Genomic DNA, 57,671 nt, shown 5'->3' on the forward strand with positions numbered 1-57,671 from the left:
AAAGCATCTAAGCGTGAAGCCCCCCTCAAGATGAGATTTCCCTGCTTGAAGACCCCATGTAGACGACGTGGTTGATAGGTTCGGGGTGGAAGCGCGGCAACGCGTGGAGCTGACGAATACTAATCGGTCGAGGACTTATCCAACATTTTCGGATGAACATCTCAAGTTTCGCATCCAGTTTTCAAGGGGCAACATTCCTTGAAGCATCGCGTATGGGCCCATAGCTCAGCTGGGAGAGCGCCTGCCTTGCAAGCAGGAGGTCAGCGGTTCGATCCCGCTTGGGTCCACCAATATTCCCTGATAGCTCAGTTGGTAGAGCACTCGACTGTTAATCGAGTTGTCACAGGTTCGAGTCCTGTTCGGGGAGCCATTATGGCGGCGTAGCTCAGCTGGCTAGAGCGTACGGTTCATACCCGTAAGGTCGGGGGTTCGATCCCCTCTGCCGCTACTTACATATCGGCCCGTTGGTCAAGGGGTTAAGACACCTCCCTTTCACGGAGGTAACAGGGGTTCGAATCCCCTACGGGTCACCAATTCGTCGCGGGGTGGAGCAGTCCGGTAGCTCGTCGGGCTCATAACCCGAAGGTCGTAGGTTCAAATCCTGCCCCCGCAACCAAATTTAATCGCGGAGCCGTGGTGTAGAGGCCTAACATGCCTGCCTGTCACGCAGGAGACCGCGGGTTCGAATCCCGTCGGCTCCGCCATCGTTTGTGCCCTTAGCTCAGCCGGATAGAGCGTTTGACTACGAATCAAAAGGTCGGGAGTTCGAATCTCTCAGGGCACGCCATTTTCGTATCATGAATTAGGAAATGCATAAACTGTTCGCCATTTATCGGTGGGAACGGTTTTTTTGTATTCTCCAGCCCTTTTCCCATAGTCCGGGCTTCTGCCGATTGTTGCGGCGGTCCCGCATCCGTTACCATTGCATTGTATTGTCAGGATGGAGGGATTGCGGACGTTCCGTTCGGCTCGTTGGAAGGAAGGGTGAAGAGACATGGAATTCGAAAGGCAGGAGCGAGAGCGGGAAGTGCGCGAACTGCTCGACCGCGGATACGACCTATTCAAGAATGGCGACTACGAACAGGCGCGGGCGGTGTACGCGAAGGCTGTGGAGCTGGCGCCCCGGAGCGCGGAAGCGCACGCATGGTTGGCCGCGGCATACGGTCGTCTGATCGACGAGGCGTGGAACTTGAAGGATAAGATCAAGCTGCTGCCGTTGTTGGAGGAGGAGATCGCGACCGCTCTCGACATCGACCCGGCGCTGCCGCTCGCAAGGCGCATGTACGGGGCTAAGTTGCTCAATACGCCGGATATGCTCGGCGGAGATCCGGCTGCGGCTGCGGTCGAATTCCGGTATTGTATCGAGAAGGGCATGGACGATGCGGATATCTGGGTGTTCCTGGCGGAATGTTACTTGAAATCGGACGAACCGGAGCAAGCGATAACCGCACTGCGGGAGGCGCTCGCGCGCGAGCCGCAACACGAGCAGGCGCTCCGTTGGTTGGAAGAAACGAGGAAAACGCAAGAATAAAAAAGAAAGCCCTAAGCCGTCATAAGGCTTAGGGCTTTCTTGCGTGCGGGAAATGGTCAGTCGTAAAAACCCGATGTAATGTCCGCGGAGTCGACGGTCTGCAGGCGTCGCAATCCTCCGTCCATAAGCTCTTGTCCTGCGGCAAAGACACCGGCCTTCAGCGCTTCGGAGAACTTCCCGAGCGTGACGGCGGAAGTTTGGTTCTCGGCGTTCCCGCCTATCGCTCTCAGTTCGCTGCTGGTCCGTTCGACGCCGGCTCTGACGGCGGCTGCGACGATCGGCTTCATCTCTCGTTGGACTTGCTTCAAGGCTCTCTTCATGAAGGAGCTTTTCTTCGCCATGCATATCACCTCCTTTCCTAAGGACTTCGGACGGGAGGCCTAACGGCGGCGGCGCTTCTTCCTCTTCTTCCGACGTTGTTCTTCCCTCCGACGGGCCTCCTCCTCTTTCTTTCGTTGGTTTTCCGCCCAAGTTTGGAGCGCTCTAGCGGTCGCTTGCGCGGCGATGCCGAGCAAAATCGAAGAGGCGCCGCTCTCCTGGGGGACGACTTCCACCTCCGGCTTGCCGGCGAGGGATTGAAGCCGTTCCGTAACGAGCCGTCGAAGTTCCGGATCAATGGACATGCCATCCAATTTTCTCAAGGTTGCTATCGCATCCCGGTTTCGTCCGATTCGGCTGTAGGCATCGCCAAGATCATAGACGAGCTGCGAGTATTCCTTGTCCGTGAAAGAGACTTCATTCCGTTCTTTACGATCGACGAGGTAGGCGAAGTCTTCGATCGCCGTCGCCGTTCGGCGGAAGTGCTTCTCCGGCAGTTTATTGCACGCCTTCCCGCGGAGCACGCGAATCATGTCGTCCTTCGGGCTGGCGCGTACCGCGGCGTCGAGCAGCTTCAAGCCGGCTTTCGACCACCGCAGCTTCTCCAGCGGCTTCGTCTTGTCCCGGGCCATCAGAATCATTATGCTGCCATGGTAGGCGTCCGCGAGCGGATCGCCGGGATGCTTCGCGCGCAGCCGCTCCAATAAGCGATGCGCTTCGAGCACGGCGGCCTCGTCGCCGGCCAGGCCGTCCTGGTACAACGGGAGGATCGACTCGAGCGTAACGCCGGCGTCGGTAACGTGAGCTTGCGTAGGATCGGTCAATGGATTCCTTCCTTTCTAGACTAATGAGATGGAGCCCGCTTACCGGCGTTCCGGTAGGCGGTGGCCAAATGTTGCCTTAGCTCCTCGGCTTGTTTGGGCGTTAATTTATCGCCTTTCTTCTCAAGCAAATATGTGAAGTCTTCGATCGCCGTCGCGGAGCAGCGGAAGAACGACTCGGGCAGCCGCAGGCAAACATGCGCGCGCAGCAGCCGAATCTCCTTGCGGGTCGGATCCATCGATACGGCTCGATGCAGCGCATCCAGACCTTCCTGCGCCTTCTCGGCCTTCTCGAGCGGGTGCGCGGCGTCGCGCCCCAACAACGCCATCGAGCTGCCGTAATACGCTTCGATCAACGCATTGTCCGGTTCGAGCTCCCGGAGCTTACGCAGGATCTCGTTCGCGTTCTTCACCGCTTTCTTGTCTCCGTCCACGCCTCGGCTATGAAGCCTCTTGGCTTCCTCCAATTGCTTCTTTACGGTGTTGTCTTTCGTCATATTCGATCAACCTCCCGGAGATGGTTCCGCATCGACGACGAGAATCTGGTACACCTGTTGCGCCGGTAGCGGTACGAAACGGGAGATTCTGTACTCGGGATGATAGACGTAAATCCCGCCGTCCAAGCTGCAATTCGAAAACTCGTGCGGGATGCGCAGCACATGCCTCATCCGGCTCTGCCCGATAAAGATCGTGCGATCCGCGAAGGCGAGACCGCGCGTAAAGCCCGGCAGCCGAATCGAAGTTCCGTGATTTCCGTCTCCTTCGACGACGGCGCGGAACGTCATCGAATCGCAATACGCCAGCCGTCCGTCCCGCACCGTAACCGTGTGAGGCATATAAAGCCCCCCTGTCACGACGTGTTCCGCCGGTTCGACGACGAGGCTTCCGTCGGGCCGGAAGTCGGTCAGGTCGACGGCGACGATCGCGCCGTGTTTGCCGGTCGGGTCTAAATACCATCGATCATAGGGAGAAAACATAGAGACGTATAAGGTGTGCCCATGCAGCCAAATATCGTTCAGATGGAGGACGTCTTTGTCGGACGCATGGAACCGGATTTCTCCCGTTCGCCGGAACGTCTCGACTTCGTAGCAGCCGACCGTATTCGTCGCCGTCTCCACGATCAACGCATGCGAATCGCTCCAACCGGATACTCCGTGAAAATCGAGCTTTCGGTGCTTCGTCTTGGAGACGAGCCGGAATCGACGGTCCAAGGCGAGGATGTGATTGTCGTCGGTCGCCACGATCAATCGTTCCCCGGCCCAGGCCATCCCCGAGCAAGTGCCCGCGTACAGCTTCTTCATCTCGTTCTTTTCGAAATCCAAATAAAACAACCCGCCTTCGTCGGCTCCGCCGGCCGGGCAGCTGACGAGCAGCCGGGATTCGACATGTCGAAAATCGGGATCCTCCTTCAAGCCGTGCAATAACACGGAATCTCCTCCTTCCTCGCGTTTCTGTCTTTTCATAGTTGTTACCATATGTACTCCAAGCGCTCGGCGGTTGGATGATCTACTCACTTTTCCAAAATTGTACCTTTGTCCGAGTCAAGCCGGATAATCTATGCATCTCTTAAAGAGTAATTAGGGAAAGGAGGGAGAGACGTATGACGAAAGAAAAACGAAGCAAGGAAGAGAAAAAAGCCGCAAAAGCGGATAAGAAACTGAATAAAGGGAACGCTCGCGACACGCGGGAACTAGAGGGCGGAAAAGAACAACCGAGAGAGGAGCATACGGAACAGTAATCTCGCTCTCCGGTCCCTCTAGAGAGAAAGCATAGGAAACGATAGGCAATCTACCTACGATTGAGAGAATCAATCGTTTTTTTATGACCTGCGGCGCGGAGAGCCCAAGGAGGGGTATATGTGTCGAAACGCCATCTTACATGGCATCCGTCCCACATCGGAAGAGAAGAACGCCGACGACTGAACGATCACGGGAGCTGCGTCCTATGGTTCACCGGTCTGTCCGGATCGGGGAAGTCCACGTTGGCCTACGAGGTGGAAAAGGAGCTCTACCGCCTGCGCTGCCGCGCTTACGTGTTGGACGGCGATAACATCCGCCACGGGTTGAACAAAAACCTGGGCTTCAGTCCCGAAGACCGGACGGAAAACATTCGCAGAATCGCGGAAGTCGCCAAGCTGTTCGTGGATGCGGGCATCGTGACGGTGACGGCGTTCATCTCGCCCTATCGGGCGGACCGCGAGACGGCGCGCGCGATGTTCCGCGAAGGGGACTTCATTGAAGTGTACGTGAAGTGTTCGCTCGACGAATGCGAGAGGCGCGATCCGAAGGGGCTGTATCGGAAGGCGAAAGCAGGGGAAATCGCGGATTTCACCGGCGTCTCGGCGCCGTACGAAGCGCCCGACAAGCCGGAGATCGTCGTGTCGTCGGATCGGCAATCGATCGAACAATCGGTCGCGTGCATTATGAATTATTTGCGAAACGGAGGATTCGTATGAAGCTTCAATCTCATAAGATGACGGTTTCCGTCGATGAGCATACCTCCCATTTGGAAGCGTTCAAAGCATTCTTTAAGCGATTGGACGACGAGGGCGTCACGATCGAGAAGCTTCCTCGGGAAAGCATCGACGACTATCACCTGCAAGCGATCAACGCCACGCTGGCGCATGTTTGGGATAACAACGCGTTTTACCGCCAAAGCCTCGTCGAGGCAGGCTTCGCGGAACCGAAGATCGACAGTCTGGAGCAGCTCGCTTCCGTGCCGATGCTGCGGAAGGACGTCATTCGCGGGGATAAAATGAAGATCTTATGCGTCGAGCCGAAGGAGATCGGCCAGGTGCACTTGACGAGCGGCACCTCGGGGAAGCCGATCTACACGTCTTACACGCTTGCGGATCAGTATGTGTACGATCTGCTGCCCAAGTATTTAGAGCTGTTTAAGGAGTCCGACGAAGACGTCGCGGCGATCGCGCTGCCGTACGAGTTCGCGCTTCCGGGTCTCGGATGGCAGCGGCTGTTCCAATTCGCGTTCGGAACGGCGGTGTTGTCGCTCGGGAAAGGGGGGTATATGGCTCCCGTCGACAAGTCGTTGGAATTAATGAAGGAATATCAGGCTACGGTGCTCGCGACGACGCCGTCCTATGCGGCGCTGCTGGCGGAAGAGAGCGAGCGGTATGGCATCAAGCTGGGCGAGGATATTCGGCTGAAGAAAATTTGGCTGACCGGCGAAGGCTGTTCGGCTACGTTCCGCGAGCGGCTGGAGCAGTGGTGGGGCTGCGAGGTGTCGTTCTTCTACGGCTCGACCGAATGCGGAGTCGTCGGTATCGAATGCAGCGAGCATCGGGGTTACCATGTGGCGGAGGGACATGTCAAGGTCGAGATCGTCGATCCGTCCACGGGCAAGAAGCAACCGTACGGCAAGACCGGCGAGATCGTCGTGACGACGCTGCTGCGCGAGGGCATGCCGATGGTGCGTTATCGCAGCGGAGATATCGGTTATTTACAGAAATCCCAATGCGCGTGCGGGATCACCATGGACGTACTTCACTTGCGCGGCCGAATGGAAAGCATGCTGCGCCTCGGCGGCATGGACTACTCTCCGTTCCTCATCGAACACTTCCTGATGGAGTTGCCGGACGTCGGCATGTGGTATCACCTCAAGATGAATCAAGGCGAGCTGACGATCGAAGCGGAGCCGTTCCGAACGACGCTCAGCGACGAACAACTTGCCGACAACATTCGCGAGCATATGGCGGAGAGGATCGGCGTGAATTGCAACGTCGTCGTCAGACGCGATATTCCCCGGACGTTCGGGAAGGCGACGCGCATTTTCCAAAGCTAAGGGTTTCCGATCGATGGGAGAGGAGGTGCACCGATGAACGACAACCATAGAGAACGAGAGCGAAAATTTCAAAGCTTGCTGCAACGCCTACCGAAATCCCCGCTCTATAGGGAGAAGCTGTCCGGGATCCGGCTGCAGGGCATCGGATTGAACCGCATCGGGACGCTGCCGTTCACGACGAAAGAGGAGCTGCGGGCCGCCGGCGTCTTCGGTCATCTGGCGGTCGACCCGAAGGACGTGGCACAGTACCACGAATCGACCGGAACGACGGGGGAGCCTTCCGCCTCCTGGTTCACTCGAGAAGATCTGGAGGTCGGCGGAAGACAGTTGACGGAGTGCGGCGTGAACTTGACCGCCGACGATCTGGTGTTAATTCGATTCCCGTACGCGATGGCGCTGCCGGCGTTCCTGATGCAGGCGGCGGCTTGGCAGACGGGAGCGGGCGTCGTGCCCGCGAGCGGCCGGACGGTCGTGACGCCGTACCCAAGGGTACTGGCGCTCATGAAGCGGCTTCGCGTGACGGTGTTGGCGGGGCTCCCGCGCGAGATGGAGCTGTTGGCCGAGACGGCCCGGCTCGTCGGGATGGATCCGATCCACGATTTTCCCGCGCTGCGGGCGATCTGCGTCGCCGGGGAGTTGACGGGCGATAAGCGGAAGCAGCATCTAGAGAAGCTGTGGGGCGTCCCCGCGTTCAATCTTTACGGTTCTACGGAAACGGGGAATATCGCCGCCATGTGCGAATTCGGAACGATGCATGTCGTGGAGAGGGATTTCTACGTGGAGACGCTGCGAGAAGACGGCGCCGCCCCCGTCGAGTCGGGGGCGAGAGGGTTCGCGGCGGTGACGACGTTGTCCCACCAAGCTTCTCCGCTGCTGCGCTATTTCAATGAAGACATCGTCTCGATCGAGCCGGCCGCTTGCCCTTGCGGACGAACCGGGAGCAAGCTGGTGCATTACGGCAGGGGCAAGGATCGCCTCCGCTTCGGCGACCTCGCGCTAGACGCATTAGACGTCCAGGAGGCCGTCTATTCGTTGTCTCCGGTACCGGATGCATGGCAGGCGGTGGAGCGGGAGGAGGGACTTCACTTCCTGCTCGACTCGCACCGGTCCGACGAGTGGGCGTTGGATGAGGTTTCGTCCCGGTTGTCGGCGCGGCTGCAGGTGCCCGTCACCGTCGAAGCCGCAGCATTGCTGGACCGCGGCGAGCTGACGAACAACGCTCCGTCTACGAAGCCGGTATATATTCGGAAGCTCGATCGCGGCGCCGCGACGACGCGGCCGCCGGTCGAGCCGCTCCAGGAGCTGCTGCGGCTCGGCCGCCGCGCGTTGGCCGACGGACAATACGACCGCTCGCGCGAATGGCTGAAGAAGGCCGTGGCCGTCGCTCCTCGGAGCGCCGAAGCGCACGCGTGGTTGGCGGCAGCGTATGGCCGTATGATCGAAACGGCCGACATGCTGGAAAAGATGAAGCTGCTGCCCTTGCTCGAGGAGGAGATCGCCGCGGCGTTCGAGCTCGATCCGTCGCTGCCGATCGCTAGGCGAGTGAACGGGGCTAGACTGCTATATACGCCGGAATCGTTGGGCGGCGACCCGGCGGCGGCCGCGGACGAGTTTCGGTATTGCATCGACCGCAAGATGGACGAAGCGGACGTCTGGGCGTCGCTCGGGGAATGTTACGTCAAGCTGGGAAAGACGGAGCAAGCGGTCGCCGCGCTTAGGGAAGCGTTGTCCCGCGATAAGTCGCATGAACGAGCGAACGAACTGTTGTCCGAACTGGAAAGAGAAGGGAGTGCTCGTCATGAGCGATAAATGGCAAAAGGCGAAGCCGCAGCTCCTCGCAAGCCGCATCCGGCACAGCGAGGACACGGTCATTCGCGTCAAGGACGTTGAAGTCGGGGGCTCTTCGCATGTGCTGGTCGCCGGACCTTGTTCGATTGAATCGCGGGAGCAGCTATACGCGGTTGCGGACGCCTTGAAGAAGTCGGGCGCGACGATTCTGCGGGGGGGAGCGTTCAAGCCGAGGACGTCTCCGTACGATTTCCAAGGGCTGGGCCACGAAGGCCTTCGCATCATGAAGGACGTGGCGGACGAAGTCGGGCTCGTCACGATCAGCGAGATCATGAGTCCGACGTTGATCGAAGCGGCTGCCGACTACGTCGATATTTTCCAAATCGGGGCTCGCAACATGCAAAACTTCGACCTGCTGAAGGCCGTCGGCGAGACGAAGGTGCCCGTGCTGTTGAAGCGGGGGCCCTCCGCGACGCTCGAGGAGCTGATTTTGGCGGCGGAATATATTCTCAAAGGCGGCAACGACCGCGTCATGTTGATCGAGCGCGGGATCCGGACATTCGAGACGTGGACTCGCAATACGCTCGATATTTCGGCCGTTCCGATCTTGAAGCAGGAGACGCACCTTCCGGTTCTCGTGGACGTCAGCCATTCCACCGGCAGGAAGGATATCCTGTTATCTTGCGCGAAGGCCGCGCTCGCCGCCGGCGCGCACGGCATCATGGTCGAGGTGCATCCGAATCCGCCGGCGGCGCTGTCCGACGCGAAGCAGCAGATCGATATCGAGGAATTTCATGCGTTCTGGAAGGGACTCCTCGACTCGGGGTTGTATCATGGCGCGTAACGATAGGTCGTGACGGGGAGGAGGCATTACCGTGGAGGACGTTTCCAAGGCAGTCGCTTACGTCGCGGCGAAGGCTCCGGCGCGACTCGCGGTCGTCGACGAAGAGAAGACGCTGACGTACGGCGACTTGCACGAACGCGCCGAGCGTTGGGCCGCGGCGTTCCGGAAAGGCGGAGCGGCTCCGGGGCGGGAAATCCTCGTTTTTCTTCCGAATCGCGTCGATTTCGTCGAAGTGCTGCTCGCCTCGATCCGGGCGAAGGTCGTGCCGCTCGTCGTCAACACCGAGTTCTCGAAGCGGGAGTTCTCCGCGCTGGCCGCCGCGTCGGACGCGAAGGCGCTCGTGACGTCCCGCGAAATCGCGGGACTCGCGTCGCCCGAGCTCGAGAGACGGATGCGCGTATGGTTTATCGAAGACGACCCGCCGGTTATCGCGTCGGTTCCGCAAGCCGCGCCGACGCGGCGCGGCGAGTCTGCCGGCGAGATCGTCTTCTTCACGTCGGGCACGACCGGCAAGCCGAAAGGGGCGGTCGTGCCGATGCCGGCGTTCGATACGGGGGCGCCGCTTCCCGACCTGAACCGAACGCCGACGGCGCATCTGTTGTGCAGGCCGCTATTCTTCCGCGCCCATCTGACGGCGGCTTGCCATCTGCTGCAGGAAGGCAACACCATCGTGTTGTCCCGGCGCGTCGATCCGGACGTCTGGAGTCGCTTGATCGAGCGGCATCGCGCAAGCCTCGTCAGCCTCGGTCCGAGCGATCTCCATCTGTGGCTGAATCGACTGGAGTCGGGCGGCGCGGCGTTCCCGGCTTGCGTGACCCGATTGCTGTCCACGGGAGCGCCGCTGACCGAATCGATGAGGCGGCGGCTCGGGGAACGGCTGCCGCGCGTGCGGGTAACGGATTTGTACGGGACGAGCGAATTAGGAGCGATCGCGATGATCGATCGCGAGGAATGGGAAGGGAAGGCCGGGTCTTGCGGACGTCCGCTCTTCTTTACGACGGTGAACATTCGGGATGAACGCGGCGCGGAGGCGCCGGTCGGGACGACGGGCGAGATATGGGTCAAGTCGCGGTACCGGATGAAGGGATATTACAAGGATCCGGGCGCGACGGCGCAAGCGTTCGAAGGCGACTTCGTCCGAACCGGGGACGCGGGCCGATTCGACGAGGACGGGTATTTGCACGTGACGGGAAGAATCGACGGCGCGATCAATTGCGGCGGTTACCGCGTGTTTCCGGAAGAGGTGGAGGACGTGCTTCGCGAACGTCCGGACGTGGAGGAGGCCGTCGTCGTCGGCGTGACCCATCCGGCGCGAACGCAGCAGCCGATCGCCTTCGTCCGCCTCCGCGAGCCGACGGGGGAGGCGGACGAAGCGGCGGCGGAGCGGTTAATGGCTCATTGCAAAAGCCGCCTTGCTTCTTACAAGGTGCCCGCCGCCATTCATCCGATCCGCGACATTCCGTTGAACGCCGCAGGGAAGGCGGATCGTCGGAGCTTGGCCGGGCGAGCCGCGGATCGACAACATTATTCATTCGGCTAATGGAGGAGAGGGTATGACGGATTTCGCTTCGGTCGACTCGGACTCTCGATCCGAGAAGACGGCGCTGGAGCTCTTGCACGAGCTGTTGTTCGGGTTGCTTCTGGTGACGGACGGACGGACGACCGAGCTGCTGGAGACGTTGTTGAACGAGAAGCTCGTCGTTACCGTCCTTCGCCAGGAGCGTTGGGATAAAGAAACGTATATTCGCGAATCCGTCCTAACGGGGGAGAAGAGCGGATTTATTGTGTCGCACAATGTCGCGCTCGTCTCGTCGAAGCATCTGCCGGCTCCGCTGTTCGAGAAGATCGCGGATCGGCAGGAGGGGATCGGCAAGACGATCGGCTCGAACGCCTTGCGGTCGTTCCGCAAGGTCGTCGAAGCCGGACGGATCGATGCGGCGGACGCCGTCGATCTGTTCCGCCGTCCGCTTCGGCTGCAGCTGCCCGAGCTGCGAAGCCAGGTGCCGTATAAGAAGTATTTGATTTATTTCGATCGGGAGCCCGGCATTCAGATGCTGGAATATTATCATCCGGACCTCGTCCGACATCGGTTGCGGCGAGAGACGGGGCGATAACGCGAAGAAGGCTGCCCTCGGGTCCGAGAGGACCTTGAGGTCAGCCTTGTTTCGCTGGCGTTATTTTCGGGATTTCGATTGTTCCTGCGACCGCTCGAACGCCTCCAGCCCCGCGGAGATCAGCTGTTCTCCGGCATGCTGCGCGCCCAGCTTGACGGCGTCCAGCAGCTTGCCCGCGAGCTTCTCCGGCGGCTGATCTTTCTCCTGCGCCGCTTCCAGCATCCGTCGGCCGGCGACTTCCGCGCCGTTCTTCACGGCTGAAGCATAGCTGCCTGCGAAGCGCCGAAACTCCCGCTTCATACGGCCGGCCAGCTTCGCGAAGGCGTCCCGTTCCTTCGACATGCCTACCGCCTCCTCTTCCCTTCGACAAAGTTACCCGCTCGCCTCGTCCTTCCCCTGATCTCGCGCTTCGAGCAGCGGCGGTTCGTCTCCGTCGTCCGTCGCTTCGAGCAAGGGGGAGGATTCAATCGTAATAGCGTCCAGCTTCCCGTCCATGAACAGCTTCAGCAGCGCGACGATGACGCCGACGACGAGCACGAACGCGACGACGCCGCATAAGGTTAGTCCAAGAATGAAGATCGCTTTATCGGCGAATCCCATTTTCCTCATATTCACCCTGGTAATCACTCCCTCTCGACAACGTGGGGTCTGCATGCAGTATATGTACGAAATCCCAGGATTCCTTGGGTACTCGTACCGTGCCGGGAAAATCCGCTGCAGCCCTTGGCGGGGCTGACCGAGGCTAGCCGACTACGTTTTGTTGGCGGAATCGATCTGTCGGAACAGTTCGGATCAGTCGGACAATTCCGTCCCAGTATAATTCATTCTTGCCTCATAACCAGCGAATGCGCCTGCCCACTATACTTAAAGTGCAACTTCAGACGCAGCTTCTCGAACGCCTATCTTCCTAGTAAAGGAGGTGGACTTGCTCGTACTTCTCGGAAATGCGGCAATGGCTTCTTAATTTACTATGAAGGCGGTGTGATTTGATGAAAGCAAGGAAAACGCTTACAGCGTTGTCCGTCGCCGCGCTGACGGCAAGCCTCGGCTATTTCGGGCCGTTCCCGTCTACGGCGTCGGCGGCTTCGGTCGAAGTCAACGTAGCGAGAGGCGTCGCCGACGTTACCACGAACGGAATCGCGACCCAGAACGGGAAACGGCTTTCGATCTTGACGGACGGCGTCCGCACGACGTCGGAGTACGCGTTGATCTCGACGAGCTCGGGCGCCAAGTACGTCCAGGTAAACCTCGGGGAACCGCATTCGATTACGAAAGTGAACCTTCTGAACGATTACAACCCTGACAGCCCTCGCATCGGCAAGGATATCGTCGTCCAATTGTCGAACGATCCGACGTTCGCGACCGGCGTGACGACGGTGTATAACAACGATACGGACAACAGCGCCGGTCTCGGCGCCGGCTCCGACCCGGAATACACCGAGCCTTCGTCCGGAGCGGGACTGACCGTAACGCTCGGCGCGCCGATAACGGCGCAGTATGTCCGTTATTGGGCGAACGGCCATACGCGGACGCAGACGAGCGCGTACAACGCCGTGAATACGCCGGTGGAAGTCGAAGTGTACGCGCGGCTGCCCGGCTTGAACAACGCTCTCCCGGCCATCTCCACGCTCTCCGCAAGCGACATCTCCAACAATTCCGTGAAGCTGTCTTGGGTCAGCCCGGGGCCGAGCGGTATAACGGGCTACGACATCCGTTACGCCGACGCGCCGATCACGGAAGGAAACTGGAACAACGGCTCCGTCGTGAAGCGGGTCGTCGGCGAGCCGTCGGTCGCGGCAGCGAATGCGACGCAGCAGATGACGCTGCAAGGGCTTCCGATCAACAAGAAGCTCTACTTCGCGATCAAGACCGTGAACGGGCTCGTCGACGCATCGGCGCTGTCCAACCCGGTCGAGGCGACGCTGCTCGCGTCGGTGAACGCCGCGTTGAACAAGCCGGTGACGTCGAACGGCATCGCCAGCGCCGGCGCCTTGTCCAATGTGACGAACGGCAACGTCTCGCGCGACGATTATGCCTTGATCTCGACGAGCGCCGGACCGAAATACGTACAAGTCGACTTGACCGACAGCTATGACATCGTCGGCGTGAATGTCCGGAGCGACTGGGGCAGCGACGCCGCCTCGTATCGCTACGGGCATGATTACGTCGTCCAGCTGGCGGCCGACGCCGCGTTCGCGACCGGCGTGACGACGATCTTCAACAACGACGCGGACAATACGCTCGGCCTCGGCGCCGGCACCGATCCGCTGTATGTCGAACCGGTCGACGGCGGGGGCTGGAACATTCCGCTGACGACGCCCGTAACGGCGCGGTACGTGCGGTTCTGGGGCAACGGACATACGCGGATGAACGGGACGACGCACGCGGTCAATACGCCGGTCGAAATCCAGGCGTTCGCGAAGTCGAAGGACGTTACGGTGCCGTCGACGGTGACGAACCTGACCGCGCCGAGCGTCGGCTGGAAGAGCGTGCAGCTGCAGTGGACGGCGCCGGGCAACGACGGCGCGACGGGCACGGCGCTGGAATACGACTTCCGCTACTCTACGTCGCAGATCACGTCCGCTAACTTCGACGCGGCGACGCCGATGGCCGGAGCGCCTGCGCCCGCGGCGGCGGGGACGACGCAGACGTTCGGCTTCGGGGACCTGCAGCCGAACACGACATATTACTTCGCGATGAAGGCGAAGGACGAGGCGAACGTCTCCGCGATGTCGAACGTCGTCACCGTCACGACGCCGGCGACGGACAGCGTGGCGCCGGCGACAATTACGAACCTTACGGCCTCCCGCGCGAACGACAAGAGCATCCAGTTGTCGTGGACGGCGCCCGGCGACGACCTGAACGCCGGTACGGCCGCCTCGTACGAGGTGCGGTATTCCACGTCTATGATTACGGCCGCGAATTGGAACAGCGCGACGGAAGCGGTGGAAGAGCTGCTGCAGCTTCCGGCCGGAACGACGATGGAATACGACGCGCTCGAGCTGAACCCGAACACGACGTATTACTTCGCCGTGAAGACGAAGGACGCTGCCGGGAACGCGTCGGCGATTTCCAACGTCGCGAGCGCGACGACGACCTCGCCTTCGCCCGATGCGGTCACGGTCGGCACGCTCGCCGCGCTGCAGAACGCGATCAACGCGGCGCCGCAATCCGGGCGCGTCATCACGTTGGCCGCGGGCGTGTACAATGTGTCGACCCAGATTTCCATCAACGGGAAGGATAACATCACGATCCAAGGCGCGACGTCCGACCCGGAGGATACGGTGTTGAAAGGGCCGGGGATGACTAGCTCGCTCGGGCAAATTTTCGACGTTAACGACTCGCACTACTTAACCATTAAGAACTTGCGGATGCAGGATACGAAATATCACGGCGTGAAAATCAACTTCGGCTCCAATTATTTCACGGCGGACAACATCGTGGCCTGGGATCACGGCGAGGGCGGCTTCAAGGTGACGGCCCAGCCGTGGATGGACGGCGAGGCGTATTCGGACTACGGCGTCATCAAAAATTCCCGTCTCGGCTATACGACGGCCGGCAACAACAACGCCGTCGAAGCGATCGACATTATCGCCGGGATGAACTGGAAGATTCAAAACAACGACTTCGAAAATACGTACAAGAGCGTCGGCAACGGCGTCGCGTACGCCGTCTTCGCGAAGGGCGGCGCCCGCGGGACGCTGATCGAAAACAACGAATTCCGCAACAACTTCACGGCGATTTCGTTCGGAGGCGGCGGCACGGGTTCGTTGTACTTCCGCCACGGCGACGGCGCCTACGAGCATTATGACGGCATCATCCGGAACAACGTCATCATCAAGACGACGGATGCGGCCATCTACATGAACAAAGCGACGAATTTCAAAGTGTACAACAATACGATATTCAACGTCGGCTCGGGCGTCGGCGCGATCGAGTCCCGATACGTCCAGAGCAACGGGTTGGTGTATAACAACCTGATGAACGGCATCATCAAGAACAGGGACGGCGGCACGCATACGTCGGCCACCAACCTGACGAACGCGACGATCGACTTCATGGTCGATGCGGCGAACCGGAACTACCGTCTGAACCCGCTGAAAGCGACGGCGGCGATCAACGCGGGGACGTCGCTGCCGACCGAGGTGCCTACGGACTTCTACGGCGACGCCAGACCGTACGGCTCCGGATACGACATCGGCGCGGTAGAGTTCAGACCGGACGAGACGATTCCGCCGGCGGCGATTACGCTGAGCGCGACGGACGTTACGATGCGCAAGGCGACGCTGACGTGGACCGCCCCGGGCGACGACGGCAATACGGGAACGGCGTTCTCGTACGACTTGCGGTATAGCACGTCTCCGATTACGGCGGCGAACTGGGCTTCGGCGATCCCACTCAAGAACGAGCCGGTTCCCGCGGTCGCAGGCACGAACCAGACGTACACGTATTACGGTATTCCGGCCGGCGGCACGTATCATTTCGCCATCAAGGCGATCGACGATATGAGCCAAGAATCCGCGCTGTCGAACTCGCTCGCCGTGACGACGACGAGCGGCAGTACGACGGAATTCAACGCGACCGACGATACGTACATCTACGGTTCCGGGGTCTACGGCAACGCCGCGCAGCTGCTCGTGAAGCATCACACGGGCGTTAATGAAAATCTGTATGCGTATTTGAAGTTCAATCTCGCGAACTTCTCGCCGACCTCCACGTGGAACGCGAAGCTGTACATCAACATCCGCAGCGCGCAGCGGCCGACGATTCCGGTGACGGTGTTCGGGGTGCTGGACGATAATTGGTCCGAAGCGACGGCGAAGAGCACGGTACAGCCGGACATCTCCGACGAGGTCAATCTCGGCACGTTCCTTACGAACGAGACCGGCGTCATCGAAGTGGACGTGACGGATTTCGTCAACAGCCAGCTGGCCGGCGACAAGGTCGTCACGCTCCGATTGGCCGATATTTCGGATCATCGATGGTCCGTGACGTTCGAAAGCTCGGAGAGCAGCGTTAATCAGCCGTTCCTGCTCGTTCAAGACGGCGCAGACACGATGGCTCCGGCCGCGATCTCCGACCTTGCCGCGTCGAATCCGACGAACAAGTCGATCGATCTAGCGTGGATGGCGCCCGGCGACGACGGCATGGTTCGCAACGCGACGAGCTACGACATTCGGTACAGCACGTCGCCGATTACGAACGCGAACTGGAACAGCGCGACGCAAGTGTCCGGCGAGCCGATTCCGCTGGCGCCGGGAACGCTGCAAGGCTTTACGTTGTACGGCTTAGCCGTGAACACGACGTATCATTTCGCGATGAAGACGATCGACGATGCGGGCAACGTCTCGCCGCTGTCGAACGTCGCTACGAGCGCGACAGCCGCGGGCGTGAACGTCGCCCTCAATAAGTCGGTGACGGCCAGCACGACCGACTTGTTCGGCGGCGCGCTTAGCGTCATTACGGACGGGATTTCGACGAACAGCTCTGCCTATGCCGGCATTCGGACGACGAGCGGCCCGCAGTATTACCAAGTCGACTTGGGCGCCGCGTATTCGCTGAATCAGCTTCGGCTCGTTAACGACTGGGGCGCATCCGGCATTGCTCGCACGAACAAGGATGTGATCGTGCAGCTTTCGAACAGCGCGACGTTCGCCTCCGGCGTGACGACAGTCTACAATAATGACGCCAACAATTCCGTCGGGCTCGGCACAGGGACGAATCCGGAGTATCAGGAGTCGGCCGAGGGCCTGACGATCGCGCTCGGCACCCCGGTGAACGCGCGGTACGCGAGAGTATGGGGCAGCGGACATGTACGCACGGATAACACGACGCATAACGTATTGACGCCGATCGAATTCGAAGCGTACGCGGATCCGGGCGACAACACGCCGCCGGCGGCCGTGACGAATCTGACGAACGCCTCCATGACGTTCGACAGTATCGAACTTTCCTGGACGGCGCCGGGCGATAACGGCACGAGCGGGCAAGCGAAGCAATATTTGCTGAGGTACGCGCCGTTCGCGATCACGGAATCGACTTGGAATTCCGCGACGCCTGTCGCCGGTCTCCCGCTGCCGAAGCCGGCGGGCGGTCCAGAGCTGGTGACGGTCGGCGGGTTGACGACGAACGCGACGTATCATTTCGCCTTGAAGACGGTCGATACGGCGAACAACGTCTCCGCGTTGTCGAACGTCGTCACGGCGACGATCAACAACACGGACACGGTGGCGCCGGGGACGATCGCCGATCTTGCGGCGACGCGCACGGGACCGAAGAGCGTCCGCCTCGGTTGGACGGCGCCGGGCGACGACGGCGCGACCGGCCAAGCGAAGTCGTACGAGGTGCGTTACTCGACGTCGCCGATCACGGCGGCGAACTGGAGCTCCGCGACGGAAGCGATCGACGAGCTGCGGCAGCTTCCCGGCGGGACCGCGATGAAGTATCAAGCGAACGAATTGCAGCCGAACACGACGTATTATTTCGCGGTGCGCACGACGGACGACGTGAACAACGTCTCGGACGTCTCGAACGTCGCGGTCGCGACCACCGCGTATCCGGTGCCGGACAGCGTGACGGTTACGTCGCTCGCCGATCTGCAAGCCGCGATCGACTCGGCGCCGGCTTCGGGCCGCGTCATCACGTTGGCGGCAGGGACGTACACGCAGACGACGTCGATCAATATCAACGGGAAAGACCATATCACGATCCGAGGCGCAACCTCGAACGTCGCGGACACCGTCATCGTCGGTCCGGGCATTACGAGTACCCTCGATATCAGCATTCGGGTGAACGATTCGAGCTACGTCGCGATTCGCGATCTGTCGATTCGAGATTTCAATTACCATGCGGTGCAAGTCAATTCGGGCTCGTATTACTTCCACGCCGATAACTTGTTCGCATGGGATTTGGGCGAAGGCGCGTTCAAGGTGACCGGGGCCGTATCGACGACCGGAGCGATGTACGCCGATTACGGCCTCATCGAAAACTCCGTCCTCGGCTATACGACCGGCGGCAAACGAAGCGTCGTCGAGGCGGTCGACATTATCGCCGCCAGAGGTTGGGTCGTCCGCGGCAATACGGTGCACAACGCGTTCCATCCGAGCTCCGGCTCGGTCGCATACGCGATGTTCGCAAAGGGCGGCTCGATCGACACCGTCTTCGAGAACAACCTCATCAAAGGCAGCGACATCGCGATTTCGTTCGGAGGCGGACTCACGGGGTCCCAGTTTTTCCGCAACGGCGTTCTCGGCGTCGAGCATTACGGCGGCATGATCCGCAACAACGTCATCCATAACACCGAAGACGCGGGCATCTATTTGGCGAAAGCGGAAAACTTCAAGGTACTCAACAATACGCTGATCAACATCGCACCGGGCGTAAGCGTCGGAGGCATCGAATCGCGTTGGGCGGGCAGCAACGGAGAGATTCGGAATAATGTCGCCGACAAAGCGCTGAAGAAGCGGGACAGCGGCAACTATACCGAGTCGAACAACGTCGTCACGGCGACTTCGGCTTGGTACGTCAATCCGTCCGCGGGCAACTATGCGCTCAATCCGAGCACGGCGGCAACCGCCATCAACACCGGCATGTCCTTGCCGACGCTCGTGCCGACCGATATGCTCGGCGTCGCGCGTCCGATCGGCGCCGGCTACGACCTCGGGGCGCTGGAGTCCGGCACGCCTCCGGCCGACACGACCGCGCCGCAAGCGCCGACGGGCCTGACTTCGGCCGGCCATACGGCGACGACCGTCTCCTTGTATTGGACGGCGGCGACGGATAACGTCGGCGTCGTCGGCTACGACATTTATGCAGGAACGACGAAGCTGAACGCGCGTCCGGTGACGGGCACGAGCTACGTCGCCTACGGCTTGACGCCTTCCACGGCGTATTCGTTTACCGTGAAGGCGAAAGACCGGGCCGGCAACGAATCCGCGGCGAGCAACGCGGTAGCCGCGACGACGAACGCGGTGCCGGATCTGATCCCGCCGAGCGCGCCGACGTTGTCGAGTACGGGCGTCACGGATTCGACCGTATCGCTCGCATGGACGGCGTCGTCGGACAACGTCGCCGTCGCCGGGTACGACGTGTACAACGGCACGACGAAAGCGAACGGCAGTCTGATCACGGACACCGTATTCACGGTCGCGGGGCTGGCGGCGGCGACGCCGTACACGTTCATCGTGAAAGCGGTCGACGCGGCGGCGAACGAATCGGCCGCGAGCAACGCCGTCACGGTGACGACCGCGACATACCTCCCGGCGGACTCGACGCCGCCGAGCGTCCCGGCGAACCTCGTGGTCTCGGCGCGCACGGATACGACGATTACGCTCGGCTGGACCGCTTCGACGGATAACGCCGCCGTCGCGGGCTACGACGTTTACGTCGGAGGGGCGAAAGTCAACGGAACGCTTGTGGCGGGGACCTCGTACGTTGCGGCCGGATTGATCGCCAATACGCAGTATGCGATCTACGTCAAAGCGGTCGACACGTCGAACAACGAATCCGCGGCGAGCGCGACGATCAACGCAAGAACGCTCGAGACGCCGCCCGCGGGAGCGTTGGCAAGGACCGGCTGGACGGCTTCCGGTTCGATCGGGTCGAATGCGCTGGACGGGAACGCGAGCACGCGGTGGTACGCTACGAGCCACTCGCCGTCCTCTTCCTTCCAAGTGGATATGAAGGCGGAATATAACATTGCAGGGCTCTACTTCCATAAAGGAACGTACCCGGACAACTTCAGCGTCGATTACACGATCGAGACGTCTACAGACGGCACGACGTGGTCGACGGCCGGTACGGCGGACGGCACGGGGGCGGGAAGCGTGACGGCAAGCTTCTCGAGCGTAACCGCCAGATACGTGCGGATCGTACCGACCGGTTCGCAATCCGGTTGGTGGAGCATCGCGGAATTTTACGTGATCGGACAATAAGAGGAAGATCAAGCGCTTCGGCTGTCGCCGAGGCGCTTGTTTTTTCGGTTCCGGGCTGCCGCGCCTCATGTCGTCCGCCGTTCGGGCAAGTGTGATGCGGCTCACACTGAGCCCACTCGCAGGTCTCTATAATGAGGATGACGCGAACCATATAGGAGGGATATACCGTGGACGACTATGCGAAAGTAGTTCGAGCGCAGGAGCTTCCGCCGCAAATCAAGCATAAGATCATCTTCGAAGCGTTCGACGCGCTCGGCGGCGGGGAAGCGATGCTGCTCGTCAACGACCACGATCCGGTGCCGCTCTTCTATCAATTCCAGGCGACGCGCGGCGATACGTTCACGTGGGAGTACGTCGAGCAAGGTCCGGAGCTGTTCCGGGTGAAAATCGGGAAGGTCGGATAGAGAGGAGGAGACGCCTTATGCGCACCGAAGAGCCGCGCATCGTCCAATTGGACGTTCGGCCGCATCTGCGGAAGAAGCTGGAACCGTTCCAAATCATTATGAACGCCGTGAACGGCCTCGAGAAGGAAGCGTTGCTCGTGCTGCACGCGACGTTCAAGCCGACGCCGCTGTTAGGGCTACTAAAGATGAAGGGCTACGCGAACCGGGTGGAGTCGGCGGCGCCCGACCATTGGATGGTCGCGTTCCTTCATAAGAGCCAAGGCAGGGCTAGGCTGGAGGCATTGGATTTCCGAACGTTCGCCGGGCTGGAGGAGCCGGATTCGATCGAAGAGACGGCGGAGGAGACGGCCGAAGGCGCCGGGGAGCGCGCGGTACCGGTTGATTCTTCGGAACCTGCCGGACGCGTGACGGAGCTGGATAACCGCGGCCTGCAGCCGCCGCAGCCGATGGTTCGCACCTTGAAGGCGCTGGAGGGCTGCGAGCCGGGCGATCGCGTCGTCATTCACAACGACCGCGTGCCGATGTTCTTGATCGAAGAGCTGCAGGGCTTGGGATACTCGTATGATGTCGCGGAACAAGGCGACGGTTCGGCCAAGGTTACGATTACGAAGTCGTAGAACGGATAAGGAAGGAGGCGGCGTTCCGATGTTTCGGCTTCCCCTGCTGTTTATCGCGACGGGCATCGTCGGGTTCGTCTTGTACCATGCGTTGTCGTTACTTACGTTAGGAACGTGGATGTTCGAACCGATCCGTAATCCGGACGGATGGTTTCGGGTGCATCTGTTAGTGCTCGACTGGGCGACGATGATCGCGATGGGGGCCGTCTATCAGCTGATGGACGTCGTCTTGCAGCGCCGCATCTATAGTATGAAGCTCGGCTATCTTCATTATGCGGTTTTTACGGCAGGCACGATCGCGCTGCTGTACGGCTTCGTCGCTTCCGACGTGCCGTTCCTCGCCGGCGGCGCCTTGCTCGCCCTGACGGGCGTCGTCCTGTTCGCCTGGAACGTCGGCGCGACCATGCTGCAAGCGCGCGTGTGGAACCCGGTCACCGCGAGCACCGCATGCGCCTTGATCTATTTGGTCGTCACCGCGGTTATGGGCACCGTCATGGGGCTGAACTTCGCGTTCCCGGTCTGGATCGAAGGGCATGACCGGCTGCTGGCGTCGCATATTTGGATCGGCATGCTCGGTTGGTTCGGGCTGCTCATCACCGGCTTCAGCTATAAGATGCTGCCGATGTTTTACCTCTCGCACGGATTTTCCGCTCGACTGCAATACCCGGTCATCGCGCTGCTGAACGCCGGCGTTCTGACGGGCGCCGTCTCGTTCCTCTTCGGCGGCGGAGGGGCCGCGCAGGCGGCATCGGTCGCCGTCGTCGCGGCCGCCTTCGTCGTCTACGCGGCTCACATCGCGGAAGTGCGCAAGCACAAGCATAAGAGCTCGCCGGGCCGCGGCATCTGGTGGACGGTGCAGAGCGCGCATGCGCTCGCCTTCTTCGGCGCGGCGCTGCTCGCGACCTGGCTGCTGTTCCCCGGCGCGTTCGAAGGACGTCAGACGACGATGGTCATCGGGATGTTTTATATGTGGGGATGGGTGTCCATGACGGTCCTAGGCTACTTGTCCAAAATCGTTCCGTTCCTATGGTGGACGCATAAATACGGCCCGAGAGCGGGACAGCCGAACGTGCCGACGATGGCGATGATGATTCCGGACGCGGCGGTCGGGTACGGATTGGCATGCGTCGCCGCCGGGCTGTGCATCGCGCTGGCGGGCATTTATTTCGAATCGAAGGTATGGGTAGGGGCAGGCGGTACGGCGTTATCGGTAGGTTCCATCTTGTATATGAGCGTCATCGTTCGCGTATTTTCCAGGTAACGAAAGGAAGGGGAAGCCCTATGACCCGCTTAACGGAAGATCAGGTCCGGGAGACGCTGAAGCAGGTGTTCGATCCCGAACTCGGCGTGAACATCGTCGACTTGGGTCTGGTGTACGACATTACGGTCGAAGAGGAACGCGTGAACGTTACGATGACGTTGACGACGCCCGGCTGTCCGCTCCACGATACGATCGTCGGCGGCGTACGGCGCTCGCTGCAGGATCGAATGAATCTCGAGTTTCTCCATGTCGAAGTCGTATGGGAACCCCAATGGACGCCGGAGAGGATGTCCGAGGCGGCTCGCGAGCAATTGGATTTTTTTCGATGAACAAGGTAACCTAGAGGGAAACGATTCGGCGGTGGTAGGTTTGGGGAGTCATTCGGCGCGTCTTCTGAAAGCCGTGCCGATGTTTCGGGATTTGTCGGAGGACGAGTTGCTGGGCATCGGTTTGGTTTCGATCGAGCGGAAGTACGAGAAGAAACAGATCATTTTCCATGAAGGCGGCGAAAAGGAAGCGGTCTTCTTCATCCAAGAAGGCCTAGTCAAGACGTTCAAGACCGACGAGAACGGTCACGAGCAAATCATGTCGTTCCTCAAGAGCGGCGACATGTTTCCGCATACGGGGCTGTTCGATGCGGAGCCGTACCCGGCGACCGCGGAGGCGATCGTGGAGACGGTCTTGCTGGCGATCCCGGTGAAGTCGTTCGAGCAGCAGCTGCTTCGGACGCCGGCGATCGCGATGAAGATCATGCGGGTCATGAGCGAGAAAATTCGCGAGCTGCAAGGCAAGCTGCAGGAGCTGACCGGCCACGACGTGCAGGACCGAGGCCAGTCGTTCCTGCTGAAGCTCGCGGAGCATTACGGCACGATGAAGGGAGGCGAAGTGCATATCGCGATTCCGATGACGCATCAGGACGTCGCGAACGTGATCGGCACGACGCGCGAGACGGTTAACCGGCTGCTGAACCAGCTCCGGAAGGAAGGCATCCTCGATACCGATCGCCAAGGCTTCGTCATTCACGATTTGGAAGGTCTGCGAAGATGGAAGAACAAGTGAAAATCGTATAGAACAGGACGTCGAGACGCATCCTACGATACGACATGGATGGAAATGACAAAATTAACGTGGGAATGCACGATGGCGGAAACAGCGACTTTATATGACAAACTCGGCGGGAAGGAAGCGATCGGTTCGGTCGTGGACGTTTTCTATAAGAAGGTGCTCGCGGACGACCGGATCAATCAGTACTTCAAGCATACGGACATGGAGGCGCAGCGCCGCCATCAGACAGCGTTCATCGCTTACGCGTTAGGAGGACCGAAATATACCGGCCGATCGATGGAGAAAGCGCACGAGGGAATGAACTTGCAAGAAGTCCATTGGGACGCCGTCGTCGAGCTGTTGGTCGAATCGCTTCAGGAAAAAGGGGTGTCGAACGAGGACATTCAAGTAATCGCGGAAAATCTGCTCCCCCTGAAGCCTCATATTTTGGGGAAATGAATATCGAATATAACAAGGACGCTATTCGGAGAGAATAGCGTCCTTCTGTTGCGCGCCGCCCGGGCCGCGATTCGATCGCTGCAGGGAGGTCCATGCGCCGGCCGCGCGTTCGACGGCGAATAACGTAACGAGAAGCGCCGTCAACGTCGCGAAGACGACGAGCGGAATCGTCCAAGGCGTCGCGGGCGGTTCGAAGAACGGAATGAGCGCGATGGCCAGGATCGGCGGCGCGTTCAAGCGGAACCGTTGAATCATAATGATGCATAGAACGAAGGTCGCGAGCAGCGATAACGTCTCCGGCAGCCAGAAAAAGAACGCGGTCCCGGTAATCGAAGCGAACACGGCGCCGGCCATGATCGACGCGGACTCCTTCAAGTTCATCGTCCGGCTGACGAGCAAGTAGCTGAACGCGCCGAGCGTCGGGTAAAAGAGCGGCTCGAGCATCGGGACGTGACTGGACAGCCAGTAGATCAGAACCAAATATATCGTAATGACGGCGAGCTTGACATTCATGAAGGAAGACACGACCTCTTCGTTGGGAATATGACGATGCTTACATCCGATGGAAGAAACCACCCAATGCATCATACTATCCGCGCGGACAATCGTCAACAGAAATTCCGACCGGGATAGTCGGGGTTCCTCCGCGAGTTGCGCCGGAGCGGGCGAACGATTCTTATTCGGAACCGTTCCGGTAAGTGTGTCGCGCATCACAAAGCGTGGTTCGGAAAGCCCTTATAGTGAGTGATAGGAGGTGTGCTTCCGATGAGGAACGCCAAATTCGCCGTTCTATCCGCTTGGGCCGCCCTGACGCTAGCGCTGACCGGTTGCGTGCCGATCTTCCATTACGATAACGAGCTCCGCGCCGTCGAAGGGCCGACGGCCGCGCCGGAGGAAGCCGCGTTGAATCAACCGCCCGTAGAGCCGATCGTTCGGAGAGAGGGCGAGGAGGTATTCATCGAAATGACGGCGCAAGTGACCGATTTGGAAATATCGCTGGGCGTAACGTACAACGCCTGGACGTTCAACGGATCGGCGCCCGGTCCGACGCTGCGGGTCAAGCAGGGAGATACGATTCATTTCACGTTGAAGAATATGGACCCTTATATGGCGCATTCCATGGATTTCCACGCGGTGCACGCCGCGCCGAGCCGGAAGTTCGCCAACGTCCAGCCGAACGAGTCCGGCACCTTCACGTACGAGGCTAATATGCCGGGCGTGTTCATGTACCATTGCGGAACGGCGCCCGTCCTCTTGCACATCGCGAACGGCATGCACGGCGTCATCATCGTCGAACCGAACGACGGCTACCCGACGGACGGGGAGATCGACCGGGAATACGTCGTCACGCAGAACGAATGGTATGCCGAGCACGACGCTCAGGCGTTCCTGGACGCCCCTCCCGAATACGTCGTATTCAACGGCGACGACTATACGTTACTGGAGCGTCCGCTGCTCGCCAAAGTCGGAGACACCGTGCGACTGTACGTCGCGAATATGGGACCGAACCATGTGTCGTCGTTCCATGTCGTGGGGACGATCTTCGATAACGTCTATATCGACGGCAACCCGAGGAATCGGCTGTACGGCTTGCAAACCGTCCTGCTGCCCGCCAGCGGAGGAGCGGTCGTCGAGTTCAGAGTGCTCGAAGAAGGCGATTATCCGATCGTGACGCATCAATTCAACCATGCCTCCAAGGGCGCGGTCGGGTTGCTTCGCGTCACGAAAGACGGCTTGGATACCGAGGCGGAGCCGGGGATGACGCACTGACCGCCTCGCCGCCGACGATGTTGAAATCCGGTCCGGACTGCACTAGACTGAAAGAAAACGATATCGGCGCGCAGGTACGGCGGAAGCGGGGGCAACGGGGAAGCATGGATATTTTCGATATCGCGCGGTTGGCGGGCGTCTCCCGCAAGACGGTGCAGCGTGTGCTGAACGATGCGCCGAACGTGAGCGAGAAGACGGCCGCGAAGATTCGCTCGATCATGGAAGCGCATAATTACGAACCGAACGCGGCGGCGCGGGGGCTCGCCTCGAAGAGGTCGAATACGATCGGGTTGTTCATCGTGCAGGACCGGCGGAGCTACACGTTGTACTCCGACGACTTGTACTTCGGAGCCGTCATCGGCGCCATGATCAGCCGCTCGGCGGAGCGAGGGTACAAGACGCTCGTCTCCATCGAAGAAGCATCCGACGTGGAGCCGATCCTCAGCCTGTACAAGCAGAAAAGCATCGACGCCGGGCTGCTCGTCAGCTGGTCCGAGATGCAGCGGACGGTCGAACGGATCGCGGAGGCGGGATTTCGCATCGGCGTGTTCGACCAGAACAATGTGCGGAGTCCCGTCGACGGGGTGCCGATCCCGCGGCTGGACGATTACGGGAGCGCCTTCGCGGCGGCCGAATATTTGCTGGGGCTCGGGCATACGGACATCGGCATCGTTACTGGAGATATGGCGATCCCTTGCTCCGCCGAACGGCTGAGAGGCTTCGTCGACGCGGTGCGAGGCCGCGGCTTGAGCGTGCGCGACGACCGCATCCATAACGGCCGCTTCATCGAAGCGAGCGGCCGAGAAGCGATCGAACGGTGGACGTCCGGCGGCGGGCTGCCGAGCGCCGTCTTCTGCTCGAACGACCTGATGGCGTACGGCGCGCTGAAGGCGTGCGCGGACCGAGGCGTGTCGGTGCCCGGCGCGTTGTCCGTCGTCGGCTTCGACGACCTGCTGCTCGGACAGTATACCCATCCGCCGCTGACGACGATGCGAGTCCCGCGAGTGGAGATGGCGGTTCAGCTGACGGATGCCGTCATCGACGTCTTGGAGGGGCGGGAATCGAGAGGCGAACGGCAAGGATTTCAAGCGGAGCTCATCGAGAGGGAGTCTTGCCGGCCGGTTTCCTGATATTGCAAAAATAACGATTGACGGGAAAGCGGTTGCAAGATACAATTTCGTTGTAAATGTCCCACGTGGGACAATCAGCCGTTCGAAGGAGGCGACGATGAAGGGGCAGCGGCGGAACGCCGCGAAGACGGATCATTTTTAATGAGGCGAGGTGTTCAATCCATGAAGCGACGATTCCTGATGCAAGGGCTGGCTTGCACGCTGGCGGCCGGATTGGCGTTGTCGACGCCGCTTCCCGCAAGTACGATGGCGGAGAAAGGGAAGCAGCCCGAGAAGCCGCTCTGGACGCAGGTTTGGGGCGATGAATTCGAAGACGGCGCGATCGACCGGTCGAAGTGGACGTTCGACTTGACCAACGGCGAATCCGTCGGCAATCCGGGCTGGGGCAACAACGAGCTGCAATATTATACGGACCGGGCGGACAACGTAAAGGAAGAGAACGGCAAACTCGTGATTACCGCTCGCAAGGAGGCATACGAGGGCTACTCGTACACGTCGGCTCGGATCAAGACGAAGGGCTTATTCTCGAAGGCGTACGGCAAGTTCGAAATTCGCGCGAGCGCGCCGACGGGCAAGGGGCTCTGGCCTGCGATCTGGATGCTGCCGGAGGATTACCGGTACGGCGGGTGGGCCGCCTCCGGCGAAATCGACATCATGGAAGGCTGGGGCAGCCGGCCGCGAACGGTCGCCGGCACGATCCACTACGGCTCGCAATGGCCGAACAATACGTACACGGGCAAGGAATACGAGCTGCCGAACGGGTCGACGATCGAAGACTTTCATACGTACGCGATCGAATGGGAGCCCGGCGAAATTCGCTGGTACGTCGACGGCGTCTTATTCAATACACAGAACGATTGGTACAGCGTCACGGCCGGTCAGCCGGCGAACAACGCCTACCCGGCGCCGTTCGACGAGAAGTTCCATCTGCTGATCAATCTGGCCGTCGGCGGCAACTTCGACGGCGATCCGACGGCGGAGACGCCGTTCCCCAGCTCGTTCGTCATCGACTACGTAAGGGTGTACGAATTGACCGGCCGTCCGTACCGCGAGCCCGTGCCGCCTTCGATTCCGAAGGAGCCGTATTTGCCGGGCGCGAAGCTGCCGCTCGCGGACGGTAACTTGGTGTACAACAACGACTTCACGATGAATGCGGAAGGCGATCCCGGCATGGGCGCGTCGGGTACGGCGCATTGGGCGCTGTACGAGGATCCGGGCGCATCGGCCGACGTGACGATCGAACCGATCGACGGGAGCAACTTCGCGAAGATCGCGATCCAGAGCGCAGGCGTCAACTCGTATTCGATCCAGCCGCAATCGATCGTGTCGCTCGCGAAGGGCCGCTTCTACAAGCTGACGTTCGACGCGAAGACGGATACGACGCGGAACATGAACGTCCGCGTGACGGGCGGGGCGTCCCGCGGATACGCCGGGTACTCCCAAGGGCTGACGGCCGCGTTGGACGGCGAGCTGCGAACGTACGAATTGACGTTCCAGATGAAGCAGGAATCCGACAACGCGGCGCGCATCGAATTCAATCTAGGCACGAACGACCGTCCCGTCTGGATCGGCCGCGCGCGGCTCGTCGAGATCGAGGGGGTTGCGTTCGATCACGATTCGCCGAAGGCGCCGCTGGGCGACGGCAACCATATATATAACGGCACTTTCGACCTCGGCGAGCCGAATCGCATGAGCTTCTGGCATGTGCCGACCGACGGGAAGGCGGAGGCGACGGCATCGGTCGATCCCGAGGCGCGAGAGCTGGTCGTGGACGTCTCGAAGGGCGGGCAAGCGGATCGCGACGTTCGAGTTTTGCAACGCGGGCTCTCGCTGTTGGACGGACATGATTACGCCTTGACGTTCGATGCCGAAGCGTCCAACGCGCGGGAGCTCGTCGTCGCCCTCGTCGACGCCGACGGAGCGTCGATTGCATCGACCCCGGTTTCGTTGAAGTCGCCTAAGCGGGAGCGGGAAATCGCGGTCGCATTCGACGACGTCGCGGTGTCCGGAGAACCCGGCGCCCAACAGCTCGTCTTCTTCCTCGGAGGCAAGAGCGGTACGGTTCGGCTGGATAACGTGAAGCTGATCCGCACCAGCGTATATTTCCCGCCGGACACGGCGTTCTATCCGCTTCGGAACGGCGACTTCGGGGCCGGTCTGCAGTTCTGGGGAGCCGCCGTCGACAGCGGAGGCTCGGCGTCCGCGGACGCGGCGAGCGGGGAGGCGAACGTAACCGTCGCCTCGCAAGGCGTCAACCCGTGGAGCGCGATGTTCATCCAAGGCGGACTTCCGCTTACGGGCGGCCTCGATTACGAGGTAACCTTCGACGCGAGGGCGACGGTCGCCCGGAAGGTCGAGGTCATCGCGGAGAACGCGTCTTACCGTCGATACTTCGATCGAACGATCGACGTCGGGACGGATCCGAAGACGTTCCGCTTCGAATTCCGCATGCCTCAGGACGATACCGTCGATTTGAAGTTCCTGCTCGGCCTCATCGCGGGCACGTCGGTCGTCCCGACGCCGCATGACGTCATTCTGGACAACGTGACGTTCGAGGTGAAAGACGCGCCCGTCGCTCGGCCGCCGACGTTGATCCCGGATTCGACGAACAATCGCGTCGGGCAGCCGATCGAGCTGACGTTCGTCGACGATGCGGCTTGGCGCGGCGCGATTCGAACGGTCGCCGTGAACGGCTCGCCGGCGGACTTCGCCGTCGCGAACGGAACGCTGGTACTCGCGGCGTCTGCCTTCGCAGGGGCAGGCAACTTTACGGTTTCCGTGGTGGCCGAGGGTTACGCGGAGGCGACGGCGAAGCAGGCGGTTCTGGCCGCGGACGGAAATCTCGTCGCGAACGGGAGCTTCGACGACGGAACGGCGGGCTGGAGCACTTGGTCCGGCGAGGGCGGGGCGGCTGCGCTCCGCGCGGAGGCCGGCGCAGGGAAGATCGACGTCCACAGCGCCGGCTGGCAGAGCTGGGCGAACCAGTTGTACCAGGAAGGCATTCCGATGGCGGCGGGCAAGACGTACGAATTGAAATTCACGGCTTCTTCCACCGTCGATCGGCCGATCGTCGTCGAATTCACCAATACGAGCGGCGGGCAAGCTTCGTTCCCGTTAACCGCGGAGCCGACCGTCTTCGTCAAGACGTTCGTCGTGTCGAGCGCGAGCCCGCTGAAGCTGAATTTCCTTCTCGGGAGCGTCTCGTCGGACGGCGCCGCGACGCCCGGAGAGGCGCATACGATTACGCTGGACCATATACAGGTGCGGGAAATCGAGCAGTGACGTACGTTGGGCGCCGGTCGACCGGCGCCCGCTTCGCTCGTTCGTTCAGGCGCACCCGCGGTGTCCGCATTGCGGACAAGCGAGGCAGACGACCGCCGACGCTTCCGCGGGCACGGAAATCGGATATTGACAGCATTCGCAAAGTACAAGCTTAAATTCGGGTTTCTTCGGTTGTTCCTTCGGTTCCATGGCTGCATCCCTCTTTATGCGAATATGTGTTCTTATAATAGAACACTCGTTCCTAGAAATCAAGTGGGTCAGGGATCTCTCGCAGACGCATAAAAACGACGCGGAACGCGAATGATATCGAATGCGCGTCAATCAACCAACGGGAGGTTTCTGCGATGAGCAAAGCAGCTTTGTGGTCTTGGGTTGCGGCGGGTTCTGTCGCTGGGGGCGCGATCGCGTACGCGGCGTCCACTCGGAAAAATCCTTTGAAATCGATTGTGCGCATGTGGTAAGACAAGCGAAGGAAACCTCTCCGAACGAGAGGTTTCTTTCGCGTTTCCGGAAAGCGCCATGGAACAATTTGCGAAAATATATTTACCTCGGGAACGATATTTGATAATATTATCGCAATATTCAAATGCGATGACGAGACGAGTAAATAACGAATTCTTTCGCAGAGAGCTCCGGGCGCTGAGAAGGAGTAAAGAATTCTTTATTGAAGAAAACCTCAGAGCAGCGTGCAGGAACCTATGAATCGGGGATGGCGCGCCAGGAGCTCCTGTTACAGAGCTAGAGTATAAGCATTCCGTCGGAATGCCGTACTTGAAGAGGCCGATCTGGCGACATGTCGGCGAATTTGGGGTGGTACCACGAGAATTCGAATCTCGTCCCTAAGACGTACGTCTACCGTCTTGGGGGTGGGATTTTTTTATTTTGTCGTACAGGCAACCGCATGACGTACCGAACATACGGTACACCAAAACGAGCGCAGAAACTTCTACATCGAAAGGATATGAATCTCTCATGACGCAAAAACTGAAAGCGGGCATCGTCGGCGGCACGGGCATGGTCGGCCAACGGTTCGTCGAACTGCTCGACCAGCATCCGTGGTTTCAAGTTACGGCCATCGCGGCCAGCGCCGGCTCGGCCGGCAAGACGTACGAAGAAGCGGTGAAGGGCAGATGGAAGCTGAACGGCGCCATCCCGGAAGACGTGAAGGGGATCGTCGTTCAGGATGCGTCCAAGGTGGAAGAGGTCGCTGCCGGAGTCGATTTCGTCTTCTGCGCGGTCGACATGCCGAAGAAGGACATTCAGGCGCTGGAGGAAGCGTACGCGAAAACCGGTACGCCGGTCATCTCCAACAACTCGGCGCATCGCTGGACGCCGGACGTCCCGATGGTCATCCCGGAAATCAACCCGGGTCATATCGACGTCATCGCGGCGCAGCGCAAGCGCCTCGGCACGTCGACCGGTTTTATCGCGGTGAAGCCCAACTGCTCGATCCAGAGCTATGTGCCGGCGCTGCACGCGCTAATGGATTTCAAACCTACGAAGGTCGTCGCATCCACGTACCAAGCGATTTCCGGAGCGGGCAAAAATTTCACCGATTGGCCGGAGATGATCGATAACGTCATTCCGTATATCGGCGGCGAGGAAGAGAAGAGCGAGCAGGAGCCGCTGCGCATCTGGGGCGGGATCGAGAACGGGGAAATCGTCAAAGCGAGCGCGCCGCTCATCACGACGCAGTGCATTCGCGTTCCGGTCACGGACGGTCATCTCGCGACCGTATTCGTCTCGTTCGAGAAGAAGCCTTCGAAAGAAGAAATTCTCGCCCGCTGGTCGCAATTCCAAGGCCGTCCGCAGGAGCTCGGTCTGCCAAGCGCGCCGAAGCGGTTCATTACGTACTTCGAAGAAGAGAACAGACCGCAGACGAAGCTGGACCGCGACATCGAGCGCGGCATGGGCGTCTCGGCGGGACGCCTTCGCGAAGATACGATCTACGACTATAAATTCGTCGGATTGTCCCACAACACGCTGCGCGGCGCGGCGGGCGGCGCCGTGCTGATCGCCGAGCTGCTGAAGGCGGAAGGGTACATCCAAGCGAAATAAACAACAGCAAGCACTCGGGTGTTTCCCGGGGGCTTGCTGTTTTTTTACGACTAAGCGTTCAGATCGTACAAGCCCGGGCTGTGTTCGTTCGGCGCTTCCGGCAGAATCGGCACGGGATGGCCTTGCGGCGGCGGAACGACCGCCAGATCGCCGCCGTTCCGGCTCGGCGACGGGCCGGCGTAAATTTCGCCGATCCGCGTCGGGTCCAAGCGGAAGTTAAATTGCGCGTTATGGAAGCCCATCTCCACGTACTTGCGGCATTCCGGATACTTATTGATATCGTAATTCGGCACCGGGAACAACTTGCCCCAATTGACGCCGAGCGTCTCGAGCGCCTTGGCGAACGCGTTCTGATGCGCGTTGTCCCGTACGATCAAGAACGCCAACGTCTCCCGGAACGTCTTATTGGCGCTCATCTCATAGATGCGGGACTTCTGCAGCACGCCCGTGGATTCAAGCACCAGGTTGTCGAGCAGGTCAGTGATCAAATTGCCGTGGTTATATACGTAGGTGCCTTGCCAAGGGAGTCCGGCGGCGTCTACCGGCAGGGAGCTCTGCGCGCCGACGATGAAGTGATGCGGGTTAGCGGTCTTGACGGCGTCGTTCAGCGGAGCGCCGTCCACGCCGGCGTTGCCCGGAACTTGCTCCCCGGTCCCGGTAAGCAGCTGATTAATCGTGTGCTGCACCAGCTCGACGTGGCTCAGTTCCTCCAAGAACACTCCGCGGATCAAGTCGCGATATTGCGTCGCGTTGCCGCGGAAGTTGTTGCTCTGGAAGAAGAACTGCATCATCGTTCGCATCTCGCCGAACCGGCCGCCTAAGATCTCCTGAATGACCTTCGCCGCTTCCGGATCCGGCTTATCCGGAACGATCATGTTGATTAAGTCTTCTTTGTAAAAATACATCCGCTGTCCCCCTATTTTTTCTTCAGACGTAGTTTGCTTTCTGGGGTAGGAACCTATTCCGCCAGGGAAGGGATCGTTCCGACGCAAAGCGCGGCGGCGCGAGCCGCTGAATGGCCTGGAGCAAGATAGGGGAATGATGATCGGGCGTCTTTTTTCCATTTGAACCGCAACTTCCCAACCCTTGGAAACGTATGCTTTAACGGGTTCACCGAGTCGGTTATTCAAGGGGGGAGCGAGTCATAACTTCTTTCATGAAATCTGTCAGCGTCGCCATCGCGGCCGAAGCGCTGATTACGGCGATCGTCGCCATCGGCATTTACTACGGCGTCGGAGTGTTTCCGTATACGACTCCGTGGGCGTCGGGAACGACCCCGCCGGAGCCGGCGCAGCTCCACTTCACGCTGCCGATCGGCATGCCGTCGTTGCAGGAATTGAAGATGCCGCTCAGCTTCATTCGCGCGGAGGGGCTAGGCTTCGGCATTGCCGGCTTCTTGCTGTCCGCGGCGGCGATCCTCGCGCAGAGCTTCGCTCGCGGCGCCTACTTGGGCGGATTGCGAAGCCATGCCGTGAACGGGGAGAAAGCCGATATGCTGCGCGCCGGACGGCATTTCTTCTTTCGGATGACAGGCTGGACGATCTTTCAGCACGCCGCGGGGTTGATTCTCTTCTTTAGCGCGGTCGTCTTCTTCCCCTTCGCCTTGATCGGCATGATCGTCCTGTTCGCGTTCTCGCTGACGCCGTATGTAATCGTGCTGCGGGACGTCGGCTTGGCCGAAGGGTTGGCAAGCGCGCCGGGGGTGTTTCGACGGGCGTTCGGGAGGCTGCTGCCCTTAGCGATCGTCGCGGCTATCGTTACGGCGCTCTGCGGCGGCGCGCGGTTGGCCCCTGTGCCATACAACTATTTGCTTTGCATGGTCATTTACGTGCCTGCAGCCACGTACTTGATCTATGAGCTGATGCTGCGGCTGCATGCTTTCCTCAGAGAAAACAATACCCCGCTGCCTAAGCCGCAGTTCCGGGAGCGTGCGCGCCGGTTCGGCGGATGGGCCTGGGCCGCCCTGCTTCTCGTCGCGCCGCTGACGGGAGCCGCGGCGGCAACCGGTCACCTGTTCGCGCCGTTGTCGCTGGCGAACGGTTCGGAGAAGGAATGGAACGGCGTCTCCTTCTGGAACGATTTCACGGCGGCGTACGCTCGTTCGGAGCAGCGCTACACCACGTACGGCTGGAAGCATACCGGCGAGATGCGCCTGCGGATCTCGATGCCCGAGCTCGCGAACGGAGCGGGACCCGAGCTGCTGCGCGGCACGGCCGAAGTGACCTGGGGCCTCATGGAGGAGAAGACGACGCGGTCGGGGAATTCCTCGCATATCTTCTTAGAGGAGACGCAACGAACGGATCGGCTGTTTTACAGCTTGAAGAAGGCGACGACGTCTACGGGGGCTTCGTATTTTTCCAGTCGCGAAGGAACGGCGCATCTCCTGACGTCGGGCGGGAATCTAAGAGAGCCTCACGAGCTGGAGATGATGGTAAGCGGCGACGGGAAGCGCGTCTTCCTGTTGCTTCATCCGACTCGATTCCCGGTTGACCCCGTCTGGCGGGTTTCGAAGGACGGCCGGTATTTGATCCCGCTGACGAGCCCGATGAACGCCGGCGACTTCCGCTATTTTTGGTTCTCGTCGGAACCGAAGGCGGAGGAGGCGTTCGCGATGCTCGCGGAGAAAAACAAGGAGACGCTGCTCGGAGCGCCGGCGCCTTATCAGCTGCTTCCTTACGCGCTGCAGGAGGCGGACGGGGATATGGTCGCGACGCTCATCGCCATGACGCCCGAAGCGGCCCGCGAGTCGGTGCCGGCTTGGGACGCGGAGCAGTGGACTTCCTACCTTCGTACGAAGTACGAGGGGGTCGAGTACGCGGAATTGTTTCCGTATGTTTCGAAAGCGGGCGAATACGACGGCCACGTCTGGGAGGAGAGGACGCCGAAGTCGGAAGGCGCTATTCGTACTCGGATCACGGTTCCGTATCCGAACGGAAGCGTAACGGTAGAATTCGAAGAGAAGGAGGGCCAGCTCTTGGAGCTGCAACTTTTCCTCGACGGGATCGTACAATTGGAAGAATCCAACAAGAAGGGATAAGGATATGGGATGTGGACGCGCGGCGAATTGAAAGACAGAGCGAAGCAGGTGCTTCGCACGTCGTATTGGAAGGCATTTCTCGTTAGCTTCGTAATCGCGGTCATCGGAGGCGGCATTCCGAGCTGCTCCTTCAACTCCGGCTTAGGCGGCGGCGGGGAGGGAGACGGCGGCGGAGCGTCGTGGAACGGAGGGCTCGGGGAAGGCATGGACGGCATCGTCGCCGCCGTACTCGTCGCGGTGATCGTCGTTGCCGTCGTCATTGCGTTGGTCGGCCTCGCCTTTACGATTTTTCTTCGTTTTCCGTTGGAAGTAGGATCGAAGCAATATTTCAAACAAGCGGCGTTAGGCGACGTGAACATGAATTATCTGGGATACGCGTTCGGGAGAGGCAAGTATGCGCCGATCGTGAAAGGTATGCTCTGGATGAGCTTCCTCAACCTCCTATGGTTCTTGCTGCTCATCGTCCCGGGCATCGTGAAGTCGTATGCGTACAGCATGGTACCGTACCTGCTGGCGGATAACCCGGGGATCGGAACGAAACGCGCGGTCGAGCTCAGCGATCGGATGACGCAGGGTCATAAATGGCGGATGTTCGTGCTGGATCTGTCCTTCATCGGATGGTATTTGCTCGGCGCGCTCGCTTGTTTGATCGGCACGCTGTTCGTCCTGCCGTACGTCAACGCGACGAAGGCGGAGCTTTATTTGACGCTGCGCCGGAACGCTTTGGACGAAGGGGTCTGTACGCAGGCGGAGCTAGGTTTGACGGAGTACGTATAAGCGGGAGGCGCAGAACATGTCCTTTTCATTCGTTACCGCACTTATTCAAGGCTTCTACCTCGGTTTGATCTTGCTCGTGGTCGTCGCGCTCGTCAGCGGGATCGTCTACATCGTATGGAAGAGGAAGCACGACGAGAGAGTGGAGCGGAAGCTGGACGAAATCGTCGATTTGTTGAAGAGAAACCCATAAGAAAACAATGCTGAAAGAATGGGTTTTCAATCGCCGTTGAATTGTATACAATGTGAGTACAATATTGAATCTAATTCATGGCGAGGGATCGAGATGACGGAGAAGAAGCTGCAGCGGCTTAAGGTCAGCGAGAACGGGCGGTATTTGGAAAAGGAGGACGGAACCCCGTTCTTCTGGTTGGGCGACACGGCATGGGAGCTGTTTCACAAGCTCGACCGGGAGGAAGCGGAACTGTACTTGCGCAACCGCGCCGAGCGCGGATTTACGGTCGTCCAAGCGGTGGCGCTCGCGGAGCTGGAAGGATTAACGACGCCGAACGCTTACGGGAGCTTTCCTCTAAAGCGGGACGCGAACGGCGAATACGACCCTGCGCAACCGGACGTCGCCGAGGACGGAACGTACGGATACTGGGACCATGTCGACTTCATCGTCGACAAGGCGGCGGAATACGGCATCTACATCGCCTTGCTGCCGACGTGGGGCGACAAGTACAATCTCGCATGGGGCAAAGGGCCGGTCGTCTTTACGAAACACAACGCGCGGGCGTTCGGCCTGTGGATCGGGGAACGATACAAGTCTAAGACGAACGTCGTCTGGGTGCTCGGCGGCGATCGGCCGCTCGAGACGCGGCACCATTTCGAGGTCGTCCACGCGATGGCGGAAGCGATCCGCGAGGCGGACGGGGGCCGTCATCTGATGACGTTCCACCCGGCCGGCGGCCGCTCCTCTTCGATGTACGTCCATGACGAGGAATGGCTCGACTTCAATATGATTCAATCGGGACACGGCGCTCTGCATACGGCGAACTACGCCATGGTCGCGAAGGACTATGCGCTCTCGAAGACGAAGCCGACGTTGGACGGGGAGCCGTGTTACGAGGATCACCCGGTCGGATTCAAGGCGGCGAACGGCTACTTCGACGCGGCAGACGCGCGGAAAGCGGCGTACTGGGCGCTGTTCTCGGGCGCGTTCGGCCATACGTACGGCCATCATTCGATCTGGTCGATGACGAGAGAACCGGCGGACTATTTCATTATGGATTGGAAGCAGGCCCTCCTCCGCCCCGGCGCGGCGCAGATGCGCCATGTCCGAACGTTGATGGAGTCGAGACCGGCCAAAAGCCGCGTCCCCGATTCGAGCCTGCTCGCGGCGAATTACGAAGGCGCCAATCATCTGACGGCGTGTCGGGGCGACGGATACGCCTTCGTCTACAGCCCGAACGGCCTTCCGTTCCGGGTGCGCCTCGGCGCGATCTCGGGCGAGCGCGTCGTCGCGACGTGGTTCGATCCGAGAACGGGAGCGACGGTGCCGGCCGGCGAGTCGGCGAACGAAGGGGAGCTGGAAGTCCGGCCGCCTTCGAGCGGCCGCAACGAAGATTGGGTGCTGATGCTGGACGATGCGTCCAGAGGCTACGTCATTCCATAGAAGCGACCGAAGACTCCCTTGGCGCACGATGCCAAGGGAGTCTTCGCGTCGTCGGCGTTCGCGCGAATATTTCCCGAGCAACCGCAGCGTTCCCGTTCTTTCGACATCGCTTCGGCTCGCCTCGTTCGTCTATCGGAGTTCGGATATGGCAATGGTAGTAACGATATGCGCGAGCGGAAGGAGGGACGCTTACGATACACGACGAACCGCTGCAAAGCGCCGACGCCAGTTGGTCATGGTATCGCGCGGATCGAGAGGAGGACGCCGGGAAAGCGATGTCTCGTCCCGAGCTGCGGAGCTGGGCCGACGGCGCGAAGGCGCGCGGGCATAATTCGATCCGCACGGTCTGGTTCGAGGCGGACGGCAACGAATTGCAAGGCACGGTCGCGATCGTACCCGACCCGCAGCGTCCCGAGGCGAAGCGGCTGTTCCATTATCGGGTCACGAACGACGCGTTGGCGACGATCGGAATGGACAGACTGCTTCGCGAGACGATCGACAAGAAGCGGTTCGCGGAGCGCCTGCTCGCCTGCAGCAGTCCGGTCGAGGGTTTGCTTTACCTCCTGAATTGGATCCTTGAACATTATTTCGATTGGATGGACGCCTTCGAGCTGGAGCTGACGCGGGCGAAAACCAAGATGCGGGAGACGAACGACGGCCATCTCTTCGAGTACATCATGGACTTGAGATATAAGCTGCTTCACTGGAACGCTCAGGTCATTCCGCTCAAGGAGATCCGGTTCGCCGCGGAGGAGACGTTCCCGCGGAGGCTGACGGACAGCGAGCCCTTCGCCGTCCTTCGCGTTCGCATGGAACGGGTTCGGATGCTTCAGGACGAATATATGGCCGAGATCGATTCGCTGCTCAAGCTGGACGACGTGACGGTCAATTACCGCGCGAACGACATTATGAAGACGCTGACGGTATTCACCGTGCTGTTGACGCCGATGACGGCGCTCGGGGCGATCTGGGGAATGAATTTCGAGTCGATGCCCGAGACGGAGCGGGCGTGGGGATATCCCGCGGCGTTAACCGCAATTTTCGCCTTGATGGGGGGGATCTATTGGTATTTGCGGAAACAAGGGTGGACGAAGAGCATTCTCGAGGTCAAGCCCGACCGCAAGAGGAAGAGCGAGGGCGGGGAGCCGTGAGACGAGCCCTGGAAATATCGCTGTATGTGGAACGTATGTTTGGTATATAATATAAGAACATACATTCGGCGAAAGGCGGTCGACGAACATGAGGAACGAGCTGGAGAAGCGAATCGGGCGCGTCGTAACGATTATCTATGCGGACCGGAGGAGCGGATTTACGAAGCGGAGAATCAAGCTGCTGGGAGTGGAAGGGAACGCAGTGAAGGCGTTTTGTCTGGAGCGCCTGGCGCCGCGAACGTTCCTTCTGCCGTCGATCTTGGCGGTGGAAGCGTACGCGCCGCCGGCCGAGCGACGGCCCCGGCGCGAGTCGGCGGGCGGCTATCACGCCTTGCGAAGGTAGGCATATGATGGAGCATCCGAGTCGAAGGAGTTGTTTCTCGAATGCCCATCTCTCCGGGCACGCATGTGCTGTATACCGTTCGCGCGGGCGATACGTTGTACTCGATCGCGAACGGCTTCGGAACGAACGTGCCGTCGTTGATTCAAATCAATAGTTGGTATCCTCCGGTGATCGAACCCGATCGCCTCTACCCCGGCCAAGCGCTTCTCGTTCGTCTGCCCGGCATGTCCGAGCAGAGCGCGGTCCAATATCAAGCGATCGAGGGCGACACCTTGTTCCGCATCGCCGAGAGGTTCGGCGTCGGGGTCGAGATGCTGGCCGCGCTGAACGGGTTGGAGCGGCCGGACATTCTCCGCGTCGCGCAGCTGATATACATCCCCGCCTTCGTCTACGAGGTCGAGGCGGGCGATACGCTGTACGGCATCGCCCGCCGATTCGGCCGGTCGCTGAACGAGCTGATCCGGGCGAACCGGAACCGCCCCGGATTTTCGCCGGACGTTCTGTTTCCCGGCTTCCGCTTCGTCGTACCGCTCCCGGCGTCGACGAATATCGCCGTGTTCCAGCCGCTTCCGGGCGGCCGCGTCGCCCCCGGAGAGCGGCTGACGGGCGTCGCCCGCGCATTCGAGGCCGGCGCGCTCTATCGCATCGTCGACGCGGCGGGCGGCGTCGTCGCGCAGGAACGCGCCTTGACGGCGTCGGAGGGGGCGCCGGCGTTCGGCCGCTTCGATGCCGCGATCGCGTTCGATCGGCGCCCGTCGACGAGCGCGGGCACGCTCCTAGTTTATACGCGCAGCGCCAACGACGGAAGCGTGCAGGACTTGGTCGAGGTGCCGATCGCGTTCTAAACGGGAATAGAAGAAGAGACATCCCCGGCCGCCTGCCGATTCCGGCGGCTCGGGGATGTCTCTGCGTTCAGGGGGCTAACGGAACCTCGAACCTCGCGACCAAGAACATTACGACGAGCGCCGAGTACAACAATGCTCTCTCCGTATGCGTGTGGTGCAGGCGAAGCATGGCGAACATGACCACGTAAAATCCGACGGACCAATAATAGGTCCATGCATGATCGTATACGATAATCCCTCTCCATTGCCATATCCACTCCAGCGCGGAGAAGCCGGCGACCCATAAAGCGTAGTACGCCGACTTCCTCGCGATCGTCCCCTCGGAGGGGAAATGATGTAAGTATAAGATTGCAGTGCAAGGAAGCAGAATGAACGTGTTCATGAGGTCCGCCACCTTATGCGATAACAACGATTCGGGTTGGAACATCCACGTCAAACGATCATGACAAAGGAAGTTATACAAGAGGTTGCTGAGCGATACGAACAGGATGGTGTTATAGTATTGTCGCCATCGCTTCGCGGCCCCGGTGACGAGGGCGGCGGTGAGCAACGCAGCATTCGATAGAATGATCATCGGCATCTCCCCATGTCGGGTTTTGCCTTCATTGTATCCATTTCATGGATGATTAAACGATTTTCGTCAAGTCTTGATGAGATTGGCGTTACGGCGACGCGAATTTCGACCTTGCTCGCCGTCCATCGTCCGGCTGCTAGAACCGCGCGTTGTGCCGGAAATCGCGGGGAGCGGCGGGGACGCGGAAATCAGCGGATTCCCCTCCGACGAAGCGGCGGACTCGAAGGTAAAAGTCTGGAACGCCGCCGAGCAGGTTTTCGTTGACAAATCGAATGAGAATGCTTATCATCTACGATGATAATGATTTTCAATATCGGGGCATACATTTCCATCCTAGGGGGGTGGCGCGTTGAACAGCAGGATGCAGACGGAAGGGTTACATATCGGATACGGCAGCGTGCCGATCGTCGAGGATTTGAACTTGCTGCTGCCGGACGGCCGGCTGACCGCGTTGGTCGGGGCGAACGGCAGCGGGAAGTCTACGATTCTGAAGGCGATGTCGCGCATTCTGAAGCCCTCTGCGGGTCGGGTGCTGCTCGACGGCAAGACGATCGAACGACATTCGACCCGGGACGTGGCGAGGCAGTTGGCCATCTTGCCGCAGCAGCCGGTCGCTCCGGAGGGGCTGACGGTCGAAGAGCTCGTCTCGTTCGGCCGCTTCCCGCATCAGCGCGGGCTCGGCACGATGAACGCCGAGGACAAGAAGGCGATTCGGCGAGCGCTGGCGGTAACGGGCATGGAGTCGTTCGCGGACCGCTCCGTCGACCAGCTGTCCGGAGGGCAACGGCAGCGGGCGTGGATCGCTATGGCGATCGCGCAGGAGACCGAGCTGCTGTTCCTGGACGAACCGACGACGTTCCTGGACATGGCGCATCAGTTGGAGGTGCTGCAGCTGCTGCGGCGGCTGAACCGCGAGGAAGGGCGGACGATCGTCATGGTCGTGCACGACCTGAACCATGCGTCGCTGTACGCCGATCACGTTGTCGCCATTCAGCGCGGCCGGATCGTCGCGCAAGGCGCCCCGGCGGACGTCATTACGCAGTCGATGCTTCGCGAGGTGTTCGGCGTCGACGCGGAGATCGTCGTCGATCCGAGATCGGGCATGCCGGTATGTCTGCCGTTCGCGCTGGCGAAGGAATCGTACGCGGAGGCGCGGCCGGAGCCGGCGCCGGCTCCGGCGCGCGTTATGGCGGGCGCGGGAGCGTAAGCGGGGTTTCATTCCATTCATTATCATCCATTCATATTCGTTCAAAAGGGGTAGGGGAAACAGATGAAATCGTACTCGAAAGCATTGGCATTGATGTTGATTTTCGTTATTGCGCTGGCGGGCTGCGGCGGCGGCAACGCGGCGACGGAAGGCGGGGACGCGACGACGGGGACGGGCGAAGCCGCGGCGGAGACGCCCGCAGCGGAGGAAACGCCTGCCGCGGAACCGGCTGCGGAAGAGCCGGCGGCCGTCGCGCTTAAGGATTCGAAGGGCGAAGTCGTGCTTCCGAAGCCGGCGACGAAGGTCGTTACGCTCGAATGGACGTACGCCGAAGATTTGATCGCGGTCGGCGTGCAGCCGGTCGGCAACGCGGATAACGAAAATTATAAGCGGAACGTGAGCGACCAAGCGGCGCTCGGCGCCGACGTCGCGGACGTAGGCACGCGTCAAGAGCCGAACCTCGAAGCGATCGCGGCGCTCCAGCCGGACTTGATCGTCGGCGTCGCGTTCCGGCACGAGAAAATTCTCGATCAGCTGAACGCGATCGCGCCGACGCTCTTGTTCAATCCGTATCCGGACGAAGCGAGCGGCGTAGACCAGTACGGCGAGATGGAGGAGACGTTCCGCACGATCGCCGCGGCGGTCGGCAAGGCCGAGGAAGCGGATAAGGCGCTCGCGGACTTGGCGAAGCACTACGACGAAGCCAAAGCGAAGCTGGAGCAAGCGGGCAAGAGCGGCGCGGAGATCGTGCTGACGCAGGCGTACAGCAATCAGAACGCCGCGGATCTGCGGCTGTTCACGAGCAACAGCTTAGCGATCAAGACGCTCGAGAAGATCGGACTGAAGAACGCGTGGTCCTCCGACAAGTTCGAGGCGTACGGCTTCTCGACCGCGTCCGTCGAAGCGCTGCCGGCGGTGCAGCAGGCGAACTTCCTCTACATCGTGCAGGATGACGACGACGTGTTCGCGACGAAGCTGAAAGACAATCCGGTGTGGACCGGTCTGCAATTCGTGAAGGAAGAGCGCGCCTACCCGCTCGGCGGCTCGACGTGGCCGTTCGGCGGGCCCGTCTCGGCGAAAGTGTTCGTGGATCGTACCGTCGACGTCTTAACGAAATGATCGCGGCGCGTAAGGAGCCGGTATCCGAGGCCGGCGCGGCCGCGCGGCGCCTCCTGCTCGCGTACGTCGGCGGCGCCGTCGCGCTGGCCGCGCTCCTGCTCGTAAGCCTTGCCGTCGGCGAAGCCCGATTGTCTGCGCGGACCGTGTTCGAAGCGCTGACGGCGCGCGACGCGGGCGTCCTCGAGCACACGATCGTTTGGGGCGTCCGGATGCCGCGCGCCGTCATCGGCATCGTCGCGGGGGCGGGCCTCGCCGTCGCCGGGGCGCTGCTCCAGACGGTGACCCGCAATCCGCTCGCGTCCGCTTCCACGCTCGGCATTAACGCCGGCGCGTTCTTCGTGGTCGTCGCCGGCACCGTCTTCTTCCCGGCGGCGCTGAAGTCGCAGCCGCTGCTCTTCGCGGCGGCGGGCGGCGCGGGCGCGGCGCTGCTCGCGTTCGCGATGGCCGGCGGCCGGTCGGCGCCGCCGATTCGGATGACGCTCTCCGGCATGATCGTCTCGATGGTGCTCGCCTCGTTCACCGGGGCGATTCAGCTGTTTTACGAGAACGCGACGCAAAGCTTGTTCATGTGGGGCTCCGGCTCGCTCGTGCAGCTCGATTGGAGCGGCGTGGCGCATGCCTGGCCCTGGGTTGCCGGGGGATTGACGGCGGCGCTGCTCTTATCGCGCCAATTCGACGTGCTGGCGCTCGACGAGGAATCCGCCCGCAGCTTGGGCCAGCGCTCCGGCACGGTGCGACTTGCAGGCGCCGGACTGGCGGTGCTGTTGGCGGCGGCCGTCGTCAGCGTCGTCGGGCCGATCGGCTTCGTCGGCCTCGTCGCCCCCCATCTCGTCCGGCTGATGGGCATGCACGCCCACCGGGCGCTGCTGCCCGCCGCCGCGCTGTGGGGCGCCGCGCTCGTGACGGGCGCGGACATCGTCGCGCGCGCGTTCCGCAGCACGCTGGGCGAGCTCCCGGCCGGCGCGGTCACCGCGGCCGTCGGCGCCCCGTGGCTCATCTATCTCGTGCTGAAGCGCCTGAAGGCCGAGGGCGGCGGCGCATCGGCTTCGATGAGCGTCGGCTTCCGTCGCCGCCGGGCGCCGTTCGGCGCGCTCGTGCTGGCGTTCGGGGCGCTTCTGCTCGCCGGGGCGGTCGCCAGCCTCGCCTTCGGCGGCACGCGCCTTCCGCTCGGCGACGTCATCGCCGCCGTCTTCGGGCAAGGCGGAGGCGCATCGAGCTTCGCCGTGCTGCAGCTGCGGCTGCCGCGCACGCTGGTCGCCGCCGCCGCGGGCATGGCGCTCGCGCTGAGCGGTCTGCTCATGCAGACCGCCGTGCGCAACCCGCTCGCGGACGCCTCGGTCATCGGCGTCACGCAAGGCGCCGCCGTCGGCGCGCTGCTCTTGATCGTCGTCTACCCGGAGGCGAGCGCGCAGCTGCTGCCGTTCGCGGCGATGGCGGGCGCGGCCGCCGCGGCGGCGGCGATCTTCGGCTTGGCGTGGCGGCGCTCGCTCCGTCCGACGGTAGTCATTCTGCTCGGCGTCGCCATGTCCGCCGTATGCAGCGCGATCGTACAGGTGCTCGTCATTCAGTCGAAGCTCGGCGCCAGCGCCGCGCTCGTCTGGCTGTCCGGCAGCACCTACGCGCGTACGTGGAGCTCGCTGTGGCAGATCGGCGTCTGCGTCGCGATCGCGCTGGCGGTCGTATGGTGGATGGGGCGGAGACTCGACCTGCTCGCCTTCCAGGACGACAGCGCGACGGGGCTCGGCTTGCCGGTCCGCAACGTGCGCCTCGCCGCCGCCGGCCTCGCCGTCGCCGTCTCGGGCGTCGCCGTCGCGAACGTCGGCACAATCGGGTTTCTCGGCTTGATCGCGCCGCATGCGGTCCGCCTGCTGGTCGGGCAGCATTCGCGTCAATCCGCCGTCCTGTCGGCGCTGCTCGGCGGATTGCTGCTCGTCGCCGCCGATACGCTCGGGCGGACGATGCTCGCGCCGAAGGAGATTCCGTCCGGTCTCGTCGTCTCCTTGCTCGGCACGCCTTACTTTTTGTATCTCATGTATCGCAGCCGGGCGGACCGGCGAGGGTAGCATCGTTGACAGGCTCGGACCGCTTCGGCGTCCGGGCCTGTTTTGTGGTACACTATCCGCGTATGATGCAACACGAGATGAATTCTTTTCGGAAAGCGGTGGAACGATGTTATTTTTATCGAACGAGGGAATCCACGACCCGGCGATGAACCTCGCCCTCGAAGAATACGCCTTGCGAAACCTCCCGCTGGAGGACAGCATATTGTTGTTTTACGTGAACGAGCCCTCGATCATTATCGGGAAAAACCAAAATACGATCGAGGAAATCGATCGCGAATACGTCGAAGCGAACGGCATTCACGTCGTCCGGCGGCTGTCGGGGGGCGGCGCGGTATACCACGATCTCGGCAACCTGAATTTCAGCTTCATTACGAAGGACGAAGGCGACTCGTTCCGCAACTTCGCGAAATTCACGAAGCCCGTTACGGACGCGCTGCGGCGGTTGGGCGTCGACGCCGAGCTGAGCGGCCGCAACGATATTCTGGTCGGGGAGCGGAAGATTTCCGGCAACGCGCAATTCGCCACGAAGGGCCGTATGTACAGCCATGGCACGCTGCTGTTCGATTCCGACATGGAGCGGGTCGCCTCCGCGCTGCGCGTAAAGCCGATGAAATTCGAGTCGAAGAGCACGAAGTCGGTGCGCTCCCGCGTCGCCAACATCAGCGAGTTTCTGCCCGAGCCGATGACGATGGAACAGTTCCGCGGCGCGCTGCTGCGGGAAATTTTCGGAACCGAGCCCGAGCGGGTCCCGACCGTGAACATGACCGCGGACGATTGGGAGGCGGTGCGGAAGCTCGCCGACGCACGATATCGGAGCTGGGATTGGAATTACGGACGATCGCCGAAGTCGAACGTACAGCATGCGCATAAGTTTCCGTCGGGCATCGTCGATATCCGGCTGTTCGTCGAGGAGGGGCGCATCTCGTCCTGCGCGATCTACGGCGACTTCTTCGGAACGGGGGACGTCGGCGAGGCGGAAGCGGCGCTGACCGAGGCGAAATACGAGGAATCGTCGCTGCGGCAAGCGCTCGAGGGCGTCGACGTCGAGAAGCTGTTGGGCGGCGTCTCGCGAGAGGAATTCATCGACCTGCTGCTCTTGAAAATATAATCGAAGAAGCCGCCGAACCTCGCGGGATCGGCGGCTTCTCGCATTCCGGCGCAGCGCGGAGGCCCCGTTTTCGAGAAAAGCAGTTCTTTCATTCAGTATATTGATGTAAGCTGACGTGGAGGGGGAAAGCGATGAAGAGACGAATAAGCCGACGCGAATTCGACGCCCTGACGGACAAGGAGCTGGGGGAGGCATGCTTCGCTCCGGTCGTGCCGCTCATTCGAGCGAAGCCGGATTCGGTAAAGCAAGAAGTGTATCGCAGCCTGACGGACGGGCAGCGGGCGCTGTTTATGTACCATGTGTACGTGGATCATGCGAAGCATTCCGCGGAGCAATTTTATTGGTGGACCGCGCACTACGCGGCGCAGCCGAACGCTTGGGCGGAGCTGCAAAGGGGATTGAACGTTTTCGGAGCGTCGGGGTTGGCGAGGCTGATGGACAAGACGAAGGCGGCGCTTGCCGATCGGATCGGCGACGCCGCACCAGGGGATCCGGACAAAGACGAGGTCCTGTCCGGAACCGTCGGAGCGCTGTACGAGGAGTTCCTTCGCTGCACGGCGGACGCGGCCGGACGGATCGGCCTTGCGATTCGGGCGAATCCGTCCGACTTCGTCGCGTTCGAGGAGCGGGACGCGTAACCGTCGCTAGCCTCGCAGTCTCGCCAGTACGGCTTCCAACTGATTCAGCCCCATCATCAAGCCTTCGGCCATCCCCATCTCGAGCAGCGTCTTCGCGTCGACCGGCGTCGCCGTCTGGATGCGTACCGTCAGCGTCGTCCGGCCGTCGTATTCGTCGAAGAGGAGCGTGCCGATATGCTCCGGGATGCCGCCGACCGGATTCGCGTGCTCGTCCGCGAAGGTTGCGGCGTAGACGACGCGCTCGGGACGCACGATCTCGTGATACACGGCGCGGCTCCAATGCTCCTCGCCTTCGGGCGAGCGCATGGCGTAATGCCATATGCCGCCGGGTCTTAGATCGATGCGGCAGGTCGGAATCGTGTACGGATAAGGCGCCCACCAACGGGACAAGTGCTCAGGGTTCGTGAACGCTTCGAATACGAGCTCGCGGGGCGCTTCGAACGTGCGGACGAGGGTAAACTCCTTCTCGGCAACGCTCGTCGTTACGGCATTCGTCATAACAGGTTCCTCCAATCGAATTAGGGAATACGTAGCGGCTGCACTTAATATAACCGAAATGGAATATTCCAGTCAAGGAATATTTAACGTGCATCTTGTTCGTGTGCGAAGCCGGCGGCATCGAGCTTGCAAGCAGGCGAATAACGCCGGAGCGGATCGCGCGGGGCAGGGGATGTGTGTTTTTTTGTGATTGCGCGTGCGCGTGTGGTACACTTTTACATAACAGATTCGCCGAGGTAGAGGTGTTCCGATGCTTGCGCACGAAAGACATGCCGAAATCTTACGCGTCTTGCACGAACTGCAGTCCGTGAAGACGACGGAATTGATCCGAAGATTCGACGTCTCCTTCGAGACGATTCGCAGAGATTTGGAGTTTTTGGAAAAGGAAGGCGCCCTCGCCCGCGTCCACGGCGGCGCGACGCTGCCGGCTGCCGAGTATCGGCAGGAGCTTCCGTTCACGGTGCGGGAGCGAAAGCGCGTCCCGGAAAAACAGGAGCTCGCGGCGAAGGCGGCGGAGCTCGTCGCGGAAGGGCAGTCGCTGTTCCTCGACGTCAGCACGACGAACACCGAGTTCGCGAAGGCGCTGAAGCAGCGTTTCGAGCGGCTGACGCTTATTACGAATTCGTTCCCGATCGCTTCGCTCGTCATGGATAAACCCGGGTTTACGATTTTGTTCATCGGGGGCGTCGTCCGGAACGAGGAGATGTGCGTCGTCGGCGGCTTCGCGGAGGCGTTCGTGGAGCAATTCCACGCGGACGCGTTCTTCATGAGCGCCAGCGGCATCTCCTTGACCGACGGCGTCACCGATTACGGCGTCGGGGAAATTCAATTGAAGAAACGCATGATGGCGCGCTCCAAGAAGGTTATCGTGGTGGCCGACAGCAGCAAGTTCGACGCCGTGTCGCTAACGTCGGTGTGCGGACTAGACGAGATTCACGGCATCGTCACCGATTCGAAGCTGCCGCCGGAGACGGCGGACAAGTACCGATCCGTAGGCTTAGAGATCTACGCGTAAACTGTTGCGTCGCGAACCTCCCATTGCCGGGAGGTTTTTTTTGCTGTTGCTCACTTTGATTCCTCGTCTACTTTACCCTTCCCAATCGACCGCTTAACGCGAGTTTCGTCTCCGTAGGCAGCAATGAATCGAGGCATACCTCCTCAACCTCCTGATTTAATTGTACGTGAATATGCCCTGCGCTCAGGCGCCGAAGCGCACAACGGTTGGGCGCTTCGAGCCCAATGGCTGTGCAAATTCTGCACACTACCAGTGCAGTTGCCGGCTTTCGGCGGTTGCTCGGGTGCGCGCCGGCGCCGAAGTGCACAACGGTTGGGCACATTGAACCCAATGGCTGTGCAAATTCTGCACGCTACCAGTGCAGTTGCCGGCCTTCGGCGGTTGCTCGGGTGCGCGCCGGCGCCGAAGTGCACAACGGTTGGGCACATTGAACCCAATGGCTGTGCAAATTCTGCACGCTACCAGTGCAGTTGCCGGCCTTCGGCGGTTGCTCGGGTGCGCGCCGGCGCCGAAGTGCACAACGGCAGGGCACATTGAGCCCAACCGTTGTGCAAAATGTGCCCACCGCCGGTGCAGCTGTCTACAGTCGCGCGGTCGCTTGGACGCCCGTCGCGCTCCCGATAAGATTTCCGATTGACAGGAATGCATTTCCGGTGTTAATTTGTATTCGAGTGTCAATATGTGTGAATGTGTGTATTTAATTGTGTGTTCATCTGTTCGCAGAAGGAGGTGTCATGGACCATCTTACCCGTTCTGCTGGTGCTGGCATCCGGCATCGCGCATGCTCTCTGGAATCTGTTAGCCAAGCGGAGCGACGACAAAGCCTTATTCCTATTATGCATCTTCGTACCGACGACGGCGTTGCTTCTGCCCCGGCTCTTCGAAGAGCTGACGAGACCCGGGGTGCCGCCGCAAAGCTATTGGCTGCTGCTGCTGTCGTCGATCGTGCAGGGCTTCTATGCGTTCTTCCTCTCGAAATCGCTGACGCACGGGGACATCTCGCAGGTGTATCCGATGATGCGCGGCATCGGGACGATGCTCCTGCCGCTGATGAGCGTGCTCTTGTTGAACGAACGGCTGACGGCTTGGGGATGGGCGGGGCTTACGCTGATTGCGTCGGGCTTCCTCGCGATGAGTGGCCTGGCGTTCGCGCGCCGCCGCAACCCGATCGCTCCCAAGATCATTGCGTATACGCTCGCGGTTGGGTTGTGTACGATGGGATACGTCCTCGTCGACAAGGTGAACCTCGGCCAGTTCTCGCCGCCGGCGCTGCTCGCCGCCTCCAACATCGGGTTCATGGCGGGACTCGTTCCGTTCGTCCCGTTCCGGCGCATCCGGTGGAAGAAGCTCATGAAGGAGCACGGCGCAACGCTCGCGATCGGATCGATTCTGTCGCCGGGCTCTTATTTATTGTTTCTTTTCGCGATGAGCTTGTCGCCGCTGACGTACGTGGCGCCGCTACGCGAGATCGGCACCGTCTTCGGTACGCTGTTCGGCATCTATCTGCTGCGCGAGCCGAAGGAAGCGGTGCGAATCGTTTCGGCCTGTATGATTTTCTCGGGCATCGTGTTGATCGGCGGTTGGGGCATGTAATCGCTAGTTACATAGAAGGGGCGTGGAAGGAACATGTCGAAAATGGGGAAAACCGTAGCCGTCGAGACGTCGTCGTACGCAAGCGAAATTCAAGCCGTCGCCGAAGCCGTCGAAGCGAGCCGGACGGAAGGGGCGCTGTCGTTCGCCTTCATTACGGATCTGCACCATCGCGCGTCCGGGAACCAGCTGCGCGCCGCCTGGGCGCTTCGCGAGCTGTCGGCGAGGCTCCGCCTCGACTTCGTGCTGCACGGCGGCGACGCGAGCGTGAACGGCCCGAAGGAGGAGGTCGTCACGGCGCAGCGGGAGATGGCCGAGGCGCTCGCGGGGGCGGGCGTGCCGGTGCTGACGGCGAAGGGCAATCACGACGATAACTCGATTTACGATCACGAGCGGAAGACCGGATCGACCGAGCATGTCGTGTTTCCGCAGGAGTCGAAGGCGATCTGGGGCGCCGCTTCGATAGCGGTCGCCCGTTATGACGACTCCCGGCCGGACTCGCTCTATTTCTATGCGGACTTCCCCGAGAAGCGCGTCCGCGTCGTCGTGCTCGACTGCATAGACCACCCGTACCGGCTGAAGGAGAGCGGGGAGCTCGCGTATGTAGGACAGTGGCATTATGTGTTTTCCCAGGGGCAGCTGGAGTGGCTGGCGCACCGCGCGTTCGACTTGCGCGACCGACCGGAGTGGAGCGTCTTGATTTTATCCCATGTCGCGATCCTGCAGGACGGCGTGTTCGGTACGGACCATCCGGTCCGCAACGGAGAGGCGCTCTGGGACATCGTGAAGGCGTTCCGGACCGGCGATCGATTCCGGGGCGAAGGCGGCGAAGGCGAATTCGCGTATCGGATCGACGCGGATTTCGCGGCGCAAGGCGCAAGAGACGTGATCGGCTGTTGGTTCGGGCACGTGCATCACGACCAGGTCGTCGTGCGGGACGGCATTCCGAATATTTCCGCCGTGAACGCATGGACGCTGCAGGAGTTCCCCGAATCGCCGAAGCGGGAGGAAGGCTCGATCACCGAAACCGCCTTCGATATCGTGACCGCGGACCTCGGCGCGAAAGTATGCCGGTTGACTCGTTTCGGCGCGGGGGCGTCGCGAACGGTGTCGTACGGAGGGGGAAAATATTTTTAGCAAAATTTTTCAATTTCCCTATTGAACTTCTGCAGATTCCCTTGTAATATGCAAATTAAGTCAAGGTAAAGCGCTTACACATGAAAGGTTAAGCGCTTTACCTTATGATTTGGATTCCTTTTAAACCGGTTTAAATCCACTTACATAAAAACAGAGCACCTAGATCGATACCTATGGGACCGGTTACGACGAGCGGAGGTGAACGGACGGTTCGGGTTAGTCGGCTTCGCAAAACAAAACAATGGAAGACATGCGGAAACTCTATAGGAGGGGTACTCTTGAACAAATCAAGGCTGCTGGTCGCAATGACATTGGTATTGTTCTCCGTTCTGTTCGCGGCGTGCACGAAAGACGAGGCGGCGCCGAGCGACGCTCCGAAGCCGTCCGAGACGACGGAAAAGAAAGACGACGCGGCCGAGCCGACGGAAGCTCCCGCCGAAACCGTCGTCGTCCAAGAAGCGCCGATGCTGTCCGAGCTCGTGGCGAGCGGCGCGATCCCGCCGCTCGCGGAGCGGCTGCCCGTCGAATCGGACATCATGGTGGAGCCGGTCGTCGAAGAGATCGGTCAGTACGGCGGCGAATGGAAGATGCCGTGGAACGGTCCCGGCGACCGCTGGACCGTCGGACAGCCGACGGAGGAGTCGCTGTTCCGCTTCAGCAAGGACGGCGGCAAGGTGGAGCCGAACGTGGCGAAGGGCTATGACGTCAACGAAAATTCCACGGAGTTCACGATATACCTTCGCGAAGGCATGAAGTGGTCGGACGGCGAGCCGTTCACGGCAGACGACGTCATTTTCTACTGGGAGCACATGTTGAAGAAGGAGACGTTCGGAAAGAAGGTCTACGATGCGTATTACTCCGTCGACCCGGCGACGGGCGATAAGGCGCTCGCCGAGGTGACAAAGGTCGACGATTACACGTTCAAGGTGACGCACAAGTATCCGAGCGTGCAATTCCTCGAGCGCGTCGCGATCGACAACAAGTGGTTTTTCGCGCCGGAGCACTTCCATCGCACGATTCTGCCGGAGTTCGTCGGCGAGGAGAAAGCGCTCGCGATCGCGAAGGAGTGGGGCTTCGAAGACGTGCAATCGTTCCTCGTCGCCACAGGGTACTATTACTGGATCAACCCGGAAATTCCTACGCTTCGCGCATGGGTGGCGAAGAACGATCCGGACAGCGACCAGTTCATCATGGAGCGCAACCCGTACTACTGGAAGGTCGACGAAGAAGGCAAGCAGCTGCCGTACATCGACCGCATCGTGGCGACGAAGATCCAAGATCCGAGCCATAAAATTCTCGGCACGCTGGCCGGCGACTACAACCTGACCTGGTTCGGGGCGGCGGACTTCACGGTGTTGAAGGAGAACGAGCAGAAGGCCGGCTACCGCGTCATCCCGTGGTCGACGGCCGCATGGTCGAGCGCCGGCGTCCAGCTCAATCAGACGATCGCGGATCCGAAGCTGCGCAAGCTGTTCCAAGACGCGAAATTCCGGGAAGCGCTTTCGATCGGCGTCAACCGCGTCGAGATTACGGAAATTTACACGAACGGCATCGCAGAGCCGATCCAGGCATCGGTGCCGGAAGGGCTCGTCGGCTATCAGGACGGCTGGAGAGACCAATGGGCGGCATACGAACCGGATCGCGCGAATCAGCTGCTCGACGAGCTCGGGCTGAAGAAGGGCGCCGACGGCTTCCGGACGCATCCCGACGGCTCGGATCTGACGCTGACGATCATCGACGGCACGACGGATACGGCTCCGTTCCTCGAGCTGCTGAAGAAATATTACGAAGAGATGGGGCTGAAGACCGACATCAAGGTCGTCGACCAAGCGACGCATCAAGAGCTGAAGTACTCCAACCAAGTGCCGTTGCATACGGAAAATATTTCGGTCGCCAACGTCGCGTTCCGTCCGGATACGCTGGTGCCGCTTCGCGTGTTGACGCCGTGGTCGATCGAATACGGCCGATACGCGGAGACCGGCGGCAAGGAAGGCATGGCGCCGATCGGTGACGTCGCCGAAATCATGAAGCTGTGGGATCGAATCAAAGCGGCGAAGACGACGGACGAGATTAACAAGCTCGCGGCCGACATCGTCAAGATTCACCAGAAAAATCAATGGGTCATCGGATACGCGGGACCGACGCCGAACCTGATCGTCGCGTCCAACAAGATCCGTAACGTACCGACCGATCTGATCTGGGCGGACGAATTCCGCTCCCTCGGTCACGCGCACCCGGCTCAGTTTTTCATTCAGCCTTAACCCCGCGTCGGGCGCGGGAGGACGCGGCGAAGCGACGAGCTTCGCCGCCTTCCTTCCCGGGAAGCCCCGCGAACCGTTACGGAGAGGAACGTGTGCGAGATGCTTCAATACATGCTGAGAAGAATCGTGCTGGTCATTCCCGTCGTCTTCTTGATCTCTATCATCGTGTTCTATATCATCCAGCTTCCGCCCGGGGATTACGTGTCCAACTACGCGGCGAAGATGTCTGTCGCCGGCGACGTCATGTCGCAGGAGGACATGGATAAGATGCGCGCGACGCTCGGCCTCGATCGTCCGCTCTACGAGCAGTACTTCTTATGGATGAAAAATATTTTGCTGCACGGCGACTTCGGATTTTCCTTCAATTATAACAAGCCGGTCACCGCCGTCATCAGTCAATATATGGGTCTCACGCTCGTCGTGTCCCTCGTCACGATGGCGTTCCAGTATCTCGTCGCCATTCCGATCGGCATCTACTGCGCCGTGAAGCAGTATTCGGCGGGCGATTACATTTTCTCGGGACTAAGCTTTCTCGGCATGGCGACGCCGAACTTCCTCATGGCGATCATCTTGATGTACCTGTCGTACACGTGGTTCGGCGACCCGCTGCTGGGCTTGTTCTCCAGCGAATACGCGAACGCTCCGTGGTCGTACGACAAGATGGTCGACCTGGCGAAGCACTTAGTCATCCCGGTCATCGTCATCGGCCTCGCGAGCACCGCGGACCTCATCCGCGTCATGCGAGGGCAGATGCTGGACGAACTGAATAAGCCGAACGTCGTGACGGCGCGGGCGAAGGGACTGTCCGAGACGAAAATCTTGTTCAAGTATCCGACGCGCGCGGCGCTCAACCCGATCGTCAGTACGTTCGGCTGGTCGCTGACGTCGATCTTCACGGGCTCCACGATTACGGCGATCGTCCTGAATTTGCCGATCCAAGGTCCGGTCATGTACCAAGCGCTGCTCGGGCAAGACATGTACTTGGCCGGCTCGTGGCTGTTGTTCATGGCGCTCTTGACCGTCGTCGGGACGCTGATTTCCGACATTCTTCTCGCGTGGCTGGATCCAAAAATTCGAACCGAATTCAGGGGAATGTAGCGATGAGTATGATACCGGCTTTAGGAAGACGACGCGCCGAAACGGCCGCCCCCGCCAAGAAAAAGGACGCCAACTACAGCTCGCAATGGCGGCTGATGTACCTGCGCTTTAAGAAGCATAAGCTGGCTCGCATCAGCCTGATCGTTCTTGGCTTGTTGTACGCGGTGGCGATTTTCGCACGCTTCATCGCGCCGTACGGTCTGGAGAGCTACGACAGCAAATATGTGAACGCGCCGCCGATGATGCCCCGCTTCGTCGACGCGGACGGGAACTTCCATCTCCGCCCGTTCGTCTACGAGCTGAAGTCGGAACGCGATCCCGAGACGATGCGCAAGATGTTCGTAGCGAACGAAGACGTTCGCTACCCGTTGCAGCTGTTCGCCCGCGGGGAGGAATACAAGTTCCTCGGCTTGTTCCCGACGACGATACACTTGTTCGGCGTGGAGGAGCCGGGGCGGCTGTTCCTGCTCGGCACGGACGGAATGGGACGCGACCTGTTCTCCCGCATCGTGCTCGGCAGCCAAATCTCGCTCAGCATCCCGATCGTCGGCGTCGGCATCAGCTTCGTGCTCGGGCTGTTCATCGGAGGCGTCTCCGGTTATTTCGGCGGCAGGCTCGATTCGTTCATTCAACGCGTCATCGAGGTTATCCGTTCGTTCCCGACGCTGCCGCTGTGGATGGCGCTGTCCGCCGCGATTCCGCCGCGCATCCCGGTCGTCACGATGTATCTGTACATCGTCATCATTCTCGCGTTCATCGGCTGGACCGATCTCGCGCGGGTCGTGCGCGGCAAGTTCATCTCGCTGAAGAACGAGGATTACGTCCTGTCGGCGAAGATCGCCGGCGTCAGCGACGCGAAGATCATCGTGCGCCATCTCGTTCCGGGCTTCATCAGTTACCTCGTCGTCGCGACGACGCTGGCGATTCCCGGCATGATTCTCGGCGAAACGGCGATGAGCTTCCTCGGTCTCGGCATCCGCTCGCCCGCGACGAGCTGGGGCGTGCTGCTGCAGGAGGCGCAGAAGATCGAGAACGTCGCGTTGTATCCTTGGAAGCTGATTCCGCTCGGCGTCGTCGTTACGACGGTGCTGACGTTTAACTTCTTGGGCGACGGCATGCGAGACGCCGCCGATCCTTACAAGAAATGAGGGAGCGCATGACGACGACAATTCGCGAAGCGGCGGCGCCGGCTGCGCCGCTGCTGTCGGTAAGGGATCTTCGGATTCAGATCGAGATGGACAACGGGATTATGCACGCGGTGGACGGCGTCGACTTCGACATCAAGAAGGGGCAGACGCTGGGACTCGTCGGGGAGTCCGGCTGCGGGAAGAGCCTTACGAGCCGCGCGATTCTCGGGCTGAACCCGAAGGAATGCCGAACGACGGGCAGCATTCGATTCCGCTCTCCGGGCGACGGCGCGGGCGGCAAGGAGAGCGACGGGGTGGACATCGTATCGCTCGACCCGACGGGCCGGCGCATCCGGTCGATCCGCGGCCGCCGAATTTCGATGATTTTCCAGGAGCCCATGACGGCGTTCTCGCCGATGTACACGATCGGCAATCAAATCGTCGAGGCGATCCGGCAGCATCGCACGAAGGACAAGAAGGAAGCCAAGCGTATCGCCCTCGAGATGCTGAGCAAGGTGGGAATATCGGACGAGGCGAAGCGGTTCGACCAGTTTCCGCACGAATTTTCCGGAGGGATGCGTCAGCGCGCGATGATTTCGATGGCGCTGTCCTGCAACCCCGAGCTGCTGATCGCCGACGAGCCGACGACGGCGCTGGACGTGACGATCCAGGCGCAGGTGCTCGATCTGATGAAGTCGCTCCAGGCCGAATTCGGCATGGCGATCCTATTGGTCACGCATGATCTCGGCATCATCGCGGAGATGTGCGACGAGGTCGCGGTCATGTACCTCGGGAAGATCGTCGAGCAAGCGCCGGTGAAGGAGCTGTTCGCGAACCCGAAGCATCCGTATACGAAGGGGCTGCTGAAGTCGATGCCGCGTCTCGGCGGCAACAAGAGGCGGCTCGATTCGATCGAAGGCTCCGTGCCGCTGCCGATCGACATGCCGCCGATGTGCGGCTTCTACGACCGCTGCAAGGAACGGATCGAAGGCGTATGCGACGCGCGGGCCGTTCCGGCGACGGATGTCGGCGAGCGGCATACGGTCCGATGCTTCCTACATTCGAAATAAAGCGAGGGAAGGCGCCCATGGTCCAACCGATCTTGCAAGTGAAACGGCTCAGCAAGGACTATCGCGTGGAGTCCAAGGCTCGCGGGCTGTTTCGGAAACCGTCCTACGTCCGCGTGCTGGACGATGTATCGTTCGAGCTGTACGAGGGAGAGACGTTAAGCGTCGTCGGCGAATCGGGCTGCGGCAAGACGACGCTCGGCCGCTGCATCGTTCGCGGCATCGAAGCCAGCGAGGGGGAAGCGCTCTATGCCGCCGAAGGCGGCGAACGCGTGGATTACTTAAAGCTGAAGGGGAAGGACGCCAAGAAGTATCGCAAGGACATTCAGATGATTTTCCAAGATCCTTATTCGTCCTTAAGTCCGCGGATGAGCGTCTTCGACATCATCTCCGAGCCGCTCGCGGCAAGCTTCAAGCTGAGCAGGGACGAAGTCGAAGCGAAGGTGGCGGACATCGCAGAGAAGACGGGGCTGAACGTCAATTACTTGCGCCGCTACCCGCATGCGTTCTCCGGCGGCCAGCGGCAGCGGATCGCCATCGCCCGGGCGCTCGTCTCCCGGCCGCGGCTCGTCGTCTGCGACGAGGCGGTATCCGCGCTCGACGTCTCGATTCAGGCGCAAATCATTAATCTGCTTAAGGATTTACAGGAGCAGTTCGGCATCACGTACGTCTTTATTTCCCACGATCTCTCGGTCGTGCAGAACATCTCGGACCGCGTCGCGGTCATGCACCTCGGGAAGATCGTCGAGCTCGCTTCTTCGGAGTCGCTGTTCGCGCGGCCGAGGCATCCGTACACGGAGGCGCTCATGTCGGCCGTGCCGCAGCCGGACCCGGAGCGCAAGAAGGATCGCATCATTCTGGAAGGCGAGGTGCCGAATCCGGCGAATCCGCCGAGCGGCTGCCACTTCCATCCGAGATGTCCTTACAAGACCGAGATGTGCGCGAAGGAAGCGCCGTCGATGAAGGACATCGGCGAGGGGCATTACGCGGCCTGTCACTACGCGGAACAACTGACATTACGGGGGGTCTGACGCATGAACGGTTCTAAAGAGGAGAAGCGATTGATCCTGTTTCTGGATTGCGGGGACACGATTATCGACGAAGGCACCGAGGTTCGCGACGAGAACGGCATCGTCGTCGAGGGGAAGGTCATTCCCGGCGCGGACGTCATGGTGAAGACGCTGGCGGAGCGAGGCTATCGCCTGGCTCTCGTCGCGGACGGGCGGGCG

At 60.7% G+C, this 57,671-nt stretch carries 49 protein-coding genes, 7 tRNA genes, 1 rRNA gene, 1 pseudogene and 1 other annotated feature (1 of these 59 running past the window's edge); of the genes and pseudogenes, 48 read left to right on the forward strand and 10 right to left on the reverse strand.

From position 1 onward, the window contains the following. From FE782_RS18235 to FE782_RS18275, 9 genes are all read left to right on the forward strand, one after another. Positions 1 to 143, forward strand: a 23S ribosomal RNA gene (locus FE782_RS18235); the annotation flags it as partial. Positions 144 to 214: 71 nt separating this feature from the next. After that, positions 215 to 290: transfer RNA gene (locus FE782_RS18240), tRNA-Ala, on the forward strand. 4 nt (positions 291 to 294) lie between these two features. After that, positions 295 to 370 (forward strand) — tRNA-Asn (locus FE782_RS18245). Between the two features lie 4 nt (positions 371 to 374). Further along, positions 375 to 448, forward strand: a tRNA-Met gene (locus FE782_RS18250). A gap of 10 nt (positions 449 to 458) precedes the next feature. Beyond that, a tRNA-Glu gene (locus FE782_RS18255) sits at positions 459 to 533 on the forward strand. Positions 534 to 539: 6 nt separating this feature from the next. Then, positions 540 to 616, forward strand: a tRNA-Met gene (locus FE782_RS18260). Positions 617 to 627: 11 nt separating this feature from the next. Then, positions 628 to 704: transfer RNA gene (locus tag FE782_RS18265), tRNA-Asp, on the forward strand. A gap of 6 nt (positions 705 to 710) precedes the next feature. Further along, positions 711 to 787, forward strand: a tRNA-Arg gene (locus FE782_RS18270). A 207-nt stretch (positions 788 to 994) separates the two neighbouring features. Further along, complete coding sequence (locus tag FE782_RS18275; protein WP_138195684.1) at positions 995 to 1,531, forward strand: tetratricopeptide repeat protein; 537 nt, start codon at positions 995 to 997, stop codon at positions 1,529 to 1,531. Between the two features lie 56 nt (positions 1,532 to 1,587). On the opposite strand, the gene FE782_RS18280 is transcribed toward FE782_RS18275, so the two are convergent. Genes FE782_RS18280 through FE782_RS18295 form a run of 4 tightly spaced genes read right to left on the reverse strand, consistent with a single transcriptional unit; the run spans position 1,588 to position 4,097 of the window. After that, positions 1,588 to 1,872, reverse strand: a complete 285-nt coding sequence (locus FE782_RS18280) for a hypothetical protein (protein WP_138195685.1) — start codon at positions 1,870 to 1,872, stop codon at positions 1,588 to 1,590. Positions 1,873 to 1,911: 39 nt separating this feature from the next. After that, complete coding sequence (locus FE782_RS18285) at positions 1,912 to 2,673, reverse strand: tetratricopeptide repeat protein (RefSeq protein ID WP_238392552.1); 762 nt, start codon at positions 2,671 to 2,673, stop codon at positions 1,912 to 1,914. A gap of 20 nt (positions 2,674 to 2,693) precedes the next feature. Further along, on the reverse strand, positions 2,694 to 3,167 hold the full coding sequence (locus FE782_RS18290) for a hypothetical protein (protein ID WP_138195686.1): 474 nt from the start codon (positions 3,165 to 3,167) through the stop codon (positions 2,694 to 2,696). Between the two features lie 6 nt (positions 3,168 to 3,173). Next, positions 3,174 to 4,097 carry a DUF4915 domain-containing protein gene (locus FE782_RS18295; RefSeq protein ID WP_158299448.1) on the reverse strand — a complete coding sequence of 308 codons (924 nt, stop codon included), beginning with the start codon at positions 4,095 to 4,097 and terminating at the stop codon, positions 3,174 to 3,176. A 173-nt stretch (positions 4,098 to 4,270) separates the two neighbouring features. Here FE782_RS18295 and FE782_RS32345 point away from each other — a divergent pair, with 173 nt between their 5' ends. From FE782_RS32345 to FE782_RS18325, 7 genes and pseudogenes are all read left to right on the forward strand, one after another. Further along, positions 4,271 to 4,408, forward strand: a complete 138-nt coding sequence (locus FE782_RS32345; protein WP_158299449.1) for a hypothetical protein — start codon at positions 4,271 to 4,273, stop codon at positions 4,406 to 4,408. Between the two features lie 120 nt (positions 4,409 to 4,528). Continuing rightward, complete coding sequence (gene cysC, locus FE782_RS18300; protein WP_138195688.1) at positions 4,529 to 5,125, forward strand: adenylyl-sulfate kinase; 597 nt, start codon at positions 4,529 to 4,531, stop codon at positions 5,123 to 5,125. After that, positions 5,122 to 6,468 (forward strand): phenylacetate--CoA ligase family protein, encoded by a 1,347-nt coding sequence (locus tag FE782_RS18305; protein ID WP_138195689.1) that lies wholly within the window; start codon positions 5,122 to 5,124, stop codon positions 6,466 to 6,468. Before cysC ends, FE782_RS18305 begins: the two co-directional genes overlap by 4 nt. A gap of 33 nt (positions 6,469 to 6,501) precedes the next feature. After that, on the forward strand, positions 6,502 to 8,277 hold the full coding sequence (locus FE782_RS18310) for an AMP-binding protein (RefSeq protein ID WP_138195690.1): 1,776 nt from the start codon (positions 6,502 to 6,504) through the stop codon (positions 8,275 to 8,277). Beyond that, positions 8,252 to 9,100, forward strand: a pseudogene (locus tag FE782_RS18315) (bifunctional 3-deoxy-7-phosphoheptulonate synthase/chorismate mutase); the annotation flags it as partial. The gene FE782_RS18310 and the pseudogene FE782_RS18315, both read left to right, overlap by 26 nt. A gap of 31 nt (positions 9,101 to 9,131) precedes the next feature. Continuing rightward, complete coding sequence (locus tag FE782_RS18320; protein ID WP_138195692.1) at positions 9,132 to 10,640, forward strand: class I adenylate-forming enzyme family protein; 1,509 nt, start codon at positions 9,132 to 9,134, stop codon at positions 10,638 to 10,640. Positions 10,641 to 10,653: 13 nt separating this feature from the next. Then, complete coding sequence (locus tag FE782_RS18325; RefSeq protein WP_138195693.1) at positions 10,654 to 11,214, forward strand: 4-hydroxybenzoate synthetase; 561 nt, start codon at positions 10,654 to 10,656, stop codon at positions 11,212 to 11,214. A gap of 60 nt (positions 11,215 to 11,274) precedes the next feature. On the opposite strand, the gene FE782_RS18330 is transcribed toward FE782_RS18325, so the two are convergent. Beyond that, on the reverse strand, positions 11,275 to 11,556 hold the full coding sequence (locus FE782_RS18330) for a hypothetical protein (RefSeq protein WP_138195694.1): 282 nt from the start codon (positions 11,554 to 11,556) through the stop codon (positions 11,275 to 11,277). 30 nt (positions 11,557 to 11,586) lie between these two features. Next, positions 11,587 to 11,823, reverse strand: a complete 237-nt coding sequence (locus tag FE782_RS18335; RefSeq protein ID WP_238392565.1) for a hypothetical protein — start codon at positions 11,821 to 11,823, stop codon at positions 11,587 to 11,589. A gap of 380 nt (positions 11,824 to 12,203) precedes the next feature. On the opposite strand from FE782_RS18335, the gene FE782_RS18340 reads away from it, so the two are divergent. From FE782_RS18340 to FE782_RS18370, 7 genes are all read left to right on the forward strand, one after another. Beyond that, a complete protein-coding gene (locus FE782_RS18340) occupies positions 12,204 to 20,147 on the forward strand; it encodes a fibronectin type III domain-containing protein (RefSeq protein ID WP_138195696.1) in 7,944 nt (2,647 codons plus the stop codon). A 167-nt stretch (positions 20,148 to 20,314) separates the two neighbouring features. Beyond that, on the forward strand, positions 20,315 to 20,551 hold the full coding sequence (locus tag FE782_RS18345) for a DUF2249 domain-containing protein (protein ID WP_138195697.1): 237 nt from the start codon (positions 20,315 to 20,317) through the stop codon (positions 20,549 to 20,551). A gap of 17 nt (positions 20,552 to 20,568) precedes the next feature. Next, complete coding sequence (locus FE782_RS18350) at positions 20,569 to 21,168, forward strand: DUF2249 domain-containing protein (RefSeq protein WP_138195698.1); 600 nt, start codon at positions 20,569 to 20,571, stop codon at positions 21,166 to 21,168. Between the two features lie 28 nt (positions 21,169 to 21,196). Then, entirely contained in the window at positions 21,197 to 22,429 is a 1,233-nt protein-coding gene (locus FE782_RS18355; protein ID WP_138195699.1) for a hypothetical protein, read from the forward strand. 20 nt (positions 22,430 to 22,449) lie between these two features. Continuing rightward, positions 22,450 to 22,758 carry a metal-sulfur cluster assembly factor gene (locus FE782_RS18360; RefSeq protein ID WP_138195700.1) on the forward strand — a complete coding sequence of 103 codons (309 nt, stop codon included), beginning with the start codon at positions 22,450 to 22,452 and terminating at the stop codon, positions 22,756 to 22,758. A gap of 40 nt (positions 22,759 to 22,798) precedes the next feature. Then, a complete protein-coding gene (locus tag FE782_RS18365) occupies positions 22,799 to 23,488 on the forward strand; it encodes a Crp/Fnr family transcriptional regulator (protein ID WP_238392553.1) in 690 nt (229 codons plus the stop codon). An 81-nt stretch (positions 23,489 to 23,569) separates the two neighbouring features. Then, positions 23,570 to 23,932, forward strand: a complete 363-nt coding sequence (locus FE782_RS18370) for a group I truncated hemoglobin (protein ID WP_138195701.1) — start codon at positions 23,570 to 23,572, stop codon at positions 23,930 to 23,932. A gap of 21 nt (positions 23,933 to 23,953) precedes the next feature. On the opposite strand, the gene FE782_RS18375 is transcribed toward FE782_RS18370, so the two are convergent. Next, on the reverse strand, positions 23,954 to 24,445 hold the full coding sequence (locus FE782_RS18375; protein ID WP_158299450.1) for an HPP family protein: 492 nt from the start codon (positions 24,443 to 24,445) through the stop codon (positions 23,954 to 23,956). 252 nt (positions 24,446 to 24,697) lie between these two features. Between FE782_RS18375 and FE782_RS18380 the strand changes: the two genes are divergently transcribed. From FE782_RS18380 to asd, 4 genes are all read left to right on the forward strand, one after another. Further along, entirely contained in the window at positions 24,698 to 25,702 is a 1,005-nt protein-coding gene (locus FE782_RS18380) for a multicopper oxidase domain-containing protein (RefSeq protein WP_138195703.1), read from the forward strand. A gap of 104 nt (positions 25,703 to 25,806) precedes the next feature. Further along, entirely contained in the window at positions 25,807 to 26,832 is a 1,026-nt protein-coding gene (locus tag FE782_RS18385) for a LacI family DNA-binding transcriptional regulator (RefSeq protein ID WP_138195704.1), read from the forward strand. A 162-nt stretch (positions 26,833 to 26,994) separates the two neighbouring features. Continuing rightward, a complete protein-coding gene (locus FE782_RS18390; RefSeq protein ID WP_138195705.1) occupies positions 26,995 to 30,114 on the forward strand; it encodes a carbohydrate binding domain-containing protein in 3,120 nt (1,039 codons plus the stop codon). Positions 30,115 to 30,696: 582 nt separating this feature from the next. Continuing rightward, positions 30,697 to 30,958 (forward strand) — a binding site (T-box leader). Between the two features lie 128 nt (positions 30,959 to 31,086). Further along, complete coding sequence (gene asd / locus FE782_RS18395; protein ID WP_138195706.1) at positions 31,087 to 32,172, forward strand: aspartate-semialdehyde dehydrogenase; 1,086 nt, start codon at positions 31,087 to 31,089, stop codon at positions 32,170 to 32,172. A 50-nt stretch (positions 32,173 to 32,222) separates the two neighbouring features. Here the strand turns inward: asd and FE782_RS18400 are convergent, their stop codons facing one another. After that, positions 32,223 to 33,077 (reverse strand): manganese catalase family protein, encoded by an 855-nt coding sequence (locus FE782_RS18400; RefSeq protein ID WP_138195707.1) that lies wholly within the window; start codon positions 33,075 to 33,077, stop codon positions 32,223 to 32,225. Positions 33,078 to 33,328: 251 nt separating this feature from the next. On the opposite strand from FE782_RS18400, the gene FE782_RS18405 reads away from it, so the two are divergent. From FE782_RS18405 to FE782_RS18435, 7 genes are all read left to right on the forward strand, one after another. Further along, positions 33,329 to 35,209 carry a hypothetical protein gene (locus FE782_RS18405; protein WP_138195708.1) on the forward strand — a complete coding sequence of 627 codons (1,881 nt, stop codon included), beginning with the start codon at positions 33,329 to 33,331 and terminating at the stop codon, positions 35,207 to 35,209. A 9-nt stretch (positions 35,210 to 35,218) separates the two neighbouring features. Next, positions 35,219 to 35,986: a DUF975 family protein gene (locus FE782_RS18410; protein ID WP_138195709.1), complete on the forward strand. Its 768-nt coding sequence runs from the start codon at positions 35,219 to 35,221 to the stop codon at positions 35,984 to 35,986. Positions 35,987 to 36,002: 16 nt separating this feature from the next. Further along, positions 36,003 to 36,176 (forward strand): DUF4083 family protein, encoded by a 174-nt coding sequence (locus tag FE782_RS18415; RefSeq protein ID WP_138195710.1) that lies wholly within the window; start codon positions 36,003 to 36,005, stop codon positions 36,174 to 36,176. Positions 36,177 to 36,269: 93 nt separating this feature from the next. Then, complete coding sequence (locus tag FE782_RS18420) at positions 36,270 to 37,601, forward strand: glycoside hydrolase family 140 protein (RefSeq protein ID WP_138195711.1); 1,332 nt, start codon at positions 36,270 to 36,272, stop codon at positions 37,599 to 37,601. Between the two features lie 275 nt (positions 37,602 to 37,876). Further along, complete coding sequence (locus tag FE782_RS18425) at positions 37,877 to 38,752, forward strand: magnesium transporter CorA family protein (RefSeq protein WP_138195712.1); 876 nt, start codon at positions 37,877 to 37,879, stop codon at positions 38,750 to 38,752. Positions 38,753 to 38,840: 88 nt separating this feature from the next. Further along, on the forward strand, positions 38,841 to 39,095 hold the full coding sequence (locus FE782_RS18430) for a hypothetical protein (RefSeq protein ID WP_138195713.1): 255 nt from the start codon (positions 38,841 to 38,843) through the stop codon (positions 39,093 to 39,095). Between the two features lie 41 nt (positions 39,096 to 39,136). Next, positions 39,137 to 39,940: a LysM peptidoglycan-binding domain-containing protein gene (locus FE782_RS18435; protein WP_138195714.1), complete on the forward strand. Its 804-nt coding sequence runs from the start codon at positions 39,137 to 39,139 to the stop codon at positions 39,938 to 39,940. Positions 39,941 to 40,007: 67 nt separating this feature from the next. Here FE782_RS18435 and FE782_RS18440 read toward each other — a convergent pair whose 3' ends face one another. Beyond that, positions 40,008 to 40,514, reverse strand: a complete 507-nt coding sequence (locus tag FE782_RS18440) for a CBO0543 family protein (RefSeq protein WP_138195715.1) — start codon at positions 40,512 to 40,514, stop codon at positions 40,008 to 40,010. 361 nt (positions 40,515 to 40,875) lie between these two features. Between FE782_RS18440 and FE782_RS18445 the strand changes: the two genes are divergently transcribed. The 5 genes from FE782_RS18445 to FE782_RS18465 all read left to right on the forward strand — a co-directional run bounded on the left by FE782_RS18445 (position 40,876) and on the right by FE782_RS18465 (position 46,649). Then, entirely contained in the window at positions 40,876 to 41,721 is an 846-nt protein-coding gene (locus FE782_RS18445) for an ABC transporter ATP-binding protein (RefSeq protein WP_138195844.1), read from the forward strand. Between the two features lie 63 nt (positions 41,722 to 41,784). Next, positions 41,785 to 42,840 (forward strand): ABC transporter substrate-binding protein, encoded by a 1,056-nt coding sequence (locus FE782_RS18450; protein WP_138195716.1) that lies wholly within the window; start codon positions 41,785 to 41,787, stop codon positions 42,838 to 42,840. Further along, complete coding sequence (locus FE782_RS18455; RefSeq protein ID WP_138195717.1) at positions 42,837 to 44,903, forward strand: iron ABC transporter permease; 2,067 nt, start codon at positions 42,837 to 42,839, stop codon at positions 44,901 to 44,903. The genes FE782_RS18450 and FE782_RS18455 overlap by 4 nt, the downstream gene beginning before the upstream one ends. Before the next feature lie 106 nt (positions 44,904 to 45,009). Further along, on the forward strand, positions 45,010 to 46,011 hold the full coding sequence (gene lplA, locus FE782_RS18460; RefSeq protein WP_138195718.1) for a lipoate--protein ligase: 1,002 nt from the start codon (positions 45,010 to 45,012) through the stop codon (positions 46,009 to 46,011). A gap of 131 nt (positions 46,012 to 46,142) precedes the next feature. Further along, positions 46,143 to 46,649 carry a hypothetical protein gene (locus tag FE782_RS18465; RefSeq protein ID WP_138195719.1) on the forward strand — a complete coding sequence of 169 codons (507 nt, stop codon included), beginning with the start codon at positions 46,143 to 46,145 and terminating at the stop codon, positions 46,647 to 46,649. 6 nt (positions 46,650 to 46,655) lie between these two features. Here FE782_RS18465 and FE782_RS18470 read toward each other — a convergent pair whose 3' ends face one another. Continuing rightward, entirely contained in the window at positions 46,656 to 47,147 is a 492-nt protein-coding gene (locus tag FE782_RS18470) for an SRPBCC domain-containing protein (RefSeq protein ID WP_138195720.1), read from the reverse strand. Between the two features lie 250 nt (positions 47,148 to 47,397). Between FE782_RS18470 and FE782_RS18475 the strand changes: the two genes are divergently transcribed. From FE782_RS18475 to FE782_RS18515, 9 genes are all read left to right on the forward strand, one after another. Further along, a complete protein-coding gene (locus tag FE782_RS18475; RefSeq protein ID WP_138195721.1) occupies positions 47,398 to 48,162 on the forward strand; it encodes a DeoR/GlpR family DNA-binding transcription regulator in 765 nt (254 codons plus the stop codon). A gap of 729 nt (positions 48,163 to 48,891) precedes the next feature. Then, a complete protein-coding gene (locus FE782_RS18480; RefSeq protein ID WP_238392554.1) occupies positions 48,892 to 49,755 on the forward strand; it encodes an SMR family transporter in 864 nt (287 codons plus the stop codon). Positions 49,756 to 49,797: 42 nt separating this feature from the next. After that, entirely contained in the window at positions 49,798 to 50,889 is a 1,092-nt protein-coding gene (locus tag FE782_RS18485) for a metallophosphoesterase family protein (protein ID WP_158299451.1), read from the forward strand. A gap of 278 nt (positions 50,890 to 51,167) precedes the next feature. After that, positions 51,168 to 53,150, forward strand: a complete 1,983-nt coding sequence (locus FE782_RS18490) for an ABC transporter substrate-binding protein (RefSeq protein WP_138195724.1) — start codon at positions 51,168 to 51,170, stop codon at positions 53,148 to 53,150. Positions 53,151 to 53,261: 111 nt separating this feature from the next. Then, complete coding sequence (locus tag FE782_RS18495) at positions 53,262 to 54,248, forward strand: ABC transporter permease (protein ID WP_238392555.1); 987 nt, start codon at positions 53,262 to 53,264, stop codon at positions 54,246 to 54,248. Positions 54,249 to 54,250: 2 nt separating this feature from the next. Then, a complete protein-coding gene (locus FE782_RS18500) occupies positions 54,251 to 55,396 on the forward strand; it encodes an ABC transporter permease (protein ID WP_138195726.1) in 1,146 nt (381 codons plus the stop codon). 8 nt (positions 55,397 to 55,404) lie between these two features. Next, positions 55,405 to 56,445: an ABC transporter ATP-binding protein gene (locus tag FE782_RS18505; protein ID WP_138195727.1), complete on the forward strand. Its 1,041-nt coding sequence runs from the start codon at positions 55,405 to 55,407 to the stop codon at positions 56,443 to 56,445. Between the two features lie 17 nt (positions 56,446 to 56,462). Next, on the forward strand, positions 56,463 to 57,473 hold the full coding sequence (locus tag FE782_RS18510; protein ID WP_138195728.1) for an ABC transporter ATP-binding protein: 1,011 nt from the start codon (positions 56,463 to 56,465) through the stop codon (positions 57,471 to 57,473). Between the two features lie 3 nt (positions 57,474 to 57,476). Further along, positions 57,477 to 57,671, forward strand: partial view of an HAD family hydrolase gene (locus tag FE782_RS18515; RefSeq protein ID WP_138195729.1) — the beginning only. 381 nt of this gene lie beyond the right edge of the window; 195 of the gene's 576 nt are visible here — the first part of the coding sequence; its start codon is at positions 57,477 to 57,479; the stop codon falls past the right edge of the window.

The sequence above is a fragment of the Paenibacillus antri genome, assembly GCF_005765165.1.
GTDB classification, from domain to species: domain Bacteria; phylum Bacillota; class Bacilli; order Paenibacillales; family YIM-B00363; genus Paenibacillus_AE; species Paenibacillus_AE antri.

What these genes read in the sequence shown, in the direction of transcription:
- FE782_RS18450 (WP_138195716.1), top strand. Translation starts at nt 41,785, where the DNA reads ATGAAATCGTACTCGAAAGCATTGGCATTGATGTTGATTTTCGTTATT.
- FE782_RS18510 (WP_138195728.1), top strand. Translation starts at nt 56,463, where the DNA reads ATGGTCCAACCGATCTTGCAAGTGAAACGGCTCAGCAAGGACTATCGC.
- FE782_RS18275 (WP_138195684.1), top strand. Translation starts at nt 995, where the DNA reads ATGGAATTCGAAAGGCAGGAGCGAGAGCGGGAAGTGCGCGAACTGCTC.
- FE782_RS18370 (WP_138195701.1), top strand. Translation starts at nt 23,570, where the DNA reads ATGGCGGAAACAGCGACTTTATATGACAAACTCGGCGGGAAGGAAGCG.
- FE782_RS32345 (WP_158299449.1), top strand. Translation starts at nt 4,271, where the DNA reads ATGACGAAAGAAAAACGAAGCAAGGAAGAGAAAAAAGCCGCAAAAGCG.
- FE782_RS18505 (WP_138195727.1), top strand. Translation starts at nt 55,405, where the DNA reads ATGACGACGACAATTCGCGAAGCGGCGGCGCCGGCTGCGCCGCTGCTG.
- FE782_RS18465 (WP_138195719.1), top strand. Translation starts at nt 46,143, where the DNA reads ATGAAGAGACGAATAAGCCGACGCGAATTCGACGCCCTGACGGACAAG.
- FE782_RS18420 (WP_138195711.1), top strand. Translation starts at nt 36,270, where the DNA reads ATGACGGAGAAGAAGCTGCAGCGGCTTAAGGTCAGCGAGAACGGGCGG.
- FE782_RS18415 (WP_138195710.1), top strand. Translation starts at nt 36,003, where the DNA reads ATGTCCTTTTCATTCGTTACCGCACTTATTCAAGGCTTCTACCTCGGT.
- FE782_RS18495 (WP_238392555.1), top strand. Translation starts at nt 53,262, where the DNA reads ATGCTGAGAAGAATCGTGCTGGTCATTCCCGTCGTCTTCTTGATCTCT.
- FE782_RS18435 (WP_138195714.1), top strand. Translation starts at nt 39,137, where the DNA reads ATGCCCATCTCTCCGGGCACGCATGTGCTGTATACCGTTCGCGCGGGC.
- FE782_RS18470 (WP_138195720.1), bottom strand. Translation starts at nt 47,147, where the DNA reads ATGACGAATGCCGTAACGACGAGCGTTGCCGAGAAGGAGTTTACCCTC.
- FE782_RS18385 (WP_138195704.1), top strand. Translation starts at nt 25,807, where the DNA reads ATGGATATTTTCGATATCGCGCGGTTGGCGGGCGTCTCCCGCAAGACG.
- FE782_RS18360 (WP_138195700.1), top strand. Translation starts at nt 22,450, where the DNA reads ATGACCCGCTTAACGGAAGATCAGGTCCGGGAGACGCTGAAGCAGGTG.
- FE782_RS18430 (WP_138195713.1), top strand. Translation starts at nt 38,841, where the DNA reads ATGAGGAACGAGCTGGAGAAGCGAATCGGGCGCGTCGTAACGATTATC.
- asd (WP_138195706.1), top strand. Translation starts at nt 31,087, where the DNA reads ATGACGCAAAAACTGAAAGCGGGCATCGTCGGCGGCACGGGCATGGTC.
- FE782_RS18400 (WP_138195707.1), bottom strand. Translation starts at nt 33,077, where the DNA reads ATGTATTTTTACAAAGAAGACTTAATCAACATGATCGTTCCGGATAAG.
- FE782_RS18325 (WP_138195693.1), top strand. Translation starts at nt 10,654, where the DNA reads ATGACGGATTTCGCTTCGGTCGACTCGGACTCTCGATCCGAGAAGACG.
- FE782_RS18455 (WP_138195717.1), top strand. Translation starts at nt 42,837, where the DNA reads ATGATCGCGGCGCGTAAGGAGCCGGTATCCGAGGCCGGCGCGGCCGCG.
- FE782_RS18350 (WP_138195698.1), top strand. Translation starts at nt 20,569, where the DNA reads ATGCGCACCGAAGAGCCGCGCATCGTCCAATTGGACGTTCGGCCGCAT.
- FE782_RS18375 (WP_158299450.1), bottom strand. Translation starts at nt 24,445, where the DNA reads ATGAATGTCAAGCTCGCCGTCATTACGATATATTTGGTTCTGATCTAC.
- FE782_RS18390 (WP_138195705.1), top strand. Translation starts at nt 26,995, where the DNA reads ATGAAGCGACGATTCCTGATGCAAGGGCTGGCTTGCACGCTGGCGGCC.
- FE782_RS18355 (WP_138195699.1), top strand. Translation starts at nt 21,197, where the DNA reads ATGTTTCGGCTTCCCCTGCTGTTTATCGCGACGGGCATCGTCGGGTTC.
- FE782_RS18475 (WP_138195721.1), top strand. Translation starts at nt 47,398, where the DNA reads ATGCTTGCGCACGAAAGACATGCCGAAATCTTACGCGTCTTGCACGAA.
- FE782_RS18290 (WP_138195686.1), bottom strand. Translation starts at nt 3,167, where the DNA reads ATGACGAAAGACAACACCGTAAAGAAGCAATTGGAGGAAGCCAAGAGG.
- FE782_RS18310 (WP_138195690.1), top strand. Translation starts at nt 6,502, where the DNA reads ATGAACGACAACCATAGAGAACGAGAGCGAAAATTTCAAAGCTTGCTG.
- FE782_RS18280 (WP_138195685.1), bottom strand. Translation starts at nt 1,872, where the DNA reads ATGGCGAAGAAAAGCTCCTTCATGAAGAGAGCCTTGAAGCAAGTCCAA.
- FE782_RS18405 (WP_138195708.1), top strand. Translation starts at nt 33,329, where the DNA reads ATGAAATCTGTCAGCGTCGCCATCGCGGCCGAAGCGCTGATTACGGCG.
- FE782_RS18485 (WP_158299451.1), top strand. Translation starts at nt 49,798, where the DNA reads ATGGGGAAAACCGTAGCCGTCGAGACGTCGTCGTACGCAAGCGAAATT.
- FE782_RS18380 (WP_138195703.1), top strand. Translation starts at nt 24,698, where the DNA reads ATGAGGAACGCCAAATTCGCCGTTCTATCCGCTTGGGCCGCCCTGACG.
- FE782_RS18500 (WP_138195726.1), top strand. Translation starts at nt 54,251, where the DNA reads ATGAGTATGATACCGGCTTTAGGAAGACGACGCGCCGAAACGGCCGCC.
- FE782_RS18425 (WP_138195712.1), top strand. Translation starts at nt 37,877, where the DNA reads ATGTCTCGTCCCGAGCTGCGGAGCTGGGCCGACGGCGCGAAGGCGCGC.
- FE782_RS18445 (WP_138195844.1), top strand. Translation starts at nt 40,876, where the DNA reads ATGCAGACGGAAGGGTTACATATCGGATACGGCAGCGTGCCGATCGTC.
- FE782_RS18330 (WP_138195694.1), bottom strand. Translation starts at nt 11,556, where the DNA reads ATGTCGAAGGAACGGGACGCCTTCGCGAAGCTGGCCGGCCGTATGAAG.
- FE782_RS18305 (WP_138195689.1), top strand. Translation starts at nt 5,122, where the DNA reads ATGAAGCTTCAATCTCATAAGATGACGGTTTCCGTCGATGAGCATACC.
- FE782_RS18440 (WP_138195715.1), bottom strand. Translation starts at nt 40,514, where the DNA reads ATGATCATTCTATCGAATGCTGCGTTGCTCACCGCCGCCCTCGTCACC.
- lplA (WP_138195718.1), top strand. Translation starts at nt 45,010, where the DNA reads ATGTTATTTTTATCGAACGAGGGAATCCACGACCCGGCGATGAACCTC.
- FE782_RS18335 (WP_238392565.1), bottom strand. Translation starts at nt 11,823, where the DNA reads ATGAGGAAAATGGGATTCGCCGATAAAGCGATCTTCATTCTTGGACTA.
- FE782_RS18340 (WP_138195696.1), top strand. Translation starts at nt 12,204, where the DNA reads ATGAAAGCAAGGAAAACGCTTACAGCGTTGTCCGTCGCCGCGCTGACG.
- FE782_RS18410 (WP_138195709.1), top strand. Translation starts at nt 35,219, where the DNA reads ATGTGGACGCGCGGCGAATTGAAAGACAGAGCGAAGCAGGTGCTTCGC.